Annotated in this window: 39 protein-coding genes (1 of these 39 running past the window's edge); 23 read left to right on the top strand and 16 right to left on the bottom strand. The window is 41.9% G+C overall.

Translation table 11 applies throughout. From position 1 onward, the window contains the following. Nucleotides 1-542, bottom strand: the 5' portion of a protein-coding gene (locus tag M2135_RS12815) for a glycosyltransferase N-terminal domain-containing protein (protein ID WP_280748911.1). It extends 691 nt beyond the left edge of the window; 542 of the gene's 1,233 nt are visible here — the first part of the coding sequence; the start codon lies at nt 540-542; its stop codon lies beyond the left edge, outside the window. Between the two features lie 22 nt (nt 543-564). After that, the gene (gene gltX / locus M2135_RS12810) at nt 565-2,088 is read right to left on the bottom strand and encodes a glutamate--tRNA ligase (RefSeq protein ID WP_280748914.1); all 1,524 of its coding nucleotides are present in this window, start codon (nt 2,086-2,088) and stop codon (nt 565-567) included. 95 nt (nt 2,089-2,183) lie between these two features. Here gltX and M2135_RS12805 point away from each other — a divergent pair, with 95 nt between their 5' ends. Next, nucleotides 2,184-4,214, top strand: a complete 2,031-nt coding sequence (locus M2135_RS12805; protein WP_280748910.1) for an HDIG domain-containing metalloprotein — start codon at nt 2,184-2,186, stop codon at nt 4,212-4,214. A 4-nt stretch (nt 4,215-4,218) separates the two neighbouring features. Here the strand turns inward: M2135_RS12805 and M2135_RS12800 are convergent, their stop codons facing one another. Next, a complete protein-coding gene (locus M2135_RS12800) occupies nt 4,219-5,619 on the bottom strand; it encodes a C1 family peptidase (protein ID WP_280748909.1) in 1,401 nt (466 codons plus the stop codon). Between the two features lie 113 nt (nt 5,620-5,732). Here M2135_RS12800 and M2135_RS12795 point away from each other — a divergent pair, with 113 nt between their 5' ends. Then, nucleotides 5,733-6,539, top strand: coding sequence for an alpha/beta hydrolase (locus M2135_RS12795; protein WP_280748908.1), 807 nt, complete (start codon nt 5,733-5,735; stop codon nt 6,537-6,539). 47 nt (nt 6,540-6,586) lie between these two features. Then, nucleotides 6,587-7,753 carry a Gfo/Idh/MocA family oxidoreductase gene (locus tag M2135_RS12790; RefSeq protein WP_280748907.1) on the top strand — a complete coding sequence of 389 codons (1,167 nt, stop codon included), beginning with the start codon at nt 6,587-6,589 and terminating at the stop codon, nt 7,751-7,753. 206 nt (nt 7,754-7,959) lie between these two features. Here the strand turns inward: M2135_RS12790 and M2135_RS12785 are convergent, their stop codons facing one another. The 6 genes from M2135_RS12785 to M2135_RS12760 all read right to left on the bottom strand — a co-directional run bounded on the left by M2135_RS12785 (nt 7,960) and on the right by M2135_RS12760 (nt 14,902). Continuing rightward, nucleotides 7,960-9,177 carry a multidrug effflux MFS transporter gene (locus M2135_RS12785; protein WP_280748906.1) on the bottom strand — a complete coding sequence of 406 codons (1,218 nt, stop codon included), beginning with the start codon at nt 9,175-9,177 and terminating at the stop codon, nt 7,960-7,962. Between the two features lie 63 nt (nt 9,178-9,240). Beyond that, nucleotides 9,241-10,080, bottom strand: a complete 840-nt coding sequence (locus M2135_RS12780) for a helix-turn-helix domain-containing protein (RefSeq protein WP_280748905.1) — start codon at nt 10,078-10,080, stop codon at nt 9,241-9,243. Next, on the bottom strand, nt 10,080-11,207 hold the full coding sequence (locus tag M2135_RS12775; RefSeq protein WP_280748904.1) for a carbohydrate-binding family 9-like protein: 1,128 nt from the start codon (nt 11,205-11,207) through the stop codon (nt 10,080-10,082). Before M2135_RS12775 ends, M2135_RS12780 begins: the two co-directional genes overlap by 1 nt. Nucleotides 11,208-11,257: 50 nt before the next feature. Next, nucleotides 11,258-12,415 (bottom strand): serine hydrolase, encoded by a 1,158-nt coding sequence (locus M2135_RS12770; protein ID WP_280748903.1) that lies wholly within the window; start codon nt 12,413-12,415, stop codon nt 11,258-11,260. Between the two features lie 84 nt (nt 12,416-12,499). Continuing rightward, nucleotides 12,500-13,012, bottom strand: coding sequence for a gamma carbonic anhydrase family protein (locus tag M2135_RS12765; RefSeq protein WP_280748902.1), 513 nt, complete (start codon nt 13,010-13,012; stop codon nt 12,500-12,502). A 102-nt stretch (nt 13,013-13,114) separates the two neighbouring features. Then, nucleotides 13,115-14,902: an aminopeptidase P family protein gene (locus M2135_RS12760; RefSeq protein WP_280748901.1), complete on the bottom strand. Its 1,788-nt coding sequence runs from the start codon at nt 14,900-14,902 to the stop codon at nt 13,115-13,117. 540 nt (nt 14,903-15,442) lie between these two features. Between M2135_RS12760 and pruA the strand changes: the two genes are divergently transcribed. The 3 genes from pruA (at nt 15,443) to nudC (ending at nt 19,156) form a co-directional block, all read left to right on the top strand. Then, a complete protein-coding gene (gene pruA, locus M2135_RS12755; protein ID WP_280748900.1) occupies nt 15,443-17,074 on the top strand; it encodes an L-glutamate gamma-semialdehyde dehydrogenase in 1,632 nt (543 codons plus the stop codon). 79 nt (nt 17,075-17,153) lie between these two features. Next, entirely contained in the window at nt 17,154-18,329 is a 1,176-nt protein-coding gene (locus tag M2135_RS12750; protein ID WP_280748899.1) for a proline dehydrogenase family protein, read from the top strand. A 44-nt stretch (nt 18,330-18,373) separates the two neighbouring features. Beyond that, nucleotides 18,374-19,156, top strand: a complete 783-nt coding sequence (nudC, locus tag M2135_RS12745) for an NAD(+) diphosphatase (RefSeq protein ID WP_280748913.1) — start codon at nt 18,374-18,376, stop codon at nt 19,154-19,156. Here nudC and M2135_RS12740 read toward each other — a convergent pair. Continuing rightward, nucleotides 19,151-19,846, bottom strand: coding sequence for a DUF4858 domain-containing protein (locus M2135_RS12740; protein ID WP_280748898.1), 696 nt, complete (start codon nt 19,844-19,846; stop codon nt 19,151-19,153). The two genes, nudC and M2135_RS12740, sit on opposite strands and share 6 nt — an antisense overlap. 284 nt (nt 19,847-20,130) lie before the next feature. Between M2135_RS12740 and M2135_RS12735 the strand changes: the two genes are divergently transcribed. The 16 genes from M2135_RS12735 (at nt 20,131) to M2135_RS12660 (ending at nt 48,150) form a co-directional block, all read left to right on the top strand. Continuing rightward, entirely contained in the window at nt 20,131-20,724 is a 594-nt protein-coding gene (locus M2135_RS12735) for an RNA polymerase sigma-70 factor (protein ID WP_280748897.1), read from the top strand. Between the two features lie 69 nt (nt 20,725-20,793). Then, nucleotides 20,794-21,816 carry a FecR domain-containing protein gene (locus M2135_RS12730; protein ID WP_280748896.1) on the top strand — a complete coding sequence of 341 codons (1,023 nt, stop codon included), beginning with the start codon at nt 20,794-20,796 and terminating at the stop codon, nt 21,814-21,816. Between the two features lie 219 nt (nt 21,817-22,035). Next, on the top strand, nt 22,036-25,473 hold the full coding sequence (locus M2135_RS12725) for a TonB-dependent receptor (RefSeq protein ID WP_280748895.1): 3,438 nt from the start codon (nt 22,036-22,038) through the stop codon (nt 25,471-25,473). Between the two features lie 12 nt (nt 25,474-25,485). Then, on the top strand, nt 25,486-27,531 hold the full coding sequence (locus M2135_RS12720; protein ID WP_280748894.1) for a RagB/SusD family nutrient uptake outer membrane protein: 2,046 nt from the start codon (nt 25,486-25,488) through the stop codon (nt 27,529-27,531). 18 nt (nt 27,532-27,549) lie between these two features. Then, nucleotides 27,550-28,320 carry a DUF3823 domain-containing protein gene (locus M2135_RS12715; RefSeq protein WP_280748893.1) on the top strand — a complete coding sequence of 257 codons (771 nt, stop codon included), beginning with the start codon at nt 27,550-27,552 and terminating at the stop codon, nt 28,318-28,320. Between the two features lie 86 nt (nt 28,321-28,406). After that, nucleotides 28,407-30,344 carry a hypothetical protein gene (locus tag M2135_RS12710; RefSeq protein ID WP_280748892.1) on the top strand — a complete coding sequence of 646 codons (1,938 nt, stop codon included), beginning with the start codon at nt 28,407-28,409 and terminating at the stop codon, nt 30,342-30,344. A gap of 37 nt (nt 30,345-30,381) precedes the next feature. Continuing rightward, nucleotides 30,382-33,678, top strand: a complete 3,297-nt coding sequence (locus M2135_RS12705) for a DUF5107 domain-containing protein (protein ID WP_280748891.1) — start codon at nt 30,382-30,384, stop codon at nt 33,676-33,678. 31 nt (nt 33,679-33,709) lie between these two features. After that, entirely contained in the window at nt 33,710-36,724 is a 3,015-nt protein-coding gene (locus M2135_RS12700) for a glycosyl hydrolase family 28-related protein (RefSeq protein WP_280748890.1), read from the top strand. A gap of 162 nt (nt 36,725-36,886) precedes the next feature. Next, a complete protein-coding gene (locus M2135_RS12695) occupies nt 36,887-39,205 on the top strand; it encodes a glycoside hydrolase family 9 protein (protein WP_280748889.1) in 2,319 nt (772 codons plus the stop codon). A gap of 52 nt (nt 39,206-39,257) precedes the next feature. After that, a complete protein-coding gene (locus M2135_RS12690; RefSeq protein ID WP_280748888.1) occupies nt 39,258-42,263 on the top strand; it encodes a glycosyl hydrolase family 28-related protein in 3,006 nt (1,001 codons plus the stop codon). A 416-nt stretch (nt 42,264-42,679) separates the two neighbouring features. Further along, a complete protein-coding gene (ahcY, locus tag M2135_RS12685) occupies nt 42,680-44,098 on the top strand; it encodes an adenosylhomocysteinase (protein ID WP_280748887.1) in 1,419 nt (472 codons plus the stop codon). Between the two features lie 87 nt (nt 44,099-44,185). Further along, nucleotides 44,186-45,229: a dehydrogenase gene (locus M2135_RS12680; protein WP_280748886.1), complete on the top strand. Its 1,044-nt coding sequence runs from the start codon at nt 44,186-44,188 to the stop codon at nt 45,227-45,229. After that, entirely contained in the window at nt 45,208-45,786 is a 579-nt protein-coding gene (locus tag M2135_RS12675) for a D-sedoheptulose 7-phosphate isomerase (protein WP_280748885.1), read from the top strand. The genes M2135_RS12680 and M2135_RS12675 overlap by 22 nt, the downstream gene beginning before the upstream one ends. Nucleotides 45,787-45,798: 12 nt before the next feature. Continuing rightward, the gene (locus M2135_RS12670) at nt 45,799-46,500 is read left to right on the top strand and encodes a nucleotidyltransferase family protein (RefSeq protein ID WP_280748884.1); all 702 of its coding nucleotides are present in this window, start codon (nt 45,799-45,801) and stop codon (nt 46,498-46,500) included. Further along, on the top strand, nt 46,478-47,026 hold the full coding sequence (locus M2135_RS12665) for an HAD-IIIA family hydrolase (protein WP_280748883.1): 549 nt from the start codon (nt 46,478-46,480) through the stop codon (nt 47,024-47,026). Before M2135_RS12670 ends, M2135_RS12665 begins: the two co-directional genes overlap by 23 nt. Nucleotides 47,027-47,031: 5 nt before the next feature. Next, a complete protein-coding gene (locus tag M2135_RS12660) occupies nt 47,032-48,150 on the top strand; it encodes a glycosyltransferase (RefSeq protein WP_280748882.1) in 1,119 nt (372 codons plus the stop codon). Nucleotides 48,151-48,281: 131 nt separating this feature from the next. Here the strand turns inward: M2135_RS12660 and M2135_RS12655 are convergent, their stop codons facing one another. Further along, the gene (locus tag M2135_RS12655; RefSeq protein WP_280748881.1) at nt 48,282-50,789 is read right to left on the bottom strand and encodes a YfhO family protein; all 2,508 of its coding nucleotides are present in this window, start codon (nt 50,787-50,789) and stop codon (nt 48,282-48,284) included. Between the two features lie 101 nt (nt 50,790-50,890). On the opposite strand from M2135_RS12655, the gene M2135_RS12650 reads away from it, so the two are divergent. Next, nucleotides 50,891-51,802 (top strand): glycosyltransferase family A protein, encoded by a 912-nt coding sequence (locus M2135_RS12650; protein ID WP_280748912.1) that lies wholly within the window; start codon nt 50,891-50,893, stop codon nt 51,800-51,802. A gap of 2 nt (nt 51,803-51,804) precedes the next feature. Here the strand turns inward: M2135_RS12650 and M2135_RS12645 are convergent, their stop codons facing one another. Genes M2135_RS12645 through M2135_RS12625 form a run of 5 tightly spaced genes read right to left on the bottom strand, consistent with a single transcriptional unit; the run spans nt 51,805 to nt 57,235 of the window. Further along, nucleotides 51,805-52,812 carry a glycosyltransferase gene (locus M2135_RS12645; RefSeq protein ID WP_280748880.1) on the bottom strand — a complete coding sequence of 336 codons (1,008 nt, stop codon included), beginning with the start codon at nt 52,810-52,812 and terminating at the stop codon, nt 51,805-51,807. Next, nucleotides 52,809-53,939: a glycosyltransferase family 4 protein gene (locus tag M2135_RS12640; protein WP_280748879.1), complete on the bottom strand. Its 1,131-nt coding sequence runs from the start codon at nt 53,937-53,939 to the stop codon at nt 52,809-52,811. The genes M2135_RS12645 and M2135_RS12640 overlap by 4 nt, the downstream gene beginning before the upstream one ends. Next, on the bottom strand, nt 53,936-54,841 hold the full coding sequence (locus M2135_RS12635; RefSeq protein WP_280748878.1) for a glycosyltransferase family 2 protein: 906 nt from the start codon (nt 54,839-54,841) through the stop codon (nt 53,936-53,938). The genes M2135_RS12640 and M2135_RS12635 overlap by 4 nt, the downstream gene beginning before the upstream one ends. Nucleotides 54,842-54,861: 20 nt before the next feature. Continuing rightward, nucleotides 54,862-55,797, bottom strand: coding sequence for an FkbM family methyltransferase (locus M2135_RS12630; RefSeq protein WP_280748877.1), 936 nt, complete (start codon nt 55,795-55,797; stop codon nt 54,862-54,864). Continuing rightward, a complete protein-coding gene (locus tag M2135_RS12625) occupies nt 55,787-57,235 on the bottom strand; it encodes a lipopolysaccharide biosynthesis protein (protein WP_280748876.1) in 1,449 nt (482 codons plus the stop codon). The genes M2135_RS12630 and M2135_RS12625 overlap by 11 nt, the downstream gene beginning before the upstream one ends. Nucleotides 57,236-57,671 lie beyond the last annotated feature (436 nt).

Below are 57,671 nucleotides of genomic sequence, written 5' to 3'. Positions count from 1 at the left end.
GTTTCGTCTTGTACATAGAGGTGTGTGAAATAACGCAATACTTTCCGAAACGAACGTCCGTACCATTGAAAGAACAGCTGGTCTCTCCGGAAAATAGAAGAGATGCTGTAGATCGGTATTTGCAGGCGATTCAACTCCCTCAGGTAATTTTCCCAAAACTCATATTTAATAAAGATCGCGATATGGGGATTGGCCAGGTGTATGAATTTTTTCACCCGGTAGGGGGTGTCGAAAGGCAGGTAACAGATCACATCTGCCGCGTCATAATTTTTTCTGACTTCGTATCCGGAAGGGGAGAAGAAAGTGAGTAGTATCTTGTATTGAGGATATTCCGCTTTGATTTTTTCAATCATGGGGCGGCCTTGTTCGAATTCTCCCAGCGATGCGGCATGAAACCAAATGTATTTGGCTTCTCGATCGATCTTTTTGCGCAAGATACCGTTTGTTTTCCATTGCCCCAATCGCATCATCCGCGCTTTCTTATGGAAAGGGGAGATCAGTTCGATAATAAATGTGTAAAGATGAATGAACAAATTGTACATTAGGCTGAAGCGGATAATTGGGTTAATGAGGTAATCGATCAATTGCCTGACGCAGACGTCGAATGGTCTCTTCTTTTCCTAACGTTTCGGTAATGTCGAAAATATGTGGCCCTTTTCCTTCACCAACCAATGCCAGGCGGGTCGCATTCATAATATTACCCAAATGGTATCCTTTCTCTTCGATCCAGGTTTTGACATGTTCCTCTGTTCCCGGGCTATCGAAAGGTTCATAGTTTTGAAGTATATGGATTAATTCGGTGAGCATAGCCGGAGAATCTTCTTTCCAACGTTTTTTGACCGTTTTTTCATCATAACTTTCCGGTGCCATAAAGAAGAAAGAACAAGCATCCCATAACTCTTTAACGAAATTAACCCGCTCTTTGGTTAATCCAACGACTTTTTCTACCTGTTCCATGTTTATGGAGGTTATACCATGTGCTTGAAGTACAGGGATAAACAGTTCGGCGATTTCTTTATTGCTCTTTTTCTGCAGGTATTGATGATTGAACCATTTTCCTTTTTCATAATCGAATTTTGCGCCGCTCTTACTGCAATGCGTAAGGTCGAACAGGTTGATCAATTCGTCCATAGACATTAACTCTTGATCATTGCCCGGATTCCATCCCAATAAAGCCAGGAAGTTAATGACTGCTTCAGGGAAGTAGCCGCTTTCCCGATAGCCTGAAGAGATGTCTCCTGTTTTAGGATCTTTCCATTCCAGTGGGAATACGGGGAATCCCAAGCGGTCGCCGTCGCGTTTGCTGAGTTTGCCGTTGCCTTCGGGTTTCAATAACAGTGAAAGATGTGCAAAATGCGGCATGGTATCGCTCCAGCCTAAATAGCGGTACAATAGGACATGAAGCGGAGCACTTGGTAGCCACTCTTCTCCACGGATGACATGGGTGATTTCCATCAAATGGTCATCCACGATATTTGCCAGGTGATAGGTCGGTAGCTGGTCGGCCGATTTGAATAATACTTTATCATCAAGGACAGAGGAGTTGATGACTACTTCTCCGCGGATCAGGTCGTTTACCCGAATGTCTTCGTTGGGTTCTATCTTGATACGATAGACATATTGATGCCCCTCTTCGATGAGTTTGTTTGTTGCTTCGGGCGATAATGTCAGCGAGTTACGCATCTGCATACGGGTGGAAGCATCGTATTGAAAATTGGCGATTTCACCGCGTTTTTTCTCCAGTTCTTCGGGTGTATCGAACGCGATATAGGCTAATCCGTTTTGATGCAATTGATCGATGTATTCTTTATAGATTGCTTTGCGTTCGCTCTGGCGATATGGCGCTTTATCTCCGCCGAAACCGACTCCTTCGTCAAAGCGAAGCCCAAGCCAGCTTAATGCTTCAATAATATACTCTTCGGCTCCCGGAACAAAGCGTTGGGAGTCGGTATCTTCAATGCGGAGAATAAAGTCTCCGTTATGTTGTTTGGCAAATAAATAGTTGTATAAAGCGGTACGAACACCTCCGATATGCAATGGCCCGGTTGGGCTGGGCGCGAAACGAACCCGAACTTTTTTGGGAATCATAATCTCTTTTCCTATGAATAATGCGGCAAAAGTAGGTCTTTTTTTTCTCATACTAAACTTTTTTCCGTACATTTCGGCGCTAAAAACAGAATGCTATGGAAGTTAAGAAATACAATATACCTTCAGCTCTTTATTTTATTATCGCAGCCATGTTGATTGCTTACTTTTTTCCTCGGGAAGGGAAATTCAGGTATCAGTTTTATGAAGGTAAGCCATGGCGATATAATTTATTGACGGCTCCAAGTGATTTTCCCATTTATAAGACCGATGAAGAAGTCAAGGCAGAGAAAGACAGTATACTCCGCTATTTTGAACCCTATTACCGCAAAGATGCTACAGTCGGAAATATCCAGATCAATAAATTAAGAAGTGATTATAATGCATCGCTGAAGGAGACAATAACCTCCTCTTATCTGCAATATATTGAACGTTCTTTGACGCAACTATACTCAAAAGGTATCGTATCCACCCTTGATTTTGAGAAAATGAAAGAGGAGGAGTATGAAAAGGTGAATCTGGTGGTGAACAATGTGTCGCAGCCTTATTATGTCTCTGACTTTTTTACTGTCCGGACGGCTTATGAGTTTATTCTGAATAATGCGCCAGCGCGTTTGGATAAATCGGTATTACAGTCGGCAAATATTAATGAATACCTGGCGGAGAATGTGATTTTTAATGAGTATATGACCGAGCGAGTGAAAACGGAACTGGTGAATAGTGTCTCGTTGTCCAGCGGGGTAGTTCAGGCCGGAGAACGTATTGTCGACCGGGGGGAGATTGTGGATGAACAGACCTATAAAGTATTGCGTTCGTTACGGATTATCTATGAGTCGAAATCGGGAGGTTCTCAACGATTAGGGGTTATTATGGGAGGGGCGATTGTCCTGATATTCGGGTTGATCTTTTGCTTCTGGCTTTATTTGTGGTCGTTCCGTATACATATATTTAATAGTAGGCGGAATGTACTGTTTTTGATTCTGTGTATTTTTGTAAGTTGCATATTGACGGAGTTTTGTGTCGCTTATACATTATTCAATGTCTATATTTTGCCCTATGCTATTGTTCCCATCGTTGTCAGAACCTTTTTTGATTCCCGAACAGCCTTATTTACGCATTGGATCATTGCATTGATCTGTTCATTGATCGTACCTTTTCCTCATGAGTTCTTATTTCTACAGGCCATTGTCGGTATGGTGGTGACGTTTAGTCTCCGCGATTTATCGGAACGTTCTCAATTGATCCGGTGTGCATTTATTATATTCCTGGCTTATTCATTAAGTTATATTAGCTTGTCACTTTATCAGGAAGCTGATTTTAATAAGATTAACTGGATCATGATCCTCTATTTCGGTATTAATTTCATCTTGTTGATGTTTGCGTATATCCTGGTGTATATGTTGGAAAAAACGTTTGGATACGTCTCTAATATTACTTTGGTAGAGTTGTCGAATATCAATACGCCTATCTTGCAGAAATTATCTGAAACGGCACCGGGTACATTCCAACATTCTATTCAGGTCTCTATCCTGGCCTCTGAAGCTGCCGGTAAGATTGGAGCAAATGCTTCTCTGGTACGAACAGGTGCGATGTATCATGATATCGGGAAAATGGTTAACCCGGCTTATTTTACGGAGAATCAGGGAGGTCTTAATCCGCATGATCAATTATCGTTAGAAGAGAGTGCGCAGATCATCATCAGCCATGTGCCTGAAGGGGTTAAAATAGCGGAAAAGGCGAATCTGCCTGAAGCGGTCGTTCATTTTATACGTACACATCATGGTACGGGTAAGGCAAAATATTTTTATAATTCGTATAAGAATAAGTATCCATATAAAGTGGTTAATGATGCCTTGTTCTCTTATCCGGGTCCCGATCCTTTCTCTAAAGAAACCGGAATTCTGATGATGGCCGATGCGGTAGAAGCTTCCTCCCGTAGTCTTAAAGAGTATACGGAAGAAAGCATCTCGCAGTTGGTGAATAAAATAATTGACGGTCAGATCGCTGACGGGTTATTGCGGAATACGCCTTTAACTTTTCGTGATGTAGAGGAGGTGAAACAGGTTTTTGTTGAGAAACTGAAAACCATGTTTCACACACGCATCAGCTATCCGGAGATAAAGAAATAATCGTTTACTCTTCGTTGGCAAACATCGGATCCCAAGCCGGAAGACGAATCGGTTTTTGGCTGAGGACTTCTTTTGTTTTGCTGGTAATATATTTTCTCTCAACGACCAAACGGAACATATATTCATTAAACCATTCGTCGGTGATGATCAGGTGACCATTGTTCGCTCCTGGTCCCCAGCTGTTTTCTACCATCCATTTTTTTGATTGTCCTTGTTCGTCGAGGTCGACAGCCATTAAAGTCATCGCATGAGAAGAGCCGCTGGCAAATGTTTGAATACGTTGTTTTTTGTCCATGCCGAATGTCGTGCCGAAAAGAGAGCCGTAGTCGTAGTAATCGACATCCAACAACCCTCTTTCGCGGTCAAAGAATTTACCGACATCACAGGAGAAGTACATCATGGTGCTGTCTTTAATTGAAGCAATAGCCATCTCTTTGATCTCTTCTATGGGAAGGTTGACATAGGTCCAGTTGGTTCCGTCGTAACGGTGTCTGTCGAAATCGATCTCGTATAGTTTATAATATTCCCGGGTCGGGTCGTTCATTAACATCACATAATTGTTTGCCAGATCTTCACCAATATATTCCTCATAGAAAGATAGGGGAGTATATTCTTTGGTATTTACAGGGTTGCCTTTCGAATCCTTTCGCGTCCAGGTGAATGATGTGGGTGGTTCGCCCAGGTTTAAGGCCAGCATCCGATAAATAGTACCTAACATTTCTGTTTTGTTCTTTTCCAACGTGTTGGCATTTGCTCCTTTAGATGCCTGATCGCGTAACTGAAGGGCATATTCTTTCAGTTTGAGACTGATCAGATTGGCCATTCTTCCGGTGTTGTTGCTGCTGTTTGTTTCAACCATGACTTCCGCAGGAACAACACCATATTTGCTTAAAATGTCGAATACACCGGTGAATTGACCACCGTCGCTTAGCGGATTTTTGAACAACCACTCCACTGTTCGATCCTCCATCGGTTTGTCTTTAGTGTCGATAATACTCTGTAAGAACAGGTTTGCTTTTTCCAATTGATCCCAGAAGAATGAGTAATTAGGTGAGAATTGGAAGTCTCCCATATTATATTTAGCGATCATTTTAGCCCGGAAAACATTCAGCCCTGTAAATAGCCAGCAACGTCCGGACGATTTTTGATTGGTGATCCCTTTGCTGTTTACTCTGTTGGAGAAGTAAGTGTCGAAATGATTCTTACTATCGTTGTTGATCGCCAGTTTATTAATGTCATTATTGCTAATGGCATTATAAAGTGCTTTGTCGGTTGCAGTGCCTTTGTACGATTGTTTGATTTGCTTCAGCATCTCCGGCGTAATTCCGCCTTTCGATTGTTGAGCCTGAACGGTGGCGGTGAAGCTAAAGGCCAAAAAAATAAGTAAAAGATGAAGATTTCTCATATAACAATTAGTTTTTACGTGTTTGTTTAGACGCAAAGGTAGTTTTTAATTATATTCGTCGCATAAATCGTTTTGTAATATTTTAATGAATAATCCTTTAACAAGAGAATAAGATGAAATACCTATTCCTATCCTGTTTCTTTGTTTTATGCGCCACTCTTCATGCACAACAAATGGAACAACTGAAACTTTGGCCTGAAGAACCACACAATGAGGCAGAACTGTATCTCTATTTCCCCTCTCAGCAGCAAAAACAATCTCCTGCAGTCTTGATTTGTCCGGGTGGAGGATATGCAGGTTTGGCCATTGATCATGAAGGGCATACGATGGCGAAATGGTTTGCAGAAAAAGGTTTGGTGGCGATCGTCTTAAAATACCGGTTGCCGAAGGGAGAGCATACCATCCCTTTAAAAGATGCGGAAAAAGCGATGTCTGTAATACGGGAAAATGCGGTTAAATGGGGTGTTTTGTCTTCTAAGGTAGGTGTGGTAGGCTCTTCTGCCGGAGGGCATCTGGCGGCCTCGTTAAGCACGTTGGCTACAGCAGCAAATCGTCCCGATTTTGCGATTCTGTTTTATCCGGTGATCAGTTTGGATGATCGCATTACTCATGCCGGATCAAAACAGAATTTGTTAGGTGAGTTGATCCATGATGAAACATACGTTGATCGGTATTGCTTGGAGAAACAGATCGATGCGAAAACACCTAAAACGTTATTGTTGTTGAGTGATGACGATACGGTCGTTGTTCCGGAAAACAGTCTTTTATATTATGAAGCATTAAAAAACAAGCAAATTTCTGCTGCCATGTATATCTTCCCATCCGGTGGACATGGCTTTGGTATAACTGCGCCTTTTACGTATCATGAAGAGGTGAAAGGGTTAATATCCAAATGGTTGAAATATATTCAGATCCTTTAAGTACTAAGTTTATAGAAAGATACAATCGTTTAAGTAATCACATTATCATGAAAAACAGAAAATTAAAAATGGGTATGGTAGGTGGCGGAAGTGATGCCTTTATAGGTGCGATCCATCGCCGTGCTGCCTTTATGGACAATCTCATTGAATTAGTATGCGGGTGCTTCAGTGTTGACCCCGAGATTTCTAAAAGTTCCGGACGCTCTTATTTCCTTCCGGAAAATAGAATCTACAACACTTATCAGGAAATGTTCGAACGAGAAATGGCTTTGCCGGAAGAGGAACGAATGGATTTTGTGACAATTGTTACGCCCAACCGTTTTCATTTCGAACCGGCCATGATGGCGTTGGAAAGAGGTTTTCATGTTGTCGTAGATAAACCGATGACGTTCTCTTTAGATGAAGCCAAGCAGTTGCAAAAGAAAGTCGAAGAGACCGGTTTGATCTTGGCTCTGACGCATGTTTATTCGGCTTTCCCGGCAGTGAAAGAGGCTAAGGCACGTATCGCGCGAGGCGAATTAGGCCGGTTGCGGCGATTGTATGTGGAGTATCCACAGGGCTGGTTGGCTGAGCGGATAGAACTGTTAGGCGGAAATAATGCCGGTTGGCGTACTGATCCGAAGCTGTCGGGGAAAGCCGGTTGTATGGGAGATATCGGAACACATGCTTGGCATTTAAGTGAATATATGACCGGATTAAAAGTAGAAGAACTTTGTGCCGAACTGAATACATTTGTTCCCGGGCGTCCGATCGATGATGACGGAGCCGCATTTTTGCGGTTTGAAGGTGGAGTAAAAGGAACGTTGATAGCTAGTCAGATTGCCATTGGCGAAGCGAATAACATTAATATACGTATCTACGGTGAAAAGGGCGGTTTAGAGTGGCATCAGGAGAATCCGAATCTATTGATCATGAAATGGATTGACCGTCCGTCTGAAATTCTTCAAGTCGGAAATAATACATTCCTGGGCGAAGAGGCCAAATGGAATACCCGTACTCCAGCCGGACATCCTGAAGGTTTTATTGAAGCGTTTGCCAATATTTATCGCAATTTTGCCCTGACGGTTATGGCTAAGTTGAAAGGAGAAACACCTTGTGCCGACTGTCTGGACTTTCCTACCGCTTATGATGGTGTGAGAGGTATGCAGTTTATCGAAACAATGGTTGCTGCCGGGTATGACGATCATAAAAAGTGGCATAAGTGGATTGATTAAATGATATTGTCGCTTTTTCTCATATTATAAGAGGAATTTCTTCGGATATAAAATCGTTTGACAAATGTCGAACGAATATTCTATAATTATCAAATGATCATTTCACAATTGTGGAATGATCGTTTGATAGTTGTCAAACGATTATTTTTCTTCAATCGTTTCGTTTTCGTATGCAGAAGAACCGACAGTTCGATCCAGTCTTAAAATCAGCACCCTGTTGAAGGAATAGTCGTCTGCCGCATTTCTTTTTTATTGATTGGACTGAAGATTACGATGAGTGACGCCAGGCTGCAAAGCAGGAATGCCAACCCGATCGTCGTAACGGTTCCGTCGCTGATGTAATTGGAGGCGAGTGAACAGATAAATGCCACCATCAGTTGGATAGAACCGAAAAGGGCGGATGCTGTACCACTGTCATTGATGAATGGAGTAATAGCCAGTTCTGTTGTAGTCGGGAATAATACACCAATCGGAAAGACGTAAAAGAACAAAACCGTAAGAATCGGTATTATGCCTAAATCCATATACATTGTAGTAAACAGGATGATGCTTGCTGCACTCATAAATAACAAGGCGTACTTTACCAGTCTGTTTGTCGGGATATGTTTTTGTAATACAGTCGTAATATATGAACCGATCATTAGTCCCAGTGCATTAATTCCGATTACAAGACTGAATATATTACCGGAAAATCCACCATATTCCATAATCAGGAAAGGGCCGTTGGCAACATAGATCATTAATGCACCATTAGCCAGTCCGGCAAGCATGGAGTATACCATAAATTTTCGGACTTTCAATATCTGCCAGTAACTGACCCAGACATTATTCTTTTTTTCTATCCTTTGCTCTTTCCGAAGGGTCTCGGGTAGGCAGAAGAGTGTCAATAAGAAAAGAGCAATGCCAAGTATAACCATCGCATGGAATAACCCAATCCATTCAAAGGTGTAAAGTACAGCATTTCCGATCACCGGAGCCACAATAGGAGCCACTCCCATAATCAGCGCTAATACGGCAAAGATTTTCAGGGTCTGCGTTTTGTCGAAATAGTCGGTGACTACTGCCCGTGAAATCACTACTCCTCCACAACCGCCTAATGCTTGTATAAATCGGACGACCCATAATTGTTCTATTGTATTGACAAACAGACAGGCTACGGATGCCAGTATAAAAATAAAAAGGGAGATCAGTATCGGCTTTTTCCGTCCGAATCTGTCGGCCAAAGGTCCCCAGATTAACTGTCCGACGGCAAAGCCACCCAGAAAAGTGGATAAGGAGATCTGTACCGATGCGATAGGTGTGGAGAACGCTTCAGCAATCCGGATAAATCCGGGTAAATACATATCGATGCAAAGCGGTTCAAGTGCAGTCAATAATGAGAGGATAAGAATAACTATCCATTGCATCAAAGTGAAATGTTTCATTTTATTTTTTAGGACACAAAAGTAGTACTGCTCATCGGTTGTGCGCTTATACAAATCCTCCGATTACTTGGACAAATGAACCTGTTGTTCCCTGAACGCTTTTGGTGTGGTCGCTGTCTGTTGTTTAAAAAAACGGGTGAAATAGGCCGGTTCGCTGAAGCCCAGATCAAAAGAGATCTCTTTCAGGCTTTTCCGGTTCAGGCGTATCTCTTTTTTTATTTCCAGGATCAACCGTTCCTGTATGTGTTGTTTGATTGTTTTGCCGGTTCCCTTTTTACATTCTTCATTGGCTTTTTTATGCGTCAAGCCCAACTCCCGGGCGTAAAACTCCGTATCACGGTGTGTTACGAAATGGATATCTATCAGTCGCATTAATCGCGATATAATAAAATCGTTACTGTTTACTGCACTGTTTGCAGTCAATGAAGAGAGATGAAACAGAAAGGCTTCCATATAACTTTCCATTAGTGGAAGTCTGTTGTCTCCGTTGTATTCAACCTGCATTAAGTCTGTGAGTTGCTTGAGAATAGAGGTGGTTTGGGAGTCGGGAGTTAAAAAAATATTGGAGAAATACCCATTGAGGTAGTCGGAGTTGATGCGTTGATTCATCCGAAAGAAGGAGTCGTTATCAATACCGAAAATATATCCTTCTTTTCCTTGAGGATCCAACATATCAATTTGTCCCGGAAAAACCAGGACAAATTGATTGTCAGAGAGGGTGTATTCTTTAAAATCCAGGAAATAGACGGGATTGTCACCCGCTTTTATGAACCAGATCAATTGATAGAAATCATACCGTTGATAATTGTCGAACAATGGATCATCGGCTTGCTCCAGTTTAAAGATCTCAATTTTCCGGTTCTCGGGCAACTGGGTTAACGTCGTGTTTCCTAGCTGTTGCATTAACGTTGAACTTGCGGTTTTTTCTGCCAGACCAGTCCGTCCTGACGAATATTCCAAGTATTGTTTTTGTCGATGGATAGGCTGATTTCATACATGGAAGAGGTGGTCTCTATACTTATTTTTTTCAACCATTCAGCCGGGCAAACTTCCGCAGGTTTCAGGTCGGCCGGATTAGAGGTATAGTATCCGTGCGTCTGTCTGAATTCACGTTGGCGGAGATAAAGCTGGCGAAGCGCCCATTTGATATCTTCATCCGGATTCCATTTGAAAGCGACTTCACCTTTTCCGGCGATCGTTTCGGTGAATTGAATATATCCCCAGTATTCCGGTAAATGAGCGCTGACAATACCGATCGGCGCCCATAGCCAGTAGGACTCGGCTCGGGCAGTGCCCTCTTTTTTAGGTATTTTGACATATTTACCCTCTTTAACTTCCAACGGCCATTGCACACGCATAAAGTTAGCGCGTATCTGATCGCCGTCGGCCGGCTTTCTGACTCTTGGCATCACCTGATAAAGCGAACGCCAGGGGATAAAAACTTCTACTGTCCAACAATGATCCGTATCAGTCGGATCATTCAACGTGCCGTCGAGATAAACAGCCGATTTCATCCCGTTAAATTCCCAGTTGCTGAACGTGACCGGGTTATCGCGGTAAGGCTTGCTCAGGTAAAGATCCCAAACGGTACCCAGTGCATTCACCTCATATTCCAGGTAATGATGGGTGTCGTTTGTCGGGTTGAAGAACATTTCAAAGGCATTGTCCTGAAAAATAGTCGCATCATGCTCGGTTAATGTAGCCCAGATATGCGGTTCTTCAAGCCATGCGGCAAAGTACATGCCATTGTCGTCATGCGCCATCTTCATTTTTGTCTGCAGATAAGGTTTCGCTCCTTTATCCCCTTCGATATCGGCAAAATTGGTTGTCCAAGGGATGGCGTCCCATTCTTCCGGCGACAATTTGCCGTCAACCGTAATTGGTCCGGGCGTTTTATAACAGACATACCCCGGAGGGTTGAAAGGAGGTTGCTGGGCGTAGGTCATCTCTTTGGGAGGATGAACGGATTGCCCATACGCGTTTGATAAAAATAGTGCCAGAGTACCGGCAAAGAATAGAGTTTTTTTCATAAAATATATATTTAAGTGAGTCACTTCTCTTTTTTCATGATAGTTAAATGTTAGTTCGTATTTGTTTTGTCAATGATAGCCAATCCGGCAGCCAGCCAGGTATCGATGTCATCCGGGTAATGCTGATCTGTACGTGTTTCACTCCGCTGATGTCCGAGACGCACGATTACAGCGTTCTTGTCCGGAATCACAAAAACATACTGCCCGTAAATACCCCGCATATACGGGATATTCATTCCATTAAAGTTCAATATCCAGAATTGATATCCATACTGATTATTTGGTTCGTTATACTCCTGGAATATCAGAGAATTGTCCGATGAAGTCGCTGTTTTTATATAATTCTCAGAAACCAGTTGTTTGTCGTTCCAGGTACCTTTATTCAGAATCAGTTGTCCGAAACGGGCAAAATCCCGGGCATTACTGTTAAAGCAACAATACGCTTTTTCCATACCCTCTTCTTTGTCAAGACTCCATAATGCATGTTCTTCAGCATGCATGGGTGTCCATAATTTACGGGAAATATATGAACTGATCTTTTCATCGGTTGCTTTTTCCAATACGAACGCCAGTAGTTGTGTGACCCCACTCTGATACACAACATATCTGCCGGGTTCGTCTATCTCTTTCATTTCGGAGGTTACTTTCCACAGGTCGCAGCCATAATACAGTTTGGTGGTAGGAGAGAAAGGAGATGTATATGCTTCTTGAAAATCAACACCAGCACTCATCGTCAACAGGTGACGAATGGTTAATGGTTTGTTTCCATATCCCGCAAACCCGTCAACGAAATCACTGACCGGCTGATCTACACTTTGTATAAATCCATCATCGATCGCGCAGCCAATACCTAGCGATACAATACTCTTAGCCATTGAAAACGAATTGCTATGCGACTTCGCTGAATAATCCTGCCAATACTGTTCGAAGAGCAACCGACCATCTTTAATCACTATAAAAGCAACCGTACCCAACTCCTCGAAAACGGGAATAAACTTTTCATCAATAAAATGTGTGTTGTATTCCGCCGCAAATGGCCATGGTTGGGGATCATCAGCCCGGATAACCCGGTTCTCAAAAATCGGATACTGATCAATCGTCGGGGTCAAATGAACCAACGCCCGGCGAAGATAATAATTCGAAGGTAATGCCAGAAACAGTCCGACACCACAGATTAAAATAATTATTCCAACTCCTAAACGTTTCAATTTTAATTATGAGTTATGAGTTATGAAATATGAATTATAAGTGTCAATTATCCATTGTCCATTTGGTACAAATGAGGAGGATCTTCATTTGTACCACGACGCGTACATATGGTAATTTTTTGCAATCTTCTGATTGATCTCCTTGGATTGTTCCGGATCTACTTTTTTAACAAACTTAGCCGGTACACCTGCATAAATACTACCCGGTTCAACGATCGTATTGCTAAGTACCACAGAGCCGGCAGCAATAATTGCTCCTTCACCGATCACGGCGTTATCCAGAACCACAGAACCCATTCCGACCAAAGCACCCGCGCAGATTTTAGCACCGTGAATAGTCACATTATGTCCGATGGAAACGTCATCTTCGATCTCTATGGTCGATTTCTCATACAAGGTGTGCAATACAGAACCATCCTGAATATTCACCCCATTACCTACCCGTATTGAATTGACATCACCACGAAGAATAGTTCCAAACCAGACACTGCACCCCTTACCAATGACCACGTCTCCAATGATTGTCGCATTATCAGCCAGGTATGTATCTTCTCCTATTTTAGGCGTAAAGCCTCTTACCGATTTAATTAAAGCCACTTTTTTAAATTATTAATTATGAATTATAAATGATTAATTATTTTTTTTCTTTCTTTCTTTCATTAATAATTAATCATTAACCATTAACCATTCATCATTGTTTTAGATTTCTTTCGTTTTTTCTTTCAGCCATTCTGCCTCCTCTTTGTTTAGGTGCGGAGTCAGCAATTCACAGACCATTTGATGATATTTGTTCAGCCAGGCATGCTCCCTCATAGAGAGCATGGGAACAAGAACTAACCGGGTGTCGATAAAACACAAGGTTAATGTTTCAAATCCCAGGAATTTACCATATTCTGTTTCACTATCTTCACGAACGAGGATCATGTTTTCTGTTCGGATGCCATAGGCGCCGGCGCGATACATAGCCGGTTCATTACTTGTGATCATGCCCGGTTTTAACGGAACAGGATTCTCTTCCATCCGGATACTCTGTGGCCCCTCGTGTACATTCAGACAATGTCCGATCCCATGTCCGGTGCCGTGCAAGTATTGAATTCCGGCATCCCATAACGCTTTTCGAGCCAATATATCCAGTTGAGATCCGCGGGTGCCTTTCGGAAATTTCGCTTTAGCCAGACTAATCATACCTTTAAGCACACGGGTAAAATCTTTTTTCATCTGTTCGGTCGGTTCTCCCAGGGCTATTGTGCGGGTGATATCGGTCGTTCCGTCAAGATATTGCCCCCCGGAATCGATCAATAGTAACCCTTCCGGTTTGAATGTTGCGTCGGTTTCCGGTGTTGCCGAATAATGTGGACTAGCTCCGTTGGCTCCATACCCGCAGATTGTGCCGAAGCTATCCATAATATATTGTGGTTGTTCGGCTCTGAAAGCTGATAGTTTGGCTGAAGCGCTCAACTCGGTTACTTTTTCCCCTTTGGCCATCTGTTTTTCCAGCCAGATATAGAAGCGAGTCAGGGCAATGCCGTCTTTTAATAGTGCATTTTTAAACCCTTTGATCTCCGTCTCGTTTTTGATGCTCTTAAGGTGGTTGGTCGGAGTGATTCCTTCGACGATGGAACACCCTTTGGGGATGGTGTTGAATAACGAGATGTTAATCTGTTTTGGATCGATGAATACGGACGTTTTTGCAGGTAATCGGGATAAATATTGATTGATCATCGTATAGTCGGCCAGTACGACACCCGCTTTTTTTAAGTATTCAGCCACCTCTTCCGTTAGCTTTCGTGGGTCGATAAAAAGTACGGATTCTTTCTCTGAAACAAATCCATAGCTGATTATCACCGGGTTATAAGCGACATCCGTACCCCGTATATTGAATGTCCAAGCCACCTCGTCAAGGGCGGTAATAATCAGACAGTCAGCGCCTTCTTTTCGTAACAGGTTGTTGATTTCGTCGAGTTTATCTCCGACCGATTGGCCACTTAACTCAAGAGGTATTTCAAACAAGGGATTAGACGGTATTTCCGGTCGATTTTCTCGGATTTCATCGACTAAATCGGAATTGAAGTCTAACCGGATTTTCTTTTTGTTTAATGCTTTTTCCAACAGGCGAGCGTCTGTTGTACTGTATGTCTGTCCATCTAACCCGACGACTTGTTCTTCGCCCAATTCAGTAAGTAAAAACTGAGCGATTGTCGGTGTTTCGGGTAGCCCTATTTTATATAATGTAATAGGGGAACCAGCCAGTTGTTTTTCCGCCTGTAAAAAATAACGGGAATCGGTCCATAGTCCAGCCTTTTCCTGTGTGACCACGACTGTGCCGGCCGAGCCGGTAAAACCGGATATCCATTGGCGAGACTTCCATCTTGAAGCCGGATATTCGCTTAAGTGTGGATCGGAACTTGGAATGATGTAGGCGTCGAACTGACTGGCTTTCATCCGTTCACGGAGTTGATCAATTCGTTTTGTCGTATTTGTGTTCATGATATAATGTATTCCGATTATACCGACAAAGTTAAGAAACAATTCTTTACCTGCTCCATCTGAACGGAATAAGAAAAACATTCCGTCCTTTTTTTTGCAGCAATTATAACACTTTTTTGTTACACCTAGGTTTGTTTTTTGTTAGAGGTACGTCTAAAACAATTTAGAGGTACGTGTAAATCATTTTAGAGGTACCTCTAAACAAATTTAGACGTACCTCTAACAGAAAAGTGTTTCAATCGGTTCAAAAAAACCGTTGGGAGGTGGAGAAAATAGTTGCAGATGCAGAAAAAAAAGATAGGTTTTCCGGCTAAAACGCATTGTTTGTATCGTTGTTTTTCCCGGCTTATCTGACATATTGTCAACAATGAGGCCGCTGTTCTGTCTTTTTTGAGTAAGTTATGTATTGTATTTCCTGAAATGAGAGGGAGAGAAAATGATTTTGTTTTTTATAAAATAGATGATGAATCGCTGTTTTTCAAATATATTTTGTACGTTTACGAGCAGAAAAACACACAAATTATTTAAATAATACGGATCATGAATAACGCTATTTACAGATTCTCTAATCCCGGCAATGAGCCGGTAAAATCTTATGCACCAGGATCTAATGATAAACAATTACTAAAAGGTGCTTTAGCTCAACTCAGTTCGGAGGAGTGGGATATCCCTCTGATTATTGGTGGAAAAGAGGTCAGAACAGGAAACACCGGAAAGGTCGTAATGCCTCATAATCACAAACATGTATTAGCCACTTATCACAAAGCAGGTGAAAAAGAGGTACAGATGGCCATTGATGCAGCCATGAAAGCGCATAAAGAATGGTCGGAATTGCCCTGGTTGGAGCGTGCTTCAGTGATGCTACGTGTTGCCGAACTTTTTGCCACTAAATACCGTTATTTGTTGAATGCATCCGTGATGTTAGGGCAGAGCAAGAGTCCGTATCAAGCCGAAATCGATGCACCTTGTGAATTGATCGATTTTTTACGCTATAGTGCTTTTTATGCCGGGCAGATCTATGCCGATCAACCGTATTCGGATAAAGGTCTTTTAAATCGGATGGAGTATCGCGCATTGGAAGGATTTGTATTCTCTCTGAGTCCGTTTAACTTTACCTCTATTGCCAGCAACCTGAATATGGGACCGGCGATGATGGGGAATGTAGCCGTTTGGAAACCATCAACCACAGCAATCCATTCCAATTATTTATTAATGAAGGTCTTCCAGGAGGCCGGATTACCCGATGGAGTCGTGAATTTTATTCCGGGGCAGGGTAGTCTGATCGGCAAGGTGATCACAGCCAGTCCGGATTTAGCCGGGTTCCATTTCACCGGTTCGACAGCGACTTTCAATACGCTTTGGCGGCAGATGGGGAATAATCTGGAAACCTACAAATCATATCCTAAAATAGTCGGAGAAACAGGTGGTAAAAATTTCATTTTTGTGCATCCCTCTTCTCCTACATTAGAAGTAGCGACTGCAATTGTTCGTGGTGCGTTTGAATATCAAGGCCAAAAATGTTCGGCCGGCTCACGTGCATATATCCCGAAATCACTATGGAAAGCGATAAAGGAGCAGGTGGGGGATATGTTGAAAGAGATCAAGATGGGTGATCCGCAGGATTTCTCTAATTTCTTCAATGCCGTTATTGATGAGCCGTCCTTTGACAATATCATGGGGTATATCGACTATGCGAAGCAGGCGACAGATGCTGAAATTATTTTCGGAGGAAAAGGGGATAAGTCTGTGGGGTATTTTATTGAACCGACAGTGATTCAAACAACGAATCCGTTATTCAAATCGATGACGGAAGAGATCTTCGGCCCGGTGATTACCATCTATGTTTATGAGGACGACAAATATGAAGAGGCTCTTGAGTTATGTGACCGTACTTCACCTTATGGATTGACCGGTTCTATTTTCGCAAAAGATCGTTATGCGATTCAGACTGCTTTTGATAAACTACGCTATTCGGCAGGTAATTTCTATATCAATGATAAGCCGACAGGTGCAGTAATCGCTCAGCAGCCGTTTGGCGGTTCCAGAGCTTCAGGGACAAACGATAAGGCTGGCGGACCGTTGAATCTGACGCGATGGACCAACCCACGTTGTATTAAAGAAACGCTGGTTCCACCGACAGATTACGGGTATCCATTTCTTGGTGAGCAATAAAAAAACGGAAACTGAAAGTGGGATTTGAATCCGACTTTCAGTTTTTTATTTTCAACTTCAATTCTCAATTTATACTATTATGCTTGATTTTAATAATACGGAGATTGCGTTCTCCTCTAAATCAAAAGGGGAACTACAGAATGCCTACTTGCTTTTCAGCGTGATGAAATATCCTTGGATCGTTAAATGCGGAAAAGTACTTTCTAATATAGCCATTAAGATTCATTTTCCGTTGAACTGGGCGGTGAAACCTACCTTGTATAAACAGTTTGTCGGTGGCGAAACCGTTAAGGATTGCGAGAAAACGATCCAACACTTACGTAAATATAATGTGAAGTCCACGTTGGATTTCTCGGCAGAAGGCGAACAGACCAAAAAAGGGATAAAAGCGACTTTTAAAGAAACGCTCCGTTCGATAGATAATGCCAAGGGGAATGAAAATATTGCTTATGCGGTATTTAAACCATCGACAATCACACGTGATGAGGTGTTGTGCAAAGCTTCAGAGAAGCGGGAAGACCTGACGATGCAGGAGCGGAAAGAGTTCCAGCAATTTCGTGACCGGTTTATGGATCTTTGTCAACGTGCCTATGATAATCAGGTGCGTATTCTGGTAGATGCAGAGGATTATTGTTTTCAGAATGCGATTGACGATCTGACGGATGATGCCATGCGTATGTTCAACCGGGAGCGCCCCATTGTATTTGCCACATTACAAATGTACCGGCACGACCGGATGCCTTATTTGGAACGTATACTGAAAGACGCAGAGAAGTGGGGGTATTTTCCGGGCATAAAATTTGTGCGTGGCGCTTATATGGAAGAAGAGCGTGCTCGTGCTGCAGAAAAGGGGTATCCCGATCCGATCTGTAAAGACAAAAAAGCGACGGATGAAAATTTTGATGCCGGGGTGCGGTTTGTGGTAGAGCATATCGACCGGATGGAACTTTTTATGGGGACTCATAATGAAGAGAGTAATTATAAATTAGCCCAATTGATCGATGAAAAGGGATTAAAAAGAGATGATCCGCGTATCTTTTTCTCCCAACTGCTGGGCATGAGTGATAATATTTCATACAATCTGGCGGCTGCCGGATACAATGTGACGAAATATGTACCTTATGCGCCTGTACGTGATGTGTTGCCCTATCTGATTCGCCGGGCGGAGGAGAACACCTCTGTTGCCGGACAAACCGGCCGGGAATTGCGGATGTTGAAAATTGAAATGGAGCGCAGAAAAGAGAAGAAGAAATAAATCTAAAAAAACTATCTTTGTCTGCCGTTATAAAATGGTAGATGATGCATAGGGAGAAACATTTTTGTTGGTTTATTTTTGATAACGATCAATTACTGATCGAACATCGTGATGGTCAATATATGGTACCGGAAAGTCTGAATCCTCCGGTACCACTTTCTTTTAAACTGGATGTCTCTTCTCCGGAAAAAGAAAATTGTGTGGTCGCCATTCCAGAACCGGGTGTGGAGATCAATAATAGCCGTTATTTTTTCACCTCTTTGCGTGAAGCATGGGGATTCCTTGATTCCGGCTTATATAAGATTGCCGGGCGAGCAGCTCAGATTTTGTATTGGGAGATGCATAGCCGTTTTTGTCCTGTTTGCGGAATCCCTACTCAACAGACTACTCCTATCACCAAAGTTTGTCCTTCCTGCCACTTTGAGCAATATCCAGTGATATCAACAGCCATTCTTGCCTTAGTGCGTAAAGGAGATCAGATCCTGCTCGTACAGGCTCGGAACTTTAAAGGAACATTTCATGGACTTGTTGCCGGATTTCTGGAAGCGGGAGAGACTTTGGAAGAATGTGTAGCCCGTGAAGTCAGGGAAGAGACCGGTCTAACGGTGAATAATATCACCTATTTTGCGAACCAACCGTGGCCATTCCCCAGTGGATTAATGGTCGGTTTTATAGCCGATTATGTCGAGGGAGAGCTTGTTTTGCAGGAAGAGGAGTTGAAATCAGCCGCGTTTTTTGACCGTGCTCATCTGCCGGAGTTGCCACGCAAACTGAGTCTGGCCCGTAAAATGATCGATTGGTGGCTGGAATCGAATCCTTCTTCATAAAAGAACCGAGTCGCCCGGCAGGGAAGTCGAATCCTTTATAGATAAGATATATTCATCCGGGACAATGTTTATTGTAGTCTCGATCGAATCTTTTTTCGACTTTGTTGTAACCAGTGGCAATGGTAAATTAGCTTGATCTTTACGCTGTTTTTTCTGTTTTTCGTTCAGCTCTTTTGATGGTAGGTTATTGTATGTTTTCCATGCAACAGCGTGTTTCCGGTTATGCTGAATATTTCGGTACGTAGGACTGAATGCCATTTGTAATAAATGATCGAAAGAGGAGCCGGATGGATAACGTGCATGTTCCCTCAGACGCGTGTCGTGGAGTAATGCAGGATTGACCTGAAGAGGTGATAAAGGCAGATTTTTTCCGTAATGCCAGAATACATAGGGAGGTAAGTCTTTTAAAGCCACCTTATGTGAAACCGTATCTTCCGGTTGAAAATAGTCGGAAAAATCTTTGATGATGGGAATCTCCGAAGGGGCAGACATGCCCGAACCTGCCGGTTGGTCAAAATTCAAAAATGTACCCCCCTCAATGGCTCGCATTGTTTCAGGGTTTAACTGTATACTGTCTTTGCCTGAAAGTATGTTTTGCAACCAAATGGAGTCTTTTGCCGTCCATTGTGCATAAGTCTGGTAAGAGTTAGTCAGACTAATAAATAAACCAATGATTAATATTCTATTCATCACCACTTTTCTAATCTGCACCAAATGTATAAATGTTCTTTAATTATCAAACTATAAACGACTTGATTTCTCACTTTGATCCCATTATCTTAATGCTTTTTTAGATGTTTTTTTAATAGATGTGAAAATAGAGTTGTCGCTTTCTCCGGAGAAGGAGAAGAAATTTTTGTTTGATATTCTGAAAACAGCAGCTATAAAAATGATCGTCATGTTGTATATTTTCTTTTAATTATGTAAATATTTCTTTTCTTTTCTTATTTTTGTCAGTAGGTTATTTTTTACAAATGAAAAATCGTCAAACAGATACTATTAATGAAGAATTGCTCATCCGATTGCAAAAGGGGGATGAGAAAGCGTTTGAACTGATTTTTTTGCAATATAGCCCATGGGTCTATAATTTTGTTCATTCCTTATTACACGATAAAACCTTAGCGGAGGACCTGACGCAGAATGTGTTTCTGAAAATCTGGGAAAAACGTTCACTGATCGATCCTAAACAGAAATTTGAGTCGTATATCTTTACCATCGCCCGTCATTTAGTTTATAAAGAAACAGAGAGCCGCTTGCAGGCAGAAGGCATCATTAATAAATTGGAAAAACAACTGACCGCTACGACTGACTTGGATACGGAAGAGGAAATTGTGACGGGTTTCCTGAAAGAGTATATCGATCAGTTGATAGAAGAATTACCTCCTGCCAGAAAAATGATCTATAAGTTAAGCCGGCAGGAGCATCTTTCGAATAAAGAGATTGCTGCCCAATTAGCGATATCAGAGAAAACAGTAGAAACACAAATATACAGATCACTCTTATTTATAAAGAAAAAACTCTCTTCGGATACCGGTATCTCCCTTTTATTATTATTGTTGATTTGTTAAAAAATCATTATTTATTACATCGTTGTAAGTGATCTGTCATTTTGAAGGATATTCATAGTAGGAAATAGTATGAAAAAGATCAATTACATCGAATTGTTAGACGCCTTTATAAAAGGTGAATTGCCTTCAGATAAAAGACAGCAACTACAAGACTGGTGCCAGAAGGAATTAGCTGAGGAGACGTTGGAAGCGTTTTACCAAGAGCAATGGACTAATTCGTATACCAATGAATTAACTCCTGAAATACAACATCGGATCTATCGTAAAATAAAAATACAGATCTCGGAAGAAAAAAGGCAAAGAGGTGCTGTTCGCCGTTATTCTTGGTGGCAGTATGCTGCTATAGCGATCCTCTGTATAGGGCTTGGGATAGGTATCGGTTCAAGAGTATACACTGACCTTTCTTCGACCGCCTCCCAGCCCACAGAGGAACGAAAAGAGCATTTTATTGCTGTAGAAAAAGGGCAGCGTGCCAATGTGACTCTTCCTGACGGAACAAGAGTGTGGCTGAATTCACATACGACCCTCAGGTATTCGAGCGAATATGGTTTTTCAGATCGATATGTCTCTCTTCAGGGCGAAGCTTATTTTGAGGTCGCCAAAGATGAAAACCTTCATTTTGTCGTAAAAACCGGAGAGATGGAGATCGAAGCTTTAGGGACTGCTTTTAACGTTAAGGCATACCGTGAAGATAACGAGATAAAGACGACCCTGTTTAACGGGCAGATAAAAGCTTCTACAGCTGAAGAAGAACTCATACTTACGCCTAATCAGTATGTTTCCTATAACCGATCGGAACACTCCTTGAAGTCAGGTGTTTCGGAAGATGCTTCTTATGACAAGATGTGGCTGAATAACGAACTATCATTCGATGGACAAACATTGAGTGAGATAGCCATCATACTAAACCGGCTATCCAATGTGCATGTGGAATTTGCCTCTGAAGCAATCAAAAAATACAAATTTTCCGGTGTCATCAAGAATAATAGCCTGGATAATATTATCGAAATAATCAGCCTGACAGCTCCTATTGTTTATGAATCACGTGGGGATACGATTGTATTAAGTGAGAAGCACAAAGCGAAAGAATAAAAACTCTATTATTAATTAAAATGTGGAATGCCTATGATCAAATACAAGTAAAACAAGAGGGGTAGTCGCTGCTACGAATCTACCCCACTCTCAATTTATAAGTCAAATAACATGTGAAACAGCGTCGGTTGCGCCTTGTTTTTATAAGATGAATCACATGCGTTTTGAGCTTGTAAAGTTACACTAATAATCTAATGTACTATTAAAAACACTTTCAAAATGAGTAACATCAAGCAATTTCTTACACGATTGTTGTTGTGCTGTTGTGTCCTTGTTAGCTCCGGTTACATGGCGGCAACTCAACTTACTCTTGACATCAAAGAGAAATCAGTTCGGGATGTCATAAAAGAGATTGAAAAAGCCAGTGATTATCGCTTTTTCTATAATGAAGGACTGATTGGACTAAATGAAAAGATCTCCATCGAAGTCAACGATGAAAATATTGAAACAGTGCTGGAGCAGATCTCCCGAAATACAACTGTGACATATACTATGCGGGATAACCACCAAGTGGTACTTTTTGCTAAAGCAGAAAAAGTACAGCAAAATGGGAAGACGATTTCCGGCACGATTACGGATAACACCGGAGAGCCTCTGATCGGTGTGAATGTACAGATAAGTGGAGTAGCCATAGGAACCATCAGTGATGTGAATGGAGAATTCACATTGCAAGGGGTCACTCCAGGCACGACTTTACTTGTCAGCTATATCGGATATGTCACCCAGCAAATACGCGTAGGCGATGCCAATCATTACAATATCACCATGCGAGAAGACTCTAAAGCACTCGACGAGGTGGTTGTGGTTGGTTATGGTACGCAAAAGAAAGCAACGTTAGTTGGTGCGGTAGCTTCGATTAATTCGGATGAACTACTAACCACAAAAACGGATAACGTGATAAACAATATGCAGGGAAAAATGGCCGGATTGCTTATACGTCAGCAAACAGGTGAACCGGGTGATTTCGGTAATATGATCAGTATCCGTGGTTTTGGTACACCGGTAATCGTTATAGACGGAATCGTTCGCACGAACGACGGGGCTACCGAATTAGCGCAATTAACCTCCGATGATATTGAAAGCGTTTCTATCCTGAAAGATGCATCGGCAGCTATCTATGGTATGAATGCTGCAAACGGAGTAATTATTGTCACAACAAAGAAGGGTGAAGAAGGAAAAGCCCGTCTTTCGTATTCCGGTCTGTTTGGGATGAAAATGCCAACTGGTATGCCGGAAATGGCAAATGCATACCAATATCGGATGATGGAAAACGAATTTCAAAGAAATATCGGAGCGGCACCACGGTACAGTGACGACTTACTTCAGAAATACAAAAATGGTGAGCCCGGTTATCAAGATTGGGACTGGATTGATATGTATATGTATAAATCGGTTCCAGCACACAATCATACCGTTTCGGTAAGAGGGGGTAGTGACAAAGTCAAATATTTCACCAGTTTGGGTTATAATGAAGATAATGGATTGCTTAAAAGTGACGTGCAATATTACAAGCGGTACACCTTTAGAAGTAATGTCACAGCTGAACTGACGAAAGATCTTAAAATGAATGTCCTGGTTTCGGGACGTGTGGACAAGAGTCAACGAGGACATGAAGATTTCATATGGACTTATAAGAGTTTTATTGTGAATGACCGTGGAGTCGGCCCATATGCATTGGGTAGTACCGATCATTTATCGGCTGTCGGACCAGAGGACAAAAACCCGGCTGCTTTGATAAGTCCTGATTTGGAAGGGTATCGGCGGAACGAAAACACCACCGGAAGCGCACAGTTGGATTTGACATACACCGCCCCGTTTCTGCCTGGCTTGAGTGTGAATGTATTGGGTTCTTATGACATCAAACAATACAACGAATCCGATAAGGAAGCATCACATGATTTATATGATTATTATACAGACACCTACACTAAGACAAGAGGACAGGATCGCTATTGGAACCAAATACGACTTTATAACAAAGCGTATACGAGAATCCAGGCTAATTATTCGGAAAAATTCGGTGATCACTCACTTGATGTAACAGGCGTTTTTGAGGCTTCTCAGGATCGATATGACAAACTAAGAGGTGACCGGTCATACTCGGATCTGTTTACTTTCGACATCCTCGACCAAGCTTCTGCCAGTACCGCATCAAACGAGGGTAATCGCGAATTCAGAAGATATGTCGCTTTTGTAGGTCGCGCAAATTATGATTACAAGGGTAAATACCTTCTTGAAGGGATGATACGTCGTGACGGTAGTTACCGGTATGCTCCGGGTAAGCGTTGGGCGACATTCCCCTCAGTGAGTGCTGCATGGCGTGTGTCTGAAGAAGAGTTTTTCAAAAATCTGGCACCTTTTGTTGATAATTTAAAACTGAGAGCTTCCTATGGAGAAAGTGGACGCGATCAGGGTAACGCATACGAATATTTACCGGCGTATACTTCGGATACTCGACGGGGTTATGTCTTTGAAGACGGAACATTAACGACAGGGATGTATCCTCCGGGTGTTGTAAACGATAATATGACATGGGTAAAAGCTAAATTCTTCAATGTGGGTGTGGATCTTGATATCCTACGAAACAAATTCAGCGCTACTTTTGAGTATTTCCAACGGAAGAATACCGGTATTCTAGCCAACAGGATCTCTTCTGTGCCCAATACGTTCGGTGCTTCTTTCCCGCAGGAAAATCTTAACTCGGATTTAAATCGCGGTATTGAGTTACAATTGAAATACAGAGACGGAATTGGTAAAGATTTCAAATATACAGTAGGAGCGAATCTTACATTTGCGAGAACCAAACGTTTGCATGTTGAAAGAGCTCCTTTTACCAGCCAATGGGACAGGTGGAGAAACGGAAACGAAGATCGCTATACAGGACGAAGCCTGATTTATTCATATAACGGACAATACGGTTCATTGAATGAATACGAAGCAGCTCCATTGAGTGGTGGTAACCGTGGTAATTCAAAGATGTTGCCGGGTGCTTACCGTATAACCGACGTCAATGGTGATGGTCGAATTAGCGGTGAGGACCAATTGTTTAAAAACTGGTCGTATGGTACCAGTGGATACACTTCCGGTGCATCGGAAGCTGTTGACGGAGTGTCATGGAACCGTGTCAATCCTCCGCTTCAATTCGGATTTACTTTCGATGGTAGCTATAAATCGTGGGATTTAAGCTTGCTTCTACAGGGTGCGGCGCTTTATTCATTAAATTATCACATGAATGATATTTGGGGATACGGACGTTATCCGACTATGCACGCAAGATTTTTAGATCGTTGGCATACGGCTAGCCCAACAGATGATCCGTTGGATCCAAACACCCAATGGATTGCTGGGAAATTCCCGGCAGGAAGGCCTTATAACTACGACAATACGACAGATGCTAATATCATTGACGTTTGGCGACCGAAAGTTGCATATTTACGATTGAAAAATATAGAACTTGGTTATACGGTTCCCCAGACGATATTGAATAAAGTGGGTATCGAGCGGTTACGTGTATTTGTAAATGGCACAAATCTATTGACATTTGCAGAAGAAAATGTACGGAAAATGGACCCTGAAAGACAAGAGAATGCATGGAATGCCGGTTTGTCTTATCCTATTATGAAAGCGGTGAATTTCGGTGTTAATCTAAATTTTTAATTGAATCTGATTATGATAAGGAATATCAAGAAATATAAATGGCTATTAATGTCAATCATGTTTTTGACATTAAGTAGCAGTTGTAATGATTTTTTAGATGTAGAATCATTAACAAAAATGGATTCGGATAGGTTGTTGTCAAGCGAAAAAGGGTTGAAAACGCTTTTGGCTAATATGTACAATGCGATACCGATGGAAGACTTTAACTACCGTCCGGAAATCGGGTTCAATCGTCGTGGATGGGGTAACGGAGGCGAATATGTCAAGTTAACGCATTACACAGATGAGAGTGTTCTGAGTAGTGGTAGTGGTATGGGACCTGGAGGGTTCGCTTTCTGGACAGGGACATCAGGTCTTGTATCGAATGTTACCGGGAATAATATTTTTGCGGTTAGTGCTTATGGGCGGAACAGAGATGTTTCCATATTTATGAAAAGCATTGCTGAAGCGAAAGAGGGGGGTGTTATTACTGAAGATACATACAATCGGTTGAAGAGTGAAGCTCACTTTACCCGTGCGTATATTTATTTTCAATTGGCTAAACGTTATGGAGGTGTTTGTCTTATCGACTGGCTTCAGGATGACGACTATAATGGGGATGCCACTCCTTTGTTTATCTCACGCAGTACTGAAGAGGATACTTGGAAATTCGTATTAAAGGAATGTGATAAGGCGATCGAATATCTACCGACACCGGAAAACTTTAAAGACGGTGATGGTGATTCTCGTTACCGTGCTACGAAATGGGCCGGATATGCGTTGAAATCGAGAGCAGCTCTTTATGCGGCATCACTTGCTAAATATGGAGGAAGAGCGACTTTCTCCGGTGAAGCGGTCAATCAAAAGTTAGTCGGGATGGATGCCTCACTTGCTGATTTCTTTTATAGTGAGTGTATTTCGGCATCAAAAGCGATTATTGATAATTCCACTCATTCGCTTTATAAACCGAATCCGGCCAACGGAGAAGAAGCGGCCAAGAACTACCAGGAAATGTTTATGAATGCGCTTGGAGATGAGATTATCTTTGCCAGATCGTATATCGATGGAACAAAACTGGAAAATCAGGGACACGATTATGATATTTTCTTTAGTCCATCGCAAGCCAGTACCGGTTTCCATAAATGGGGACGTTTCTCTCCAAGTTTGGATATGGTGGATTTGTATGAAGATTATACCGATGACGGAACAGGCAAAAGCGCTCAGATCGTAACACGTACCGATGGAAAAGAGAATGAATACCTCAGTACAAACTCTCCGTTGGATGCACAAATAACATCTATTCCGTTCGTAAAATATGACAATCCGTATGAACCGTTCAAAAATAAAGATGCCCGTCTGCATGGGAGTATTATAGTGCCGGGTGCCGAGTATAAAGGTATCACTATTGTGATGCAAGGAGGATTGATCACTAAAAATGGTGAAGTTAAACTCTACCAGTCTTATAGTGAAGAGGGAAAAGACGGTAAGATGTACTATTCTTACGGAGCCGAGAGTCCTTCAGGTTATTCCGGTTTTGCCTCCATGACAAGTGGTGACGATGCGAACTACTCCTCAACAGGATTTACGATTCGGAAATTTTTAGCGGAAGATAAAACAATCACCGGAGCAGAACGCAGTTCTAACACCCCATGGATCGATTTTCGCTTAGGTGAAGTTTATTTGAACTATGCTGAGGCTGTAGCAGAGAGTGGATCGGGTGACCGGACGGCTGCTGCCGGTTATATCAATGCTTTGCGCAAACGTGCCGGACATACGGATCAAATACCGTTAACACTTGATAATGTACTGAAAGAACGTCGGGTCGAATTGGCATTTGAAGGTCAACGGTTGTGGGATATGTTCCGTCGCCGGGAATATCATACTTTGTTTAACAATCATAGAAGACATGCTTTAGTACAATTGGTAGACCTTCGCGAAGATACACCAAAATATGTTTTTGTGAGAATGGAACAATTTCATGATATACAGGCCGGAGGTCGTACATTCCAGACGATGAATTATTATTTCAATATTCCTGGCACAGACGTAAATGGCTTAGTAAATAATCCGGGACGTTAATTTTAAAATAAGAATATTATGATTAAGTTACAATTAAAAAATCTAGTGATAATTTCCATGGCCGTTTTTACACTATCGGCTTGTGGTGATATGTTTAAGATTGACAATTACGACGGACCGAATGCCTCATTAAACGGAGGGATTAAAGATATAAAAACGGGCGAATTGGTAGAGACTGATATTCAGAATGGTTCGCGCATGCAGTTTCAGGAGTTGGGTTATCCTACAGGCCTTTTAACACGTGTCATCAAGCAAAATGGAGAATTTCGCGATGATCTGTTTTTTGCAGGTAGCTATAGTGTCGATTTCAATGCATGCAACTTCTATCCGTTCTTTGTGGATGAGGTCGTTGTAAAGAAAGGGAATAATACCATGGACTTTCAGGTAACACCCTATATCCGTGTGAAGAATGTGAATATTGTGAAAGAGGGTAATACCATTAAAGCAACGTTCAATCTGGAAGCCGGTAAGGAGGAGGTTCGCTTGAGCAATGTCTGTTTATATGCCCATACGGATATATATGTAGGCGACCAGGTAACTTCTTATACTCCGGGAGGAACAAGTTTTAAACAGGAGTTCTCTCCGGCGAAAGAAATCGATGAGTCTGAAACGTACACATTGACGATTGACCTGACAAATGAGGTGGATAAAAAGTATTTCCAATATGCGCGTAATTACTACTTCCGGGTAGGTGCTATGGCTGCTATTGCCGATGGAGGTACAAAAGTTGGGACAATTCGTCGCAATTATGCTCCATATACAATCATCAATTTTAGCGTTGCTCAGTAATTCGTTATTATTTTAGAAGAGGTGGAAATATTTCCTATTTTCACCTCTTTATTTTTTCTGAACCTACATCTTAAACTTTTATTCGTATGAAACAACTGATAACCGGTATGGCTGTTTTAGCTATGCTTTTAATGACTCAATGTACGTCTGCACCTAAAGAGTTCAAAATTAAATTTGACAGCAACCACGAAGTCTCCGGGCAAAAGTTTGCCCTTCGGGATATCAATCCGGATCTGCCGTCCAATTGGGATGAGTATAATTATGTGATATTGGAGTTTCGAATCACTACTGCTCAACGTTTCCATGTCGGATTTACGACCGATTACGGGTATAACGAATTGCGTGTGATGAGTTACTTGCCTAATGGCTGGAATAAACTGGCTATCCCTTTGAAATTTTACCGGCGATTGCCGGATGCCAGAGTCGATTTGGCAGCCACTTTTAATCAACCCCGGTATGCGGGATGGATTAACCTAGGAGGAAAACGTGGTGAACTTCACGGTGTTGATTCGATCGGTATTCGTATGCGTGTGCCTATTGGGAATCCGGAATTTGAAATCCGTTCAGTTACGCTTGCCGTAGAGGATCCGGGTGACGAGTATTTGGAAAATAGATATGCCGTTGATGAGTTCGGACAACATAATTTGGTACAGTATGAAGAGAAAATCACTTCATTAGATCAACTGCAGACAGAATGGGCTGCTGAAGATAAGGAATTAGAAAGTGCCCAACCAGATTACAATTACTCCCGATATGGTGGTTACCTACAAAAGCAGGTGAAGGGTACTGGCTTTTTCAGGATAGAAAAGGTAGACGGACGTTGGTGGTTTATCGATCCGGATGGTTATTTATTCCTTTCTCATGGAGTAGACTGCGTGAATCCCGGCGGAGGGGGCAACGCCAATAATTTCGACAAACGCACCAATATGTTTAAAGAATTGCCTCCCGAACAGTTCAGGCAAAATAATCGTAACCGTGCATCAGCATCATACGGGGCTTGGAACCTTTATCGACGTTATGGTGCGGATTTTCGTGAGAAAGCCAACGAGATGGCTATCAAACGTCTGGACAGATGGGGATTGAATACCATCGCCAACTGGTCGAGTGCTGCCGTATATGGATTGAATAAAAAAGCGCATACACTTGGATTGCGTGGATTAGGCATAGATGGCAACCTGATGGGATTAGCAGATGTGTATACGCCCGATTTTGCAGCTAAGATGGATTCAAGCATGAAGAGTTACCTGCCCGAAAACAAAAATAACCCTTGGGTGCTTGGTTATTTCGTTGGAAACGAACCATCATGGCTGGGGCAAGAAGCCCGTCTTTGCGACTTGATTCTTGAAGGTGAAGATCGTCCGATTAAGGTAGAATTGAAGAAATACTTACAAAGCGGTGATACACCGGAACGTAAGAAGGCGTTCATCTACAAAACATTCAATACTTTCCTGCAAACCGTAAAGGCAACAATGAAACGGTATGATCCCAACCATCTGAATCTGGGGATTCGTTTCGGTAATTTAAATGAGTTGGACGAAGAACTGATGGAAATTTGCCGTAATGCGTTTGATATACTCAGTTTCAACTGTTATGCCTTGGAACCAAGTAAAGAAATGATGGATCGTGCATTACGTTTGACTGATACGCCTATGATTATCGGTGAATATCATTTCGGAACAGTCGACAGAGGTATGGCACAATCACTTTGGCAGGTTGAAAGCCAAGAGCAGAGAGGTGTGGCCTATCGGTATTATACCGAACAGGGGTATTCTCATCCCGGGTTGATCGGTACAGGATATTTTCAATGGTGCGACCAGGATTTGATGGGGCGCGGAAATGACGGAGAAAACTACAATTGCGGTTTGATCGATGTGACCGATCGTCCTTACAAATATCAGGTAGAGGCCATGATGGAAACGGCTAAACGTTTGTATGATGTTCACTCCGGAGCCATTCAGCCTTTCAGCCAAAAGCCGGTAAAAGCTCGTGGACATGAAAGCATCCCTGATTATTGGAATAAATAAAGAACAGTTAATTAGAAACGAATAATACCATGTTTTCATGAAGAAAATAATATTCGCGCTATATATTATCGGTGGTGTATTCTGTCTGTCCAATATTCAGGCGCAGGTTAAGTTACAGGAAGGTAGTCAGGTCATGAAAACTTACATACAGACACCTCCCAATGTGATGCCGCGCTTTTACGAAGGACGTAACCACCAGGGAGTACAACGTAGGATTTACCCCTATCCGTTCGATGACGGATTGACCACAAGAACAGAGGATGTTAGTTATCCGATGATCTTTCTTGAAAATGATTATATCCAACTGAAAATAGCACCGGAACAAGGTGGCCGTATTTATGCTGCTTATGATAAGACAAACGGTTATAACTGGTTCTATGAAAACCATGTTGTGAAACCTTCGCTTATCGGGATGGTCGGAAACTGGCGTTCCGGTAGTCTAGCGTGGGGGTATCCACACCACCATGGGCCTACCACAGTAGAGAATATGGATTATGAGATCGAAGAACATGCCGACGGTAGCAAAACAGTATGGATTAATAACACCGAGCGGTTGCAACGTGTCAATACGTTGATAGGCTATACAATCTATCCGAACTCGTCGATTGTAGAGATGACGATCAATCCACGCAACCGGACAGCTTTGGAAAACTCGTTCCTTTTCTGGACGAATCCGGCCGTTCATTGCGACTCAGCCTATCAGGTTATATTTCCGCCATCGGTACAATATGTAACCTTCCACGGGAAACGTGATATGACAGCTTGGCCTATCGCCGACAGTCGTTTCAATAACTACAACTTTACGGATATGGATATTAGTTGGTGGATGAATACGCATGTACCTTCTTCTTTCTTTTCCTGGGATCCGCGTGAAGATTATTTTGCGGGTTACGACCATAACCTCCAGGCGGGTACGGCATGGATCGGGAATCATTATGTTTCTCCGGGCATGAAATATTGGGCTGACGGTAATAATGCCAATGGACTTAAAACCAACGAGGGGCTTACAGATAATGATGGACGTTATATCGAGCTTATGGCAGGTTTCTATACCGACAACCAACCCGACTATAGCTGGTTGGAGCCGTATGAAACTAAATTCGGTAAGATGGTATGGTTCCCTATCCGTGAGTTGGGAGGTTTGAAATATGCCAACCGGAATGGTGCGATGAACTATGAGTTAAAAGGTGCTGATATTGAAGTAAGATTGAATACCACCTCTGCTCATAAGGCAGCCAAATTTGTGCTCAAAGGCAAAGGCAAAGAAATAAAGACTGAACAGATTAGTATCAGCCCTGCCGAGCCGCGTAAGATAAATGTTAAATTACCTGCAGGTGTAGTTGAAACCGATCTCAACATTGCCCTATATGATACCGACGGTCAGCTGATTCTGGGTTATATCGCGCAGGACTATGAGTATCCAAAACAGGATAAACCTGAAGCATTAGGAGCATTCCCCGAGCCAACTGCTATTGAATCGGTAGAAGAATTATACCTTACAGGGTTGCGCATTAATCAGTTCCACAGCACATTGGATCCGATGCCTTATTATCAGGAGGCGCTAAAGCGCGATCCGAACAATTCGGAGGTCAATACCCAACTGGGTATCCTTGCGATCAAGGATCATAATTGGGAACAGGCGGAAAAGTATCTTCGTACAGCGGCTACGCGTGTAAAAATGAACTATACCCGTCCGAAAGATTGCGAATCACTCTACTACCTGGGTCTTGTTCTTCAGGAGTTAGGCCAACTGGATGAAGCCTACGATTGGCTTTATCAATCTACGTGGGGATACGCATGGCATACGGCCGCTTATTACCAACTGGCTGAGATTGATTGTCGGCGTGGAAATTATGCTGTCGCTCTCGATCATGTCAATCGTTCGTTATCTACCAATACAGACAATATCAGAGCATTGAATCTGAAAGGTCTGATCCTTCGCAAAATGGGCTTGGAAGCTGATGCGCAAGCTTGGTTTGAAACAGTATTGGAGAAAACCAAGATCAATTATATGGCCATGAACGAATTGATTTCGATGTATAAGGCAAAAGGGAATACTGCAAAAGCCAATGATGGCCTTAAAAAGCTTTCAGGCTGGATGCGTGACGATATTCAGGCTTATCTCGAATTTTCCACAGAATATATGTCGGCCGGTGCATACAAAGAAGCAGTAGAGGTTCTTGCCCGCATGGAAACAAAAGGAAATACCTATCCGTTGCTTTATTACTATCTCGGTTATCTGAACGAGATACAAGGTGATACCAATAAGGCATTTGCCTATTACCAGAAAGCTAATACAATGCCTTCTGATTACTGTTTCCCGTTCCGCTCCGAAGAGGTGGTTATACTGAATCGGGCGATGGCGATGGACGCAACCGGTGCTAAAGCCTCTTACTATTTAGGCAATCTGTACTACGAGCATCAACCTCGTAAAGCAATGGAACTTTGGGAGAAATCGGCTAAACTCGATCCTACATTCTATATTGTTCATCGTAACCTCGGTCTTGCATACAATGAAATTGATAAAGACTATGCGAAAGCGCTGACAAATATGAAGAAAGCGGCTCAGGTGGGTAGTGGCGACGCTCGTCTGTTGTTCGAAATAGATGGACTTAACGAGTTGAATAAGGTCTCTCCGCAGGATAAGTACGAGTTCCTTATGGCCAATTATGCCACTGCGACCAAACGCGGTGAAACGCTGTTGCGTCTGATTACTCGTGCTGTTGAGTATGGCAAATACGACGAAGCATTGAAGACATTGGAAACAAACAGTATCTCCGAAACAGAAGGTTCGCGTGATATCCAGAATGCCTACCTCAATAGCTATACACTTCGTGCTCTTGCTCAGATTGACAAGAAGGCATACAACGAGGCGATGAAAGATGTAGAGGCCGCCTTGGATTATCCTATCGGTTTGTATGGCCGTGGAAGGTATGCGCAGCTGTATTATCTGGCAGGACTTGTGTATGAATCGCGTGGGGAAGGTACAAAAGCACGTGAATCATACGAAAAAGCGATGCAGGTAGAAACTGAACGTGGCGACGACCGTGAGTTCGATTACTACAAAGGTCTTGCGTTAATCAAGATGAATAAGGCAGAAGAGGCTAAAAGATTATTCCAAAAGATGTTAGGTGATACGGCTGATAATAGTGCTTACACACAATTTGACGGGCGACGCTCCAGCATTGCGCAACAAGTGACCAATCACTATATGGCCGGATTAGGCTATATGGGGCTGGGAGACAAAACAAAAGCGTCGGCAGAATTTAAACAAGCCTTGGAGTTGAACCCCGGACATATCTGGAGCAAGACGTATCTCGAGTCATTGAAATGATAGAATAAATGTGTAACTAATTAATAGAACAATGAATAAAGTAAAAAAAGTTTTTTGTGTGTTGGTGGGATTGATCATCGCGTTTCAGCTTGCCGCCGTAGATCTGAAGTCTATGTATACTCAACGTCCGGACGACCCCGAAGCATTCTATTTTACTCCGGAGAATTACAATATTAAGGCCGACGGGAAAATGGATGTTTCCGATATACTTCAGGAAGCGATCAATCAGGTGAAACGTGAAAGAAACTTTGGTATATTGTTTATCCCCGAAGGGAAATACTTAGTGAGCAAAACAATTTATGTGCCTACGGCCGTTCGTTTAATCGGGTACGGTAAGAATCGTCCTGAATTTATTCTGGCCAAGAACTCTCCCGGTTTTCAGGAGGAGATTCCGACAGACAAAGGAAAAGCCAAATATGTCTTCTGGTTTACAGGAGGGATGGTCGTAGAGGGACAGCCTGTTCGTGATGCAGGAGCCAGTACCTTTTATAGTGCCATGTCAAACATTAATCTTCGGATAGAGGATGGTAATCCGCATGCGGTAGGCTTACGTACACATTATGCCCAACATAGTTTTGTCAGTCATATGGCCATTTATGCCGGAAAAGGAAAAGCCGGATTATTTGAAGTCGGAAATGAGATGGAGAATATGGCGTTTTTCGGTGGCGATTATGGGATCTACACGACAAAAGCCTCTCCGGGCTGGCAGGTCATGTTTGTGGATGGCTATTTTGAAGGACAACGTGTAGCAGCACTTCGTTGTCAGGAGTCTGGGTTGGCAATCGTCAATCTTCAGGTAAAGAATTCTCCGATTGTGTTTGATATCGATCCCAATTATGCCGATCGCCTATTTGTGGAGAACAGTCGTTTTGAAAATATAAAAGAGGCTGTCGTGGTGATCAGTAATGAGAATAACAGCAACAATCAGATCACGTTCCGGAACATCTATTGCCAGAACGCACCGGTATTGGCAAAATATGTACGCAGTAATACCGATACGAAGGTGGCGCATAAAACATATCATATAAAGGATTACTCACACGGACTGCAGATGGATAATATGCTGGCACGTGCACAATACCGTACCGTTACGGATATTGAACCGATTGCCAAAATGCCGGCTGTATTAGTCCGTGACATTCCGGCTCTTCCGGCTATGGAGACTTGGGTAAATATCCGTGACCTGGGAGCGAAAGGCGATGATCAGACGGATGATGCACAAGCTTTCCAGGATGCGATTGACAAATATGATAATATCTATGTACCGCAAGGCTGGTATCGTTTTTCAAAAACAGTAAAGATGAAACCGAACACCAAGCTGATCGGATTACATCCGTTTGGAACACAGTTCAGACTGGCTGAGAGTACACCGGCATTTAGCGGATTCGGTGCTCCTGTGGCAATGTTGGAATCTTCCGAAGGAGGTAACAACATCCTGAATGGTATTGGTATCAATACCGGTGGTTATAACTATCGTGCCGTAGGCGTGAAATGGATGGCAGGTGTTGGTTCGTATGTGAATGACATCAAATTTGTGGGAGGTCATGGAGGTTTACGCAAACCGGTACCCGGTCAGGAAACACAAGGGTATCGCCGGCAGGAACCGCGTATCAGTTCACCGGAGAATCCAGTGACAAATGCGGGTATGGATCAGGCATGGGATAATCAATACTGGAGTTTCTGGGTAACCAACAACGGAGGAGGAACCATTAAAGATGTGTGGACTGCTTCGACCTATGCTACCAATGGTTTGTATGTGAATAATACCAGTACGCCGGGACGTATCTATGCCATGTCGCTGGAGCATCATGTTCGGAACGAAGCACGTTTCAAAAACGTATCCAATTGGAAAGTCTATTGTTTCCAACTCGAAGAAGAGAGCCGTGAAAGTACGGACTGTCAGCCGGTGGAACTGGAGAATTGTCAGGATATGATTTTTGCTAATCTGTATATGTTCCGCGTGATCCGTGTAAACGAGCCGTATCATAACTCCGTGCGTGTTTGGAATTGCAAAAATATAGAGTTCGCCAACCTGCATAACTACTCGCAGATTAAGTATACCACTGATATACCGGTGTATGATATAAATAAGAATATCGAGGTACGTCCCTGGGAGTTACAGAAACTGATGGTAACAGGTAACGAATCAAATCGTAGAACGGTCAATAACCATGTAGGGCAAGTGAATGAATTAGCTTCCGGTTTTGAATTTGCTGAAGGGATTGCCCGTGACAGTAAAGGGAATATTTATTTCTCGGAAGAACGTTTGCGCCGCGTGTACAAATGGTCGGTTGAAACAAATACACTTTCTTTGGTCGCTGATTTTCCGTATGCACCGATGTCGCTGGGTTGTGATACACAAGATAATTTGTTGGTTATTTGTCGCTATCGTTCTCAGCCGGGTTATATGGTCAATGGCAAGCAGGAAGCCGTTTATGCGTATCCGGATACAAAAGGAACCTCGTTTGCCGGATATGGAAATAATGTATATGAAACACGTGTTTATTCGGTTAACCCGGAACGTCCGGAGGAGACATTTACGGTGTTGCCAAAAGTAAAAATGGGATCTGTTTCGAATATAACGAAAGCGCTTTATCCGTCTAACAGATGGCGCGACTTCCACGACTTTAACACCGTGGTCGTTTCCAGACCCGAATTATGTTTTGTAGCTCCCGATGGCAAGACAATCATTGCCGATCAATACGACTTTGCCCGTTCCTCTTCTGCATTGGAAGCGTTCCCGGGGAAAACATTCTATGCGTCGGACGACTATGACCGCCGGATGGTAAAAATGGATGTTGCCGCTGACGGAACATTATCGAATATGAGTTATTTCGTAGAATGGGGTGAATTCGGATCAGCTGTCGACAAAGAAGGCAACTTGTATGTGGCAGATGGGAATATCCTTATTTTCGACAAGGAAGGAAATGAAAAGGGAATCATCGAGGTGCCCGAACGTCCGTCTACTATCCAGTTTGGCGGGAAAGATGGGAATACGTTGTTTATCACCGGACGAACAAAACTTTTCAATGTAAAGATAAAATAAGAAGAAATATCTAAATGGCAGGATCCTTTATTGAATCCTTCATTACATTTGCCCTTAATCATTATAGTGTTTCACTTGGGCAAAACGGCTGTTTTGCCCGGTGAAACACTTCTTTTCGCTGAAAAAAAGGATAAAATATTGATCTTAAAAGAACTATAGCGTATGAAAACACACTTACTCTCAATCTTCAGCCTGGCTGTATTATTAGCTGTTACTTCCTGTGTGCAAAAACAGCAGAAGGAAATAAAAACGGATCTTCCGGTAATGCCGATTGTGGCGCCCTACGAGAATACACTTGAATACGAGTGGTCACAGAAAAAGGTGTTAGACACCAAATTACTATCCGATGCCGAAGCTATCACTTCCTGGGAACATTCGGGAGCATACGGCGCAATATCCTTATCAACAGAGAAAAGACACAAAGGAAATGCCTCTGTTATGATAACCTCGCCAACAAAAGGTCCGTCTAATCCTCCGGGAGGAAGGCCTTGGGGAGTCTCAGGGGCATTCTTTAAAGTAAACAACGAAGACTGGACCGATTGGAACCGGATCTCATTCTGGATATATCCTGATCTGCCGGGATTCAAAGTCGTATCAATTAACACGATATTCTTTAATGATGGCGAAGACAAAGTGCCGGGTGTTAAAAACGGGCATAACTTCCAGGTGCTTGAGAACCAGAAATGGAATAAAGTCTATTGGGAAATAGCCCATTTAGGCCGTGAGAAAGTCACCGGATTCGTGATTCAATACCGTTTGCAAGGCAATGAGCCTGGAGCCGCTGAAGAGATTAAATATTACGTCGATGAAGTCTATCTCGAAAAAGTAGACGCCGACCATTTTGAAGGCTGGGATGTTCAGCCAAACCAAATAGCATATAATCACTCCGGGTATGCAGCAAACCTACCAAAAACAGCGCTAACACCCGACCCTTCAGTAAAAACCTTCTCCCTCATTAATACAAGCGACAACTCCGTAGCATTCGAAGGAGAAGTAAAAGCCGGTTCTACCGGTATAGGTACGTTTAACGTATTAGACTTTTCAGCATTCAATACCCCCGGCACCTACACCTTAAAAGCCGGAAACCTACAGACCAAGCCCTTTGTCATAAATAACTTTTCAACCGTATACCGGAACACTATCATCAAGACAATCAACCATTTCTATACCCAACGCTGTGGCTATCTGATCGAAGGAATCCATGACGCCTGTCATCTGGATTGGCTTTGTCACCATGGTGACTTATCGGTAAATATACATGGCGGATGGCATGACGCCGGAGATGTCTCTCAAGGACTGGGTAATACAAGTGAGTCAGCCACTGCCATGATGGAATTGGCGCGTAAGCTGGAAAAAACAGATCCCGTCTTATATGAACGCTTATTGGACGAAGCCCGTTGGGGAACAGCATGGCTTATGAAAACCCGTTTTGGTGATGGATACCGCGCCACATGGTCGACAAAAGATATGTGGACAGACGATATTATAGGAAACAGTGATGACTACCAAAGCAATGCATCCAATAGTCCTCAATCCAATTTCATGGCAGCAGTAACCGAAGCAAATGCAGCGATCCTGTTTAAAGCTAAAGACCCTTTCTTCTCAGACTATGCGCTGAAATGTGCGATAGAAGATTTTGATTTCGCCGCAAAAGCCGATCAGCCCAAGATGCTTGTAGATCTGGCCGGAGCAGGTTTAAATGCCGCAATGGTTCTCTATGAAGCAACAGCCGATGAAAAATATAAAACAGCAGCCGTTAAATATGCCGATTATATCGTAAGCTGCCAGCAACAGAATGATCTGGATACGGATGTTGCACTAAAAGGATTCTTCTACCGTAACTCAGATAAAGAGGCTATCCTTCATTATCCGCATAGAGGATTTGAACACAATGTCGTTACCGGACTTGTAAAAATAGCCCGGCAATTCCCTGACCAGGCCAACGCATGGCGTGAAGCATTGAAGCTATATGCCGGCTACTATAAAGAGATCACAGCACATAATGCCCCCTATTATATGATACCGGCAGGCGTTTACGATCTTACGAAAGCCCGTAATGAAGAAGAAACCGAACAAATACGGGAAGGTATCCGCTTAAATGACCGGTACTACATAAAACGGTTCCCTGTCTGGGGAGAATTCAGAGGAAACAGCGGAACCATCTTAACACAGGCAAAAGGGCTGGCCGATATTGCCAATCTATTACAAGATAAAGAACTCTTAAACATTGTATACCATCAGTTAGAGTGGCATTTGGGGAAAAATCCATTTGCTCAAAGCCTGATGTATGGCGAAGGTTACAGATATGCCGGACAATATTCCGTAATGAGCGGCAATCTTACCGGAGGTCTGCCGGTAGGCGTGCAAACCCATTTCAACCGCGACCTACCTTATTGGCCCGCAGAAAACTGCCATAACTGGAAAGAAATATGGGTACTTCCTTCAGCCATATGGTTATCATTGATGTGCAACTTTATATAAGGAAAGAGATTTTTTATCTGATGCCATTTACTACAATTAATACGATATACATATGAAACTCAGTAAAACAACAAAAAAACTATGCTGCATATTGCTTGCCATTTGCAGTTTCTCCAATTTGTATGCCAATGACGGTTCCGTTTATACCCAACGGCCCGACGATCCCGAAGCATATTATTTTACTGCTGAAAACTACGGTATTAAGGCAGACGGGAAAACCGATGTGACCGACGCCCTTCAAGCAGCGATCAACCAGGTTAAAAAAGAGAAAAGCTTTGGTATTCTTTTTATCCCCGAAGGGAAATATCTGATCAGTAAAACAATCCATGTTCCTAATGCGATCCGGCTTATTGGTTATGGGAAAAAACGTCCTGAGATCATCCTCGGACGGAATACGCCGGGCTACCAGCAGGAACAGAACTATATGATCTGGTTTACCGGTGGCCTTGTAGAAGAAGGACAAACACCCCGTGATGCCGGAGCAGGAACCTTCTATAGCGCCTTGTCGAATATCGACATGCGGATAGAAAAAGGAAACCCTCAGGCTGTTGCTATCCGTTCGCACTTTGCCCAACACAGCTTCATCAGCCATTGTATTATCCAGGCCGGAGAAGGGAAAGCTGGTATTTATGATGTGGGGAATGAGATCGAGAATATAAAAATCTACGGTGGAGATTACGGTATCGACTCCGGCAGAACCTCTCCCGGATGGCCGATGATGATGGTAGATACCTATTTTGAAGGACAGCGTAAAGCAGCAATCCGTACCCGCGAAGTCGGTTTTGCCATTGTCAACATGTACGTAAAAAATGTGCCTGTGGCGTTAGAGATGCAGGAAGGCAGAGTCGACCGGCTCCATATCGAAAACTCCTATTTTGAAAACGTCTCAAAAGCAGGGATTATTGTAAGTATCGAAAACAATTCCTTCTCACAACTCAACCTGATGAACCTCTATTGTAAAAATGTTCCGACACTCATACAATACCTCCAAAGCGGAAAGACCGTAACGATGAAAGATCGGATGTATCAGGTGAAAGATTACACCTACGGGCTGGTCATGAACGATATGAACACCCCTTCTGATTACAAAACGATCAGCGACATTGTCCCTCTGGCCCAATTCCCGGCTCGTCCGGCGAATGATGTTCCGGCTTTACCTGCAATGGAAACATGGGTAAATCTGCGTGACCTGGGAGCCAAAGGAGACGGCGAAACAGATGATACCAAAATCATTCAGGAAGCCATCGCCAACCATACAAATATTTATGTGCCTCAGGGTTGGTATCGTATTACCGAGACCATAAAAATGAAGCCAGATACCCGCCTGATCGGATTACATCCGTTTGGAACCCAGTTCATATTGAAAGAGAGCGAGCCTGCATTTAGTGGCTTCGGTGCCCCAAAACCTATCCTTGAATCTTCCGTTGGAGGAGATGATATCCTGAATGGTATCGGGATGAATACCGGAGGATACAATTACCGGGCAGTAGGCTGTAAGTGGATGGCCGGGGAACAGTCATTGATGAACGACGTTAAATATGTCGGAGGACACGGGACAATGCGCAAACCCACACCGGGGCAAGAAACATCACGCCAGGGGGGACAAAACCGGACACCACGTATTAGTTCGCCAACCAATCCGATTGCTGCTCAGGGTCTCGATCTCGCCTGGGATAACCAATACTGGAGCCTTTGGATTACCAATGGCGGAGGCGGTACAATCAAGGATATATGGACTGCCAGTACATATGCCTCCAGCGGACTTTACGTAAGCCATACCGCTACTCCGGGACGTATTTATGCCATGTCGCTCGAGCATCATGTCCGTAATGAAGCACGTTTCGAAAACGTATCCAACTGGAAAATGTACGCATTCCAGTTTGAAGAAGAAGGACGTGAAGGAAAGGATTGTAAGATGATGGAAGTCTCCAACTGCAAAGACCTATTGTTTGTCAATGTATGGATCTATCGTGTCATCCGCGCTTTCACCCCTCAGGAATTTGGAATCCGGCTCTGGAACAGCGAAAATATCGAGTTCCGTAATATGCACAACTATACACAGATTCTCCCTGTGATCGAGATACCTGTGTATGATGTAAACAAGAAATTACCCATTTATGAATGGGATTTTGCACGTTTGAATGTCAGCGGAAAAGAAAAAAGCCAGCGGCAGATAAACAACAATTTATGGCAGGTCAATAAACTGGCAGAGAACTTCGATTTTGCCACAGGAGCAACCTCCGACAGTAAAGGAAATGTTTATTTTGCAGAAAACCGCCTGAAGAAAGTCTATAAATGGTCGGCCGAAAGCCAGACATTATCACTGTTGGCCGATTATCCCTGGAAACCGTTCACATTAGCGACAGATACGAAAGACAATCTACTGGTTATTTTCCGGTACGACCCTCAGCCGGGCTACCTGATCAATGGCGTACAGGAAACCGTACTGCGTCTGCCCGACGATAATCCGATGTATAGCGGTTGGGGAAACAGCGGTTGGGCAGCATGGGGCTATTCCATAGACCCGGAAAACCCGGACGAAACGATGAAACCGTTACCCCGTAAACCGACAGCGCAGGTGCTCAATGGCGCCAAACGCGTCGTTTACCCTTCCAGCCGGTGGCGCGGAGACTTTGATCAGGTCGTAGTCGGCATGCCCGAACAGAGTTTTGTGGCTCCCGACGGAGTAACGATTATACCGGAAACGTATGACTTATCCCGTTCTGCGGCATTGTCTTTCGTGACACCAGGGCAATCTCAGCCTTTCTTTGTTGCGAAAGAGAGTAATAAAAGCACCGTTAAACTGAACGTGACACCGGAAGGGCGACTCACCAATATGCAGGAAGCCCATCCGCAAGGTCAGTATAGCAGTACGGTCGACCAGGACGGAAATCTATATCTTGCCGACGGACATATTTATGTTTATGATAAGAACGGAAAAGAAATCCGGAGAATCACGCTGGAAGAACGTCCGATTTCTGTGGCGATAGGGGGTAAAGAGAAAAATACCCTGTTTGTAACCACCACTAAATCGTTTTATGGTATTCGAATAAAATAAGATAGAAAAAAACTCTGTTTTTCTTTTTTAAGGCTAAGGTTGCGTAGGTTTGACCGTAGATTAGCTATCTATTTCTGACAGGAGTGAAGTGTTTATAAATAAACCTTACTCCTGTCTTTTTTATGTGAATCGTTTTGTTTCATGATCGGCATCTCTTTCTGCAAATTTTTGCGATAAAAATTCGTTTGACAATTGTAGAACGATCATTCTATAACTATCAAACGATCATTACACAATTGTCAAACGATCGTTTCACAATTGTCGAATGAAATTTTTAACGGCGAAAATGTAGAAAAAGATAAGACCATATCTTCAATGTGTTCGGATGATTCATGATATCGCTTCATCTGTTGATTATAGCTTCTCCCTTAAAATATATTTGTACCTTTGTCGTTTAAATTTTATAAATCAAAGATATGAAACCATTATATTCAACAGATCTGTTGTATAAGATTGCTGATATCGGCTTGGCTGATTTTGGACGTAAGGAAATTGAGATTGCAGAACATGAGATGCCCGGTTTGATGGCTATCCGTCAGAAATATGCAGGACAGAAACCATTGATAGGAGCGCGGATCATGGGCTCGTTACATATGACTATCCAGACTGCTGTGTTGATCGAAACATTGGTTGAACTGGGTGCAGATGTGCGCTGGGCCAGTTGTAATATTTTCTCTACACAAGATCATGCGGCTGCCGCGATTGCAGCAACAGGTGTTCCGGTGTTTGCCTGGAAAGGTGAAACATTAGAAGATTATTGGTGGTGTACCGATATGGCACTTCGTTTCCCGGGCGGTAAAGGCCCTAATCTGATCGTGGATGATGGGGGTGATGCTTCCTTGTTAGTGCATATGGGGTATATGGCAGAGAATGATGCCGAAACGATCAACCGCAAAGGAGGTAATCATGAAGAGCAGGTTATTCTGGATACGTTAAAGCGGATTCTGGCGGAGGATAATGGTCGTTGGCATCGTACTATAACAGAGATGAAAGGTATTTCGGAAGAAACAACTACCGGCGTACACCGGTTGTATCAAATGATGGAAAGAGGCGAGTTGTTGGTTCCGGCAATCAATGTCAATGACTCGGTGACTAAATCGAAATTTGATAACCTTTATGGATGTCGTGAATCTTTAGCGGATGGTATAAAACGGGCAACGGATGTGATGATCGCTGGAAAAGTGGTTGTAGTGGCCGGTTATGGCGATGTCGGTAAAGGGTGTGCGCATTCGATGCGTTCGTATGGGGCACGTGTTTTAGTGACTGAGATAGATCCGATATGTGCACTACAGGCAGCCATGGAAGGTTTTGAGGTGACTACTATGGAAGAGGCGGTCAAAGAAGGAAATATCTTTGTGACGACAACCGGTAATAAAGATATTATCACCATCGCACATATGGCGCAGATGAAAGATCAGGCGATTGTATGTAACATCGGACATTTTGACAATGAAATCCAGGTAGAGAAACTGGTTAATTATCCGAATATTAAACATATCAATATTAAGCCACAAGTCGATAAATATATATTCCCAACCGGAAATGCCATCTTTTTATTAGCAGAAGGGCGTTTGGTGAATCTGGGATGTGCAACAGGTCATCCCTCTTTTGTGATGAGTAATTCGTTTACAAATCAGGTCCTGGCACAGATCGATCTATGGCAAATGGCGTATGAAGTCGGAGTGTATCGTCTGCCGAAACGGTTAGATGAAGAGGTGGCTCGTTTGCATTTGGAGCGTATTGGTGTGAAACTGACACAACTCACGCAAGAACAGGCCGATTATATTGGTGTGGCGGTAGAAGGCCCTTATAAAGCCGAACATTACCGCTATTAATTGTTAATTATTAATTATGAATGATTAATGATTAATTGGAAAGACGCATCAATCATTAAATATTAATCATTAAACATTAATCATTATATGAAGGCATTGTATCGGAGTAAAGCTCCTTTTCGTTTAGGGATCGCAGGTGGAGGTACTGATGTGTCTCCATACTCCAATCTTTATGGAGGGGCAATCCTGAATGTGACGGTTAATCTTTTTGCGCATGCAACAATCAAGCCGTTGGAAAACGGGAAAATCCGATTTGTTGAAATAGGTGAGCAGATTGTAGAAGAGTTTGATGCTGTTTCGCAGTTGCCTTTGGAAGGTCCGTTGGTGTTGCAGCGAGGGATCTATAATTCGATCGTATCACATTTTAATCAAGGGCAGCCATTATCCCTGGAATTGACGACGAGTATGGATGTACCGTCTGGTTCGGGGTTAGGGACTTCTTCTACATTAGTGGTCGCCATACTCGGCGCTTTTACCGAATGGTTGAAGTTGCCCTTAGGAAAATATGATATCGCTCATTATGCCTATGAAATAGAGCGTTTTGACCTGCAGATGGCCGGAGGTAAACAAGATCAGTATTCGGCGACTTTCGGCGGGGTTAATTTTATGGAGTTTTTGGAAGATGATAAAGTGATTGTCAATCCTTTGCGGATAGGCAATGATATTCTGCAGGAATGGGCATTTAATACGGTGCTTTATTATACCAATCAACGACGTGCCTCTTCACATATCATTGAAGAGCAGATGGAAAACGTAAAAAAGAAAAACAACGAATCGCTTGAAGCGATGCATAAAGTGAAAGAAGAAGCGTTTCGGATGAAGAATAGCTTATTGCGCGAAGAGTTGTATGGCTTAGGTGAAGCTTTAAATATCAGTTGGATCAATAAAAAGAAAATGGCTCGGCATATCTCGAACGAATTTATTGATCAGATTTATGATACGGCGATCCAAAATGGGGCGTTAGGAGGGAAGATCTCCGGTGCCGGAGGGGGCGGATTTATGTTTTTTTATTGTCCGGGGAATAGCCGTTACCAGGTCGTTAGAGCATTAGATACAATGGGTGTAGGAAAGGTTCTTCCTTTTGAATTTTGTAAAAAAGGTTTGACAACATGGACAGTAAAGGAAAAATAAAACAACGATTAACAGAACATCAACAGACGATTGACCGTATTTTAGCCGACGAACATTTGTTGCAACAGGTTGAACAAGCTGTTGCAGTAATTACGGATTGTTTTCGAAAGGGCGGAAAAGTCTATTTTTGTGGAAATGGAGGAAGCGCTGCAGATGCCCAACACCTTGCGGCTGAGTTTTCCGGGAAATTTTATCTCGATAGAGCGGTTTTGCCAGCCGAAGCGTTGCATTGTAACACCTCTTATCTGACGGCTGTCTCCAATGATTACTCATTTGATATTATTTATGCCCGTCTGATTTGCGGTATCGCTCATGAAGGAGATGTGTTAGTGGGATTGTCTACTTCCGGAAACTCATCCAATATCTTGAAAGCCTTTGAGGTCTGCCGGGAAAAAAATATCCAAACGATTGGTTTCACCGGTGAAAGCGGAGGAAAGATGAAGGGTGTTTCCGATGTGTTGTTGAATATTCCTTCGACAGATACACCGCGTATTCAGGAGGCTCATATTACTATCGGCCATATTCTCTGTGAAATGGTGGAAGCGAATATTTTTTAGCTAATATAGCGTATGGAAGGTATTATCCTTGCTGGTGGAATGGGAACGCGTTTACAGAGCGTTGTTTCTGATGTCCCTAAATGTATGGCTTCCGTTGCCGGACAACCTTTTTTGTCTTACCTCTTGAATGTATTGCAGGAAGCAGGATTTAAACATATAATTTTGTCTTTAGGGTACAAATCGGAAGTCATTGAGGCATGGCTTCGGTTGAATCCTTTCGATATGCAGATCTCAACAGTTGTTGAAGATCATCCTCTGGGTACCGGAGGGGCGGTTAAATTGGCCTTGACTGCAGCCACTCAATCTCATGTCTTTATACTGAATGGGGATACTTTTCTGGCAGTTGATTATGTTCGAATGTTACGTTTTCATCGGGAAAAACAAGCAGATGCCACACTGGCATTAAGGACAATGACCGATTTTGACCGTTATGGGGTGGTGGAAATGAATGACCGGTCGGAGATTATTGCTTTCCGGGAAAAGAGGTATTGCCGATCGGGTTTGATTAATGGTGGTACCTACCTACTGAATAGCGAAGAACTGAATGATTATCCGGAAAAATTCTCCCTTGAAAAAGATTATTTTGAAAAGAGAGTAGCTGGTCATGGATTAGCCGGTTTTGTTACTGACGGTTATTTTATTGATATAGGAATTCCTGAAGATTATGAACAGGCGCAAACGGATTTTGCCAATGGAAGATACAAAACGTTATAATACGCTTTTTCTGGATCGGGATGGTGTGATTAATGTGCATTTGCCCGGTGATTACGTAAAAACTGTTGACGAGTTTGTTTTTGTAGAAGGCGCTCTTGAAGCGATCAAGCGTTGCTCTTTTTTATTTGAATATATTATTGTTGTGACCAACCAACGCGGGGTAGGCAAGGGGATCATGACCGATCAGGCACTGTGTCAGATTCATGAATTTATGCTTTGCGAAATACATAAATATGGTGGGCGGATCGATCGGATTTATGTCTCTACGGCTTTGAATGATGAGGCTCCCGACAGGAAGCCTAATCCGGGCATGGGGCTTCGGGCGAAACATGATTTTCCCAATATTGATTTCAGTGAGAGTTGGATGGCGGGAGATAGCCTTTCTGATATGCAATTTGCCAATCGTTTAGGGATAAAAGCAGTCTTGATCGGAAACAAGGCCATTCCGGAAATAAATACTCCGCCCCTTATTTATGCCCGATACCCGGATTTATTTACCTTTGCTGCAGAATTAAACACGAATTGATCCGTATGAAAATAGCCATGTTGTCCACATTCTATCCTTTTCGGGGTGGAATAGCCCAGTTTAATGCGAATTTATGTGAAGCCTTGCAAAAGGAGCATCAAGTCATTCCGTATACGTTTAAAAGACAATATCCTGATTTTCTCTTTCCGGGGAAAACACAATATGTCACGGAAGAGGATCATGCGCTTCCGATAGATAGTATTCCGGTGTTGGATACGGCTAATCCGTTTTCCTATTCGGCAGCTGCGAATATCATAGCCAAAGAAACACCGGATCTTTTGATCATGAAATACTGGATGTCTTACCTGGCTCCGTCGCTGGGTGCTGTCGCTGGCAAGTTAAAGAAACGGGGGTGCAAAGTCATTACGATATTGGATAATGTTATTCCTCACGAGCAACGTTTTTTTGATAAACCGCTGACAACATGGTTTTTGAAGCAGAACAGCGGTTTTGTGGCGATGAGTGATTCGGTGCGGAACGATTTACTGTCCCTTCATCCGAAAGCCTCTTCAATACTCCAGCCTCATCCGTTGTATAACCATTTCGGAGATAAGTTGGAAGCAAAGGAAGCTCGGCAAAAATTGGGTCTTGATCCGGAGAAAAGAACACTTCTTTTCTTTGGATTAATCAGAGATTATAAAGGACTGGATTTGTTGATTGACGCTTTTGATCGTTTAGATGATACGTATCAACTACTTATTGCCGGTGAAAGTTATGGTTCTTTTGAGAAATATACCGAACAGATCAGTCGATCTAAACGCCCGGATCAGATCCACGTTTTTAATCGATATATCAATGATGATGAAGTCCCGCTATTTTTTTCTGCCGCAGATGTTTGTGTATTGCCTTATAGAACGGCTACTCAAAGCGGAATAACGTCGATCGCTTATCATTTTGAGATTCCTTTGATTGCTACAAATACGGGCGGTTTGAGTGAGAGTATCGTTGAACAAGGCGTCGGTTTAATGATACCTGAGATTACGCCTGACGCTATAGCAGAGACAATAGCCCGTTTTTACACGAATGACTTTTCGTTGTATAAAGCCAATTTTGAACGGGAGAAAAAATTACTATCCTGGGATGCTTTCGCCAAAGCGATAACCGATTATGCCGTAAAATTATAGAATATAAAAAACCAATCAAATGATCTTTTAGTGATGGATCACTTGATTGGTTTTTGATTTTGTTTCTTTTTTTAAGTCCTTAAAGTCCTTAAAGTCCTTAAGGCTCTTAAAGCCTTTAAATCCCTAAAAAATTAGTGTAAATCAATTTTTCCCTTCTTAATCCCTTCCCAAATAGAATACCCGATTCCACAAAGCAACAACAACAGAATCAGCAAAGAACTGTATGAACTGACATACGACGCAGTGATGTATCGATCAGGTTTAAACTCAAATACAATTTGATGCTCTCCGGCTGGTATGCGCATGGCACGTAAAACATAATCTGCACGGAAATGCTCTACGGGTTGACCGTCAATAGATACTTTCCAGCCTGGCTGATAATAGATTTCAGAAAAAACGGCCAATTGTTCGGATGTTGTTTTAGAAGTATAAGTCATGCGATGAGGCTGGTAGCTGTCCAATTGAATAGAAGCTGTAGCGTCTGCAATAGGATTAAATCCGTTTAATTGATCGGCAAACCGTTTATCAACAACAGCCACTTCTCTCGGATGAATACGATTAAGTGCTTCAATTTCCGCATCAGCATTTTCTACAAGTTCGTATTTAGAAACAAACCAGGCATTGCCAAACGCATAAGGATTTCGGATCGGGGCTTGTTCCGGATTATAAATAATGTAGCGTGTATTCAACATATTCAATGACGATGTATTCGCAAATACAGCATAAATATCGTCAAAGGATTGGGCTTGTTGAAGTCTTCCGATGACAGTATTCAACTCTTTGGATAAACGATGTTCAATCAATTCTTGATATCTTCCCAATTTGGCGGCATGATATCCGCCGATGGAATGGTGGAAATAAGAGGTGTTGGAATTTTGAAACGGATTATTCAAATCGAGTACCCGGTAGGAAGGATCTTTATCCTGTAGGATGATATTGTCGGCAGTAGAAGGGATAAAACTCTCTTCTGTCTTTTTATGGGTAAAGTCCTTTTCGCTGAGATAACGTTTGTCGATTTGCCATAAGTCGGCTAAAGTGAGGATGCCAACCCCTGCACAAACCAACAAGGCCATTTTTTTCTTCTCTTTTGCTTTTAAGAACAAAACGAGTAATCCGGCACTTAAAAGAATAAAGAGCAGTGAGCGGAATGCATCTGCTGATGCCAAGGACTGCCGATCTTCGATTAATGCGTGATACCAGGGTTGTGAGATGTAATTCGTATCATAATTTGCCGATTGGAAACTGAGAAACAAACTTGGGAATAACCATACGATTAAACAGATAATCCCGGTAATACTAACCGAGCAGATTAATCCTTTTGTCAATAAAGCATGATCGACTTTTTCTTCAATAATCTCTTTTAATCCCCAGAAAGCAATGATAGGGAATACTAATCCAGGAATAACCAATGCGGTTTCGGGAGTACGGAAGTTGTTGTATAAGGGAAGATGATAAAACATAAACTCATTAAACCAAGCCATATTCCGGCCTAATGCCAGAAAAGTCAACAGTAATGCTCCGGCAAAAAGTGACCATTTCATCGGATTTTTTATTACAAACATTCCTAAAAGAAAGAGAAAGCAGACTACTGCACCAAAATAAACCGGTCCGGAAGTAAATAGCTTATCTCCCCAATAAGTCGGAGCCTGAACTTCTTTGCCGACTTGGTATCCGTTAGAACGCAATGATTTGTGAAACTCGGAATCGCTATCCAGCATTGTTCCGGATGCTCCTCCATAAACATTCGGGATAAGGATTGTCAATAATTCTCCTTTTCCATAGCTCCAGTCAAAGGCATACTTAATATCGAGTCCGGAAGATGTTTTTTCACCTTCCAAAGCACTTGTTGTTAGTTCGGATGCACCACGGGTAGACGTTTTGCTCATCTCCATATTGGCAGAGATATTTCCAATGTTGGGCAATACGGCCAGAATAACACAGGCCGCCATAACACCGCTGATCTTTAATAGAGCAAGAGTCCTTTTTTCTTTGATCATTGAGATCAGGAATCCAATATATATACAGATACAAAGCAACATAAGGTAATACGTGATCTGCAAGTGATTTTCATAAATAGATAGCGCTATTCCCAATATAAAAAGGATACTGCCCCATAGGTATTTAGACCGGAAGAGAAGTATCATCCCCGCCAGCGTCAATGGCATATAAGCAATGACATAGGCTTTGGTGATATGTCCCGCTACAAGAATAATGATATTATAAGAAGCGAAAGCAAAAGCGATTGATCCACCAATAGCCAACCATTTATTGACACCCAATACATGCATCAGGATAAAGAAACAGACTAAGCCGAGAAAAACAATACGTATATCGTTGTAGTTCAGAAAAGAGAGGAATTGCCCAATGAGGGAAAGAAAGTTTGTTGGCGTATTTACAACCGTCACCTGATAGGAAGGCATTCCCGAAAACATATTCCCTTGCCAGGCTATAATATCTTTATTCGACTTATCATCATGATAATCTAATAGTTCCTTAGCCGTCCCTACAAAGTGTTGAGTGTCACTTTGCTGTAAGACTTTTCCGTCTAATATGACCGGAGCAAAATAAGCCATAGACAACACTGCGAAGAGTGCTATGATAGCTGCATACCCCCCGATCTTTTTAAACCTGTTTCCCATTTTCAGTTCTTTATATTATTGTGAATGAATGCAAAGATAGACTCATCCGCTGTTTTTTTTATACCTTTGTCCATATATTAACAAACATTTAAGAATTGAGAATGTATTTGTCTGTCGTTATTTGTACTTACAATCGGGGGAAATACCTGCCAATGGTCTTAGATAGTCTGAAAAAGCAGAACTGGCCGGTGAGTGAATATGAAGTCATCCTGATAAATAACAATAGTCCTGATGATACAGATAAAATAATCCAATCCTATAAAGCCGATAATCCCGGTTTTAATCTACGTTATTTTATCGAATACAATCAAGGTATTTCGTATGCTCGTAATAGAGGGGTTAATGAGTCGCATGGAGAAATTATCGTATTTATAGACGATGATGAAACAGTCGAGCCTCATTTTCTGGAAGCGATAAATCATTTTTTTGAGACTTATCCGGATGGCGCTATTTCTGCCGGTCCGGTTATCCCGGTTTATGAAGCAGAAAAGCCCCAATGGTTGTCACATTATACAATGCGTCTGATTACAGGCGAATATAACAAAGGAAATAAAATCAAATTACTTTCTCCGAAAGATTATCCAGGGACGGGGCATGCTTGTTTCCGTAAATCTTTATTTGAAAAATATGGGGATTTTAAAACCAATTTAGGCCGGAAAGGTGATTCTCTGATGGGAGCAGAAGATAAAGATTTCTTTTTGCGTCTGATGGAAGGTGGTGAGAAATGTTACTATGTTCCCGAAGCCAAAATATATCATCACATTCCGGCTTATAAGTTGACGGATGAATTTTTTGATAAACTGACTTATGCGATGGGGAAGAGTGAGCGGGTCAGGACGCTGAACTTATCGAAAGGCTCCTTCTATAAACGCGTGATCATGGAAGGTGTAAAATGGGGAGCATCACTGGTTCTGTGGCTGGGATATGCCTTAAAACTTCAACCGTATAAAGGCAATAAACTTATTTTGTTTAGAAAAAATCTGACGAAAGGCTTGTTGGGGTATACTCATTAGTATCAATCAATTATTTCCAATACTTTTTTTATTCGATTTATAAACGTATGATTATTGATCACTTCCTGATAACAGTGTTCACTGTATAACGAAGTGTCGGCATGAAGATAATGTTCGATTTGTCGGATAAGTTCTTCTTTATTGTGATACATAACAATCCCTTTTTGTGAAAAGATAGACTCTATATACGGATTATAGTCGACCAACTGAAAACATTTTGCTCCTGCAATTTCAAACACCTTAGGGTTTGCTCCGTTAGTTGATTGCTCATGGTGTATATTAATACAAATTTTAGCTTTGTTATAGTGTAAATTGACTTCCTGTGGGGATATATTTTTGTTTTTGAAAATAGATCTTTTTTCTCTAAATAGCCATTTCATCGGGTTTTTATAGATCGGTTTATATGTGCCATAAACCTCTATTCGTTTTGTTGGAAAAGCATCGACGATAGCTTTTAAATATTCGATCCGTTTAGGATATCCGTATAATGTGCCAACAAATAGAATATCAGTATCTTTAGATATATGTAGTGGGTGATAGATGGATGTATCGCACGCTTGTGGCAGGAAATACGCTTTAATTCCTTTTTGCTCTAAAATATCCACATCGGTCTGTTCAAAACAAAAATAAGCATCCACAAAAGGCGCTAAAGCGGCACTGCGTTGATAACGATATAGGGCATCTAACAGCCAGATGGCTACTTTGGCGCGACCTTTAAAATAAGTGATCGTTTCAGGCTCTAAGATGTCTCCGTTATAGATAAAAACCAGATCCGGCATGAAAGAATCGAAAATCTTTCGGATAGACGCGTTGAAGTGTAAACGGCTTTTTTGTTTTATTTTTTCTTTGTTCCGGGAGATTTTATGTATTAGTGCATTTTTCCAAGAAAAAGGATGAACAGGTTCGTCATACGGAACAATTTGAGTCGTAAATCCTAATGCTTCAAAAGCATGTGCAATACTCTGATTATAGTAAAAAAAAGAGGGTCCTATGATCAATACCTTTTTCATAAAATAGATTGAATTCGTTCATGAAGATTTTGCAGTATATCTTTCCAGATATACTTTCTGGCCTGTTTGGCTATGGCAGTTTGATAGTGTTGTAAATCGATATCTCCGGAGATAATCTTTTCCAACACCGTTTGCAACTCTTTCTCGTTGTTGACTACTTTCCCAACACTCTCATTGTGCGTAATCTCCTTCACGGAAGAGACAGGGGTCGAGACGATGTAATTGCCCCAATAGAGGGCTTCAATCAATACAATGCCAAAACTCTCCCATAAAGAGGTTAAACAAAAAACTTTAGCTCGGTTATACCAGCTGTATAACTCTTGCCTGTTATAGATGACACCTGTAAAAAGAACACGTTCTTTCAGGTGGGGATATTGTTTGAAAAAATCTTGAACGACCGGTAAAAAGCGATCATCAACAGGTCCGATAAACGCAAAAGTCCAATGCTCATTTGTGGGAATATTTTTAATAGCCTCTAATAATAATTGATGATTTTTCTCAGGGCTTCCTATTCGGCCTACCGTTATTATAAGATTTTCTTTTTCAGTATAATTGTTACGGGTTATTTGTAAATCCTGTATGTATTGTTCATCAATCCCATTGGGAATCTTGAGCCACTTTTTATGTAAACCAGTAAACACAGATTGAAGATATTCTTCCGTCACATCCAATTCGGAAGATATGAGATCGGTTATGCGGGAAAAGAAAAATTGATACCCACATTTCTTTAACGGAGTCAGACATTGTTTAAAGTGATCGATATTCAGATCCAGTTTTAAATATAAAATACCCGAAGGATGCCTGAGTTTGTAAATGAGTCCGTATAATAGTGTCTCTTTAGTTGTATGATATAAATTAAGGATATCGATCTGTTTCGCATTTTTCCAAAGAAAAGAGACGACCTTAAAAGAGGCTTTCCCTATTTTATATCCAGGGTTCTTACCCATAAATCTTAGTTTTAATCCCTTGACCTCTTTCTCCAATGACGGATAATCTCCATTCTCAAAAGTGACTAATGTTGAATCATACCCATAATCCCGATATAAGACATAAGGTATCATACCTACATCTTTCAAAAGGTGCATGTTTTCGGATCCGGGGAATAGGGACACAAATCTTTTTTTCATGATTTTTGAGTCAAAAATGCATTCTTATTTATAACAAAATGTTCTGTCCAGTACGCTCTTTTTTCTTTATTCATGAATAAAGAGAATAAGATCTTTCTGGAATAACACTTTAAAAGTTCAAAAAAATAGAGCCAAAACAAAGAGCCAGAGCCATACACTTTCTTGAAATAGATGTATTTCCCATTGTAGAACAGCTGTTTCCGGGAAGAACTGACATAAGAAGACTTACCTTCGAAATGGATGATTTGAGCGTTTGGTACGGAAACAATATCATACCCCGCCTTTTTAATCCGGTAACAGAGTTCTGTTTCTTCAAAATTCATAAAAAAATCAGGATCAAATCCTCCGGTAACAGCCAGAACCTCTTTTCGAACCATTAAATCGGCCCCAACAATAGAGGCTACAGACAGCTTTTTCCCGGTGAAATTGTAATAGGTACTTTTCGTATGCTTTAGAAAAACAGGTCTCAGATTAAAGATAGAGATAAACTCCTGAAAAAGAGAAGGGAATAATCGTCCGAAAGAGGAGGTGGGTTGCATCTCCGTATCTACCAGATTACCACCACATGCTCCAACCTTTTCATTGGAGGTTATGAAATCATAAAGCAAATGGATCGCATTATTCTGAAGCAATGTATCAGGGTTTAGGAAAAAGAGACATTCCCCTTGAGCACGCTCTATTCCCAGATTGTTCGCACGACCAAAACCGAGATTTTCCGGTGATGAAATATAGATCACATCCGGATGACTTTGACTGATCTCCACGAAAGAATCATCCTGAGAATGATTGTCGACAACAATGATTTCGTAAGTTATACCATCAGTATGTTTTTTGACACTCTCTATGCTGTCGATAATCAATCGCGAGGTCTTGTAGTTTACATAGATAATGGAGACATCCATATTGTGATCTTTACTTTAATTTATGCATCAACATTCTCACTGAAGTTCTGAGCATATATGACCCCTTTTCTAAAATATGGTGCTTCGGTACCAAAAGTCATAACCCCATTTGTATATACACAGTTGAAGCCTCGTGCGGTTAAATAGGCGTTGATTTGCTCTCCTATTTCATCTAAATGATAGGCGCATACTGATATATTCATTTTTTTTGAATCATTCAAAAAGGCGTCCCCTCCAGTTAAAGCCAGCAGTTCAGCGCCTTCGATATCCATTTTTAGATAGCATTTTTGAAATGTTTTATCCGATAAAAAGGTATTGATCGTAATTGTAGATTCAGTATCAGTATCTGAAACATATTTATGAACAATTTCAATTTTATCTTGAAAGGGCTTGAAGGTCATCGAAAGCGCTTCCAACCATCGTTCGTCACATTCAAACAGATAAATCTTTTCGGCATAATCAATCACGCTCAAGGCAAAAATACCCTCAGCAGTACCGACATCAAGTATGATCCATTCATTTCCTTGTTTGAAACAGGAATAATTATACTGATGAGGAGAGCGAGGATCTTGTTCCATGGTCAACTCGTTGTAATATCTTTGACAATCTTTGTTGGAGAAGTTTTTTGGGAAATATAATTTTTTTCCTTGATGGAGGATATATTTTAATTTACTTTCCTGGCAGTTAAAAACTTGTGGCTGTCTTTGTTTGTATTCGGATGTGTAATCATAGGGAAACATCGCGAATCCATGCAATTCAATCCATTTTGCAGCTTCAATATATTCTTGCGGATAGTTGTTTCTGTTTTCAGGTAAGTTGTAATATGCAACAATCTCTTTTGCTAATTTATGTTGTTTTATCATCCTTGTCCTTTGGAGAATTTTACCTAAAAACAACCTGTAAATAAACTTTCTGAAAGCAACAGGAGTAATTTTGCGATATAACTTAGTAATCATTTGAACGTTTTTTTAATATTAAACTTAAACTCTCTTTAAATATAATAGAATTACTTTTCCACATAATAAAACAATAGGCAATGACAGATAACATGATCTTACAAAAAAAGCGAAGCCATGTGATCTCTATCTTTTTTGTTATCAGGTATGTTGTCAGAAAAATAAAGATGGTGGTAAGGAAATAAGGTATAATATCTTTTATGACAGAAAAGAAAGGAATTGGTATAAGTTTTCTGACATATAAGTGCCAAACAAAAAGAAAGATGAATGATACAATATTTACCGCGAAGGCCATCCAATAGAGTCCATAGGGAAGTGCTATCAGAGCGCTTCCTATTTGAACAGTAGCATAAGCGATTGTATAGATAAAATAAAATAAGGATTTCCCATGACTAATTGCCAATTGCATATAGAGATACTGTATGCCGGCAAATGCACCCCAAATACAATACATTTGTAAAACAGGAACACATGGAAGCCATTCTTCGTTGATAAGCAACATGAAATCTCTCCCGACAAAAGCTATTCCGAAAAGAAAAGGGAAAGATATAAAAGCCGTAAAACGCAGCATTTTTCGAAAAATCTGAGCCTGTCTTGTCATGTCGTTTTTAACTTCGACAAAAATAGGCTGTGCCACACTAATGACCATCCCGGTGATGACTTGTGTGCCCATGCCAGCCCATTTCATCCCTTGAGAATAATGTCCGACATGGGTGGTGGTGTCAAATCGCCCTAATAGAACAGAGAAAATATTATTTTGGGCGTGCGCTAAAACTGTCGATGCCAATAGTTTGGCACTAAACCCAAACATCTCTTTAACCGGTTTGAAATTTATATTCAAAGAGGGTCTCCAGGGTGAGAAGAACCAATAAAGGATTGTTTTCATTGAAGCGTAAGTGAGTGTTTGAAAAACTAATGCCCAATACCCCCATCCATTCATTGCTAAAAAAATACCGATAACCCCACTTAACAGCGTAGAGAATATATCTGCTTTCGCACGTTCTTTAGCCATTACTTTTTTAAATAAAACAGCATGATGTGCAATACTCAAACTGCCGATTGTGATAGACAAAAACAACATACGGGCAACCACGGTCAATTCAGGTTGATTAAAAAAAGAAGCAATCAAGGGTGCGCTAAAAAAAAGGATAAAATACAAGCCGATGCCGACTAACAGATTAAACCAAAAAACAGCATTATAATCTTCATCTCTAAACTCTACTCGATTCACTAAGGCTGTCGTAAAACCACTTTCCTGAATGGTATTGGCTACCGCCATAAAGATCGCAAGCAATGCGACTAATCCATAATCTTCAGGAGTGAGATACACCAGTAATACAATGCCAATCAACGCCCCCAGAGCCTGTTGAAGACCATTACTTAGACCTCCCCAAAATAATCCTTTTGCTGTTTTTTCTTTAAGGGATTGTTCCGACATTTTTTAACTGAATGAGTAAATGTGTCATCCCCATTCTTCTATGAGGCGACAAAATCGTACAAATATACTAAAGTTCTTTTGAAAGCCTTAAGTTGTTGACTTATTCTGATCTAAGAGTTTCCCTTTTTGACCAACTCGTGGAAGCTGGAAGAAAGGGGATCTTGGGTATAATATTGGCACAAAAGAAACATCTGATCCTGATGAGAAAAAAATCCTGTTGCTTGGGTTTGTACTACTGATACGAGTAGTCCGAATAGAACAAATTTTGTGGCAAGATAATCGCATACACTATTTTACTAGAGGCTGTCTCTTTGAATGATGAGACAGATAAAAAATTCATTCTGTCTTACACTGAAAAAGGTTGACACTTTTTTGCCACATAAATAACAAATAATTTATGTCAAAAAAGAAACATCGTATGTACAGCGAAACTTTC

The sequence above is a fragment of the Parabacteroides sp. PF5-9 genome (assembly GCF_029893105.1).
In the GTDB taxonomy this organism is placed as follows: Bacteria; Bacteroidota; Bacteroidia; order Bacteroidales; family Tannerellaceae; genus JARXWG01.
This window is presented reverse-complemented; position numbering and strand designations above follow the sequence as displayed.

Excerpts from the sequence above, each read along its gene's own strand:
- M2135_RS12670 (WP_280748884.1), top strand. The coding sequence starts at position 45,799 with ATGGAAGGTATTATCCTTGCTGGTGGAATGGGAACGCGTTTACAGAGC.
- M2135_RS12730 (WP_280748896.1), top strand. The coding sequence starts at position 20,794 with ATGAAAAAGATCAATTACATCGAATTGTTAGACGCCTTTATAAAAGGT.
- M2135_RS12675 (WP_280748885.1), top strand. The coding sequence starts at position 45,208 with ATGGACAGTAAAGGAAAAATAAAACAACGATTAACAGAACATCAACAG.
- M2135_RS12760 (WP_280748901.1), bottom strand. The coding sequence starts at position 14,902 with ATGAACACAAATACGACAAAACGAATTGATCAACTCCGTGAACGGATG.
- M2135_RS12630 (WP_280748877.1), bottom strand. The coding sequence starts at position 55,797 with ATGATTACTAAGTTATATCGCAAAATTACTCCTGTTGCTTTCAGAAAG.
- ahcY (WP_280748887.1), top strand. The coding sequence starts at position 42,680 with ATGAAACCATTATATTCAACAGATCTGTTGTATAAGATTGCTGATATC.
- M2135_RS12750 (WP_280748899.1), top strand. The coding sequence starts at position 17,154 with ATGCTTGATTTTAATAATACGGAGATTGCGTTCTCCTCTAAATCAAAA.
- M2135_RS12655 (WP_280748881.1), bottom strand. The coding sequence starts at position 50,789 with ATGGGAAACAGGTTTAAAAAGATCGGGGGGTATGCAGCTATCATAGCA.
- M2135_RS12725 (WP_280748895.1), top strand. The coding sequence starts at position 22,036 with ATGAGTAACATCAAGCAATTTCTTACACGATTGTTGTTGTGCTGTTGT.
- M2135_RS12645 (WP_280748880.1), bottom strand. The coding sequence starts at position 52,812 with ATGAAAAAGGTATTGATCATAGGACCCTCTTTTTTTTACTATAATCAG.
- M2135_RS12720 (WP_280748894.1), top strand. The coding sequence starts at position 25,486 with ATGATAAGGAATATCAAGAAATATAAATGGCTATTAATGTCAATCATG.
- M2135_RS12710 (WP_280748892.1), top strand. The coding sequence starts at position 28,407 with ATGAAACAACTGATAACCGGTATGGCTGTTTTAGCTATGCTTTTAATG.
- M2135_RS12640 (WP_280748879.1), bottom strand. The coding sequence starts at position 53,939 with ATGAAAAAAAGATTTGTGTCCCTATTCCCCGGATCCGAAAACATGCAC.
- M2135_RS12805 (WP_280748910.1), top strand. The coding sequence starts at position 2,184 with ATGGAAGTTAAGAAATACAATATACCTTCAGCTCTTTATTTTATTATC.
- M2135_RS12735 (WP_280748897.1), top strand. The coding sequence starts at position 20,131 with ATGAAAAATCGTCAAACAGATACTATTAATGAAGAATTGCTCATCCGA.
- M2135_RS12775 (WP_280748904.1), bottom strand. The coding sequence starts at position 11,207 with ATGAAAAAAACTCTATTCTTTGCCGGTACTCTGGCACTATTTTTATCA.
- gltX (WP_280748914.1), bottom strand. The coding sequence starts at position 2,088 with ATGATTCCCAAAAAAGTTCGGGTTCGTTTCGCGCCCAGCCCAACCGGG.
- M2135_RS12800 (WP_280748909.1), bottom strand. The coding sequence starts at position 5,619 with ATGAGAAATCTTCATCTTTTACTTATTTTTTTGGCCTTTAGCTTCACC.
- M2135_RS12695 (WP_280748889.1), top strand. The coding sequence starts at position 36,887 with ATGAAAACACACTTACTCTCAATCTTCAGCCTGGCTGTATTATTAGCT.
- M2135_RS12715 (WP_280748893.1), top strand. The coding sequence starts at position 27,550 with ATGATTAAGTTACAATTAAAAAATCTAGTGATAATTTCCATGGCCGTT.
- M2135_RS12680 (WP_280748886.1), top strand. The coding sequence starts at position 44,186 with ATGAAGGCATTGTATCGGAGTAAAGCTCCTTTTCGTTTAGGGATCGCA.
- nudC (WP_280748913.1), top strand. The coding sequence starts at position 18,374 with ATGCATAGGGAGAAACATTTTTGTTGGTTTATTTTTGATAACGATCAA.
- M2135_RS12665 (WP_280748883.1), top strand. The coding sequence starts at position 46,478 with ATGGAAGATACAAAACGTTATAATACGCTTTTTCTGGATCGGGATGGT.
- M2135_RS12705 (WP_280748891.1), top strand. The coding sequence starts at position 30,382 with ATGAAGAAAATAATATTCGCGCTATATATTATCGGTGGTGTATTCTGT.
- M2135_RS12660 (WP_280748882.1), top strand. The coding sequence starts at position 47,032 with ATGAAAATAGCCATGTTGTCCACATTCTATCCTTTTCGGGGTGGAATA.
- M2135_RS12700 (WP_280748890.1), top strand. The coding sequence starts at position 33,710 with ATGAATAAAGTAAAAAAAGTTTTTTGTGTGTTGGTGGGATTGATCATC.
- M2135_RS12785 (WP_280748906.1), bottom strand. The coding sequence starts at position 9,177 with ATGAAACATTTCACTTTGATGCAATGGATAGTTATTCTTATCCTCTCA.
- pruA (WP_280748900.1), top strand. The coding sequence starts at position 15,443 with ATGAATAACGCTATTTACAGATTCTCTAATCCCGGCAATGAGCCGGTA.
- M2135_RS12690 (WP_280748888.1), top strand. The coding sequence starts at position 39,258 with ATGAAACTCAGTAAAACAACAAAAAAACTATGCTGCATATTGCTTGCC.
- M2135_RS12625 (WP_280748876.1), bottom strand. The coding sequence starts at position 57,235 with ATGTCGGAACAATCCCTTAAAGAAAAAACAGCAAAAGGATTATTTTGG.
- M2135_RS12790 (WP_280748907.1), top strand. The coding sequence starts at position 6,587 with ATGAAAAACAGAAAATTAAAAATGGGTATGGTAGGTGGCGGAAGTGAT.
- M2135_RS12795 (WP_280748908.1), top strand. The coding sequence starts at position 5,733 with ATGAAATACCTATTCCTATCCTGTTTCTTTGTTTTATGCGCCACTCTT.
- M2135_RS12650 (WP_280748912.1), top strand. The coding sequence starts at position 50,891 with ATGTATTTGTCTGTCGTTATTTGTACTTACAATCGGGGGAAATACCTG.
- M2135_RS12780 (WP_280748905.1), bottom strand. The coding sequence starts at position 10,080 with ATGCAACAGCTAGGAAACACGACGTTAACCCAGTTGCCCGAGAACCGG.
- M2135_RS12635 (WP_280748878.1), bottom strand. The coding sequence starts at position 54,841 with ATGGATGTCTCCATTATCTATGTAAACTACAAGACCTCGCGATTGATT.
- M2135_RS12740 (WP_280748898.1), bottom strand. The coding sequence starts at position 19,846 with ATGAATAGAATATTAATCATTGGTTTATTTATTAGTCTGACTAACTCT.